The sequence below is a fragment of the Sphingomonas sp. jy18 genome (genome assembly GCF_056931895.1).
Genome location: NZ_JBXPBT010000003.1, coordinates 225,030 through 282,384, shown reverse-complemented (window position 1 = coordinate 282,384; position 57,355 = coordinate 225,030). Strand labels below are relative to the sequence as shown.

Genomic DNA, 57,355 nt, shown 5'->3' with positions numbered 1-57,355 from the left:
GGACGAAGATGCCGGAGAGCTTGCGACCGTCGTCCTCGCTCGATTCCACCCTGAGGCTGAGCTGCGAGCCGAGGTTGGTGAACTCCCCGACCTTGATCGATGCGCCAAGTGCCCCGGAGCGCAGCTCGAAGCGCAGCGCCTCATAGGCGTAGCGGGCGTTGGGCTGGATGTAGCCGACGATGGCCAGATTGAGCAGCGCCAGACCGATGGCATAGGCATAGGGGGCGCGCAGCAACTGCACATAGCCGAGCCCGACGGCACGCATCACGTCCAGTTCCGACGATGTGGCCAGTTTCCGGAAGGCCAGCAAAATGCCCAAGGTCAGCCCGATGGGTATGCCGAGCGAGAGATATTCGGGGATGAGATTGGCGAGCATCCGCCAGACGACGCTGACCGGGCCGCCTTCATTGGCGACGAAATCGAACAGGCGCAGCATTTTCTCCAGCACCAGCAGCATCGCGGACAGGATGAGTGTCCCGAACAGCGGCATGGCAATCAGCCGGGCGATGTAGCGATCAGTCGCGGTCCAGGTAAAAAAACGAAGCAGCGGGGGAGTCTCCAGCGATGCAGATGCGCCTAGCCGAATGTGCAGCCTATCGAAAGGGGCCGTGTCATCTGACGTTCAGCCCAGCGCCACGCCTGTAACGTCCAGCCACCCCAATTCTGCCGCAAATTCCGACGATAGGAATAGCAAGAATAAGACAGGGGGTCATGGCTGATCCGGCACGCCGGCTCAGCTCCGTCACATAACGGAGGTGACCAGATGAAGATGACGTTTCCTGCCTTGGCAGCCGGCCTGTTGGTCGCGGCAGCCTCGGCCACTCCGGCGGCAGCGGCGATCGGGCCGCATGCCGCCCGTTGCGACTCCGGCGAGGCGTCGGTGATCGTCAACGTCACCGGCTTCAGGGTGCGCACGGGCACGCTCAGGGTGCAGCTCTATGCCGCCAACCCGCGCACCTTCCTCGAGCGGCGCCAGTATCTGGTGCGCGTCGACCTGCCCGTAACCGCGTCGGGCGATATGCCGGTGTGTGTGCCGGTCACTGCGGCCGGGCGCTATGCGATCTCGGTGCGGCATGATGCGAACGGCAATGGCCGCTCGGACCGGTCCGACGGCGGCGGTTTCTCGGGCAACCCCGACGTCAGCCTGTTCGACCTCGCGCTTCGTCGCAAACCCAGCCTCGATCGGGTGGGTTTCTCGGTCGCGCGTGCGCCGGTGCGGGTGAATGTGGTCCTGAACTATGTTCAGGGCTCCCGATTCGAGCCCATCGGTAGATAGCCATGGTCGCAGTCGCCCTTCTTTCGAATCCTCGATCGACGGGTAACCGTGCGCAACTGCCGCGCATCCGCGCCTTTTGTGCCAGCCGCACGGACGTGTTCCATTATGAGGTGGAGGAGGTCGACCAGATCGCCGAAGCGATGCGCTCGTTTGCGCTGGTGCGGCCGCAGGTGATCGCCATCAACGGCGGCGACGGCACCGTGCAGGCGGCGCTGACCGAGTTGCACAATGGCGATTACTTCCTGCCGGGGCAGGTCCCCCCTGTCGCGGTGCTGCCCAATGGCAAGACCAACCTGATCGCACTCGATCTGGGCGCGACCGGCGATGCGCTGGATGCGCTGCGCCATGTCGTCGATCTCGCCCGGTCGGGCACCGCCGGACACATCGTCGAGCGCGAGCTGATCGCGCTGTCGAGCGGCAGCGGCCAGCGGCCGGTACTCGGCATGTTCCTGGGCGGCGCGGGGCTGGCCGACATCATCCTTTACTGCCGGCACAAAATCTATCCGCTCGGGCTGCCCAACGGCATCAGCCATGTCGTCGCGGCGCTGATGGTGATCATCTCGCTGATCCCTGGGCTCGGGCGACTGGTGCAACTGCCATCGCGCCCGGTGACGGTGACCGTGCACCGCAATGCGGCGCTCTATGGGCGCTTTGCCGTGCTCATCGTCACTACGCTGGAGCGCCTGCTCTATCACGCCAAGCTGAACGACGGCAGCGCTGCCGGTCGGATGAAGATGCTGGCGGTCGACAAGAAGCTGAGCGCCATTTTCGGCATGCTCAAGGTCGGCCTGTTCGGCAAGCTGGGGGAGACCAAGGCAGTGGGCTTCCACTTCGAACGCGGCGACAGCATCAGCATCGAGGGCGAGCATTCGAGCGTCGTGCTCGATGGCGAGATATTCGAAGCGCGCAGCGGTCAGCCGATCACGCTGCGATCGACGGCGCCGTTTCCGTTCCTCAAGCTGGCGGCGTGACTGGCAGGCGGTGAGCGAACCCCGATCGACCCGGCTTGACGCGCTGGTGCGCGAGGAACTGGCGCAGCCGGTGCAGCCGCAGGTCTCAGACATGGCCGCGGCGATCGCGGCGCTTTACCCCGGATCGGCCCGTGCGGTGCTGTTTTACGGCTCCTGCCTGCGCGAGGCGCGGCTCGACGGACTGATGCTCGATTTCTACCTGATCGTCTCGGACTATGATGCCGCGTACCCGCGCCGCTGGCTGCGATGGGCCAATCGGCTGATTCCACCCAATGTCTTTCCATTTGCCGCCAACGGGCTAAGCGCCAAATATGCGGTGCTTTCCGAAGCCGACTTTCATCGGTTGAACGGGCCGGAGACGCGCAACGTCTCGGTCTGGGCCCGATTTGCGCAGCCATCGCGGCTGGTGTGGAGCGCCGACGCTGCTGCAGCAGACCGCGCCGCCGCGGCTATTGCCCGCGCTGCGCCGACGCTGCTGGCGGCGGCCGAGGCGCGGCCGGGCGAAGACCCGCTCGATTGGTGGCGCCGGGCGTTCGCGCTGACCTATTCGGTCGAACTGCGCGCCGAACGCGGCGGCCGGGCTGCATCGGTGGTCGATGCCGATATCGAGCGCTACGGGCGGTTCAGTGCGCCGGCTGCCGCTGCAATCGCGCCGCGCACGCGCGGTGGCGGGTGGCGGCGGCGCCGGATCGAAGGCAAGATGCTGACCGTGCTTCGGCTGGCCAAGGCGGCGTTCACCTTTGCCGGCGGCATCGATTATCTCGCGTGGAAGATCAACCGGCACGCGGGGACGCAGATTGCGATAACGCCCTGGCAGCGGCGCCATCCGTTGCTCGCTGCGGTCTTGCTTGTGCCCCGTCTGCTCAGGCAAGGCGCCGTGAAGTGAGCGAAACGATTCTCCCTGACCGCGCGGACGCACCGGTATATGACCTCGCCGTCATTGGCGGCGGCATCAACGGTGCGGGTATCGCCCGGGATGCGACGCTGCGCGGTGCCAAGGTGCTGCTGCTGGAGCGCGGCGACCTGGCGCAAGGGACGTCGTCTGCCTCGACCAAGCTGATTCACGGCGGCCTGCGCTATCTCGAACATTATGAATTCGGGCTGGTGCGCGAATCGCTGACCGAGCGAGAGACGCTGTGGAAGATCGCGCCACACATCATCCATCCGATGCGGTTCGTGCTGCCCTATCGCAAGGGCCTGCGCCCGCGCTGGCTGCTGCGGCTGGGGCTGTTCCTTTACGACCATATCGGCGGCCGCAAGCTGTTGCCGGCGACGCGGACCATCCGTCTCGCCGAGCATCCCGCTGGCGCGCCGTTGCAGGCAGGCTTCTCCACCGCGTTCGAATATTCCGATGGCTGGGTGGACGATGCCCGGCTGGTGGTGCTCAATGCCCGCAGCGCCGCCGACCACGGCGCGACGATATTGCCGCGCACCGAGGTGACAGCACTGGCGCGCGACGGTGGCCAGTGGCGTATCGAGACCTCGGCAGGCGAGTTTGCCGCGCGAGCGGTGGTCAATGCAGCAGGCCCCTCCGTCCTCGGCCTGACTGCGCGCGCGCAGGTCGCATCGAAGCATGGGCTGCGGCTGGTGCGCGGCTCGCACATCGTCGTCGATAAGCTGTTCGACCACAACTACAGCTACTTCTTCCAGTTGCCCGATGGCCGCATTTTCTTTGCCATCCCCTATGAGCGCGATTTCACGCTGATCGGCACGACCGACCGCGATCATGCAAACCCCGCAGAGCCGCCGCGTGCGAGCGAGGAGGAGATTGCCTATCTGTGCGACGGCGCGAACGGCTATTTCCAGACGCAGATCACGCCGGCCGACGTCGTGTGGACCTATTCCGGCATCCGCCCGCTGATCGATGACGGATCTGGCAAGCCCGAGGCGGCGACGCGCGGCTATACGTTCGAGGTCGATGCCGGGCAGGGGGGCGAAGCGCCGCTGCTGTCGGTGTTCGGAGGCAAAATCACCACCTACCGCGAGCTGGCGCGTGAAGCGGTCGACCGGCTCGCGGTCACGCTGCCGATGCTGGCCACGCCCTGCTCAACCGCTGCGCAGCCGCTACCGGGGGGCGATTTTGCCGTCGACGGGCTGGCAGGACAGATGGCGGCGCTGCGCCGGGACTATCCTTTCCTCGACGAGGCAACGGTCGACCGGATTGCGCGCGCCTATGGTACCGATGCGCGGAGCTGGCTGGGCGACGCACAGGGCATGAATGCGCTCGGCACGCATTTCGGCGCCGGACTAACCGCGGCCGAGGTCGATTGGCTGCTGACCCGCGAATGGGCGGCGAGTGCCGACGATATCCTGTGGCGACGGACCAAGCTTGGTCTGCGTATCGATGCGGCAGGGCGCGCGGCGCTGGAGGGCTATCTGGCCGGGCGGACGACCGCCTGATTTTTCGCTTGTGTCATGCCCATTGTCGCGGGAAGGACGGTCTGCGGAGCAGGGGGGAACCATGACCGACCGTTACATCCTCGTCCTCGACGAAGGCACCACCTCGACGCGCGCAATGCTCTATGCGCCGGACGGCACGGTCATTGCCAGCAAGGGCCACGAGCTCGATCAGATCTATCCGCAACCCGGCTGGGTCGAGCATGATGCAACGCAAATCTGGGAACGCACGCTCACTTGCGCTCGTGCGGTAATCGAACGCGCCGGCGGGGCAGACCGCATCGCAGCCATCGGCATCACCAACCAGCGCGAGACGGTGGTGGCGTGGGACCGAACGACAGGAGCGCCATTGTGCAACGCCATCGTCTGGCAGGACCGGCGCACCGCCGATCAATGCGCGGCGTTGCGCGCGGGCGGGCACGAGACCGAAGTGCAGCGCCGCACCGGCCTGCTGCTCGATCCCTATTTCTCCGGCACCAAGATGCGCTGGATCATGGACAATATCCCCGCTGCACGGGCGCTGGGGGACCGGCTTGCGTTCGGGACCATCGAAAGCTGGCTGGTTTGGAAGCTGACCGGCGGCCTGCATGTTTCCGATGCCAGCAACGCCAGCCGGACCATGCTGCTCGGGCTGACCGGTGCGAGCTGGGACGAAGGCCTGGCCGAACTGATCGGCGTGCCGCTCCAGGCCTTGCCGCAGGTGGTCGATACCTGCGGGCAATTCGGAACCACCATGCCCGAGCTGTTTGGTGCACCAATCCCGATCTGCGGCATGATCGGCGATCAGCAATCGGCCACCATCGGCCAGGGCTGCCTGTCCCCCGGCGAGACCAAGGCGACCTTTGGCACGGGCGCATTCATCCTGTCGAACATGGGCGCGGCCGTCCCCTCCTCGACCCACCGCCTGCTCGGCACGGTGCTGTGCCAGACCGGTGGAGAGCGACACTACGCGCTGGAAGGGTCGGTATTCGTCGCGGGCAGCGCGATCAAATGGCTGCGCGACAGCCTCGGCTTGCTGGAAGGTGCGGCAGAAAGCGAGCATCTGGCGCGGTCCGTGCCGGACAATGGCGGGGTCGTGTTCGTCCCTGCGCTGGCCGGTCTCGGCGCGCCGCACTGGAAGGCCGATGCCACCGGCGCGATCAGCGGACTGACGCTGGGATCGACCAAGGCGCATGTCGCCCGGGCCGCACTCGAATCGATGGCCTACCAGTGCCACGATCTCGCCGCGGCATTCCGCGCTGACGGGGCCGGGTGGGACGCACTGCGCATCGATGGCGGCATGAGCGCCAACGACTGGATGGCGCAGGATCTGGCCGACATGCTCGACATCCCCGTCGAGCGGCCGGCCGATGTCGAGACCACCGCGCTGGGGGCGGCCATGCTGGCGGCGGTCGGGGCGGGCCTGTACAAGGATCTGCAGGCGGCGCAGTCGATGCGTCCGGCCGTGCAGCGGTTCGAGCCGGCAATGGCTGCAGACGTACGTGCCCATCGGCTGACCCAGTGGCAGGATGCGCTGGCCGATGTGCTCGGTTCGCCGCCGGTCGCTGGGCTGGCCGGATGATTGTCATGCAATGCTGAGTGGCCCAAGACAGGCACAATGACATTTTCCGTCCCGCAGCAGCATGACACCGGCCATGGCGCAGCGCCATCTGGTGTAAGCGGACGATTGGCGGGGCAGTTTTTCCAGCGCTGGGTGGAAAGGCTGGATGCCGCCTTTGCTGTCGGCAGCCTCGATGCAGTGCTGCCCGATGGCTCGACCCGTCTGCTCGGCGGGCGCTCGCCCGGTCCCAAGGCACAGATCCATCTCCGGCGCTGGTCGGCGTTGGCGCGGTTGATGCTGGCCGGATCGGTCGGCTGGTTCGATGCGTGGATGGCGGGCAGTTGGACCAGCGACGATCCGGTGCAGCTGTTCGCGCTCTTCTCGGCCAATCGCCGCACGCTCGCCGGAGCAGGACGCGCGCAAGGGCCGCTGCGCTGGCTGGGCCGGATATATCAGCGCTGGCATCGCAATGACCGGCGCGGCGCTGTGCGCAACATCCATGCGCATTATGACCTTGGCAACAGCTTCTACGCTGCCTGGCTCGACCCGAGCATGACCTATTCCGCCGCGCTCGACGTGCGAGACGGCGAGGCGCTGGAGGTGGCGCAACGGCGCAAGATCGATGCGGTGCTCGACCGGCTGGCACTGGCGCCAGGCGCGTCGCTGCTCGAAATCGGGTGCGGGTGGGGCGGGCTGGGGCGCCGGGCGCTGGAGCGGTGGCCGCTCGATTATCTCGGCCTGACGATCAGTGCCGCACAGGCAGAGCACGGCCGCGCGCTGCTCGGGCAGCAGCGCATCGCCATCCGTGACTACCGCGACCAGACCGGGCAGTTCGATGCGATCGCCAGCGTGGAGATGGTCGAAGCGGTGGGCGAGGAATATTGGCCCGCCTATCTCGGCACGATTGCGCGCCTGCTGCGGCCAGGTGGCCGGGCGGCGATCCAGTATATCGCGATCGATGATGCGATCTTCCCGGGCTATGCCACCAACCTCGACTTCATCCAGCGGTACATCTTTCCCGGCGGATGCCTGCTGTCGGTCGACCTCTTCCGCTCGCAGGCGCAGGCGTGCGGGCTCGCGTGGACCGACCAGCGCGATTTCCCGGTCGATTATGCCGAGACGCTGAGACGCTGGCGCCTCGCGTACGACGCGGCTGTGGCAGCGCATCGGCTGCCACAGGGATTCGACACCGATTTTCACCGCCTGTGGCGCTACTATCTGATGTATTGCGAGGGCGGGTTCCGCGGCGGTGGCATCACCGTGGCGCAGGTGACATTGGTGAAGCCAGATTGAGCAGGAAGGGACAGAGCGAATGATATTGCGCAATAGCGGCTGGAAGGCCCTTGTGGCGGGCGCGCTGGTGATGGCGACCGGTGCCAGCATGGCCCAGACGACAGCGCCGGCTCCAGGTGCCGCGCCAGCGGCCCAAACGACAGTCGAGCTGCCGCGCGACCAGAATGTCCTGTTCTGGACGCAGGCGCAGCGCGATCTTGCCTTTCGCATGTTCGACACGGTGACCCCGGCCAGCACCATCCGGGCGGGCACTTCCCCGCTGGCCTTGCCGGAGGGCCGCCCGTTGCGCGGCGAAGCGGGCGAGGGGCCGGACATGACCGTCGACGCCTATATGCAGCGGCAGCGGCTGGCTGGCCTCATCGTCCTGCAGGATGGCCAGATCAGGTTCGAACGCTATGGCCTCGGCTTCAACGCCGAAGGCCGCTGGACCAGCTTCTCTGTCGCGAAGAGCTTCACCTCGACACTGGTCGGCGCGGCGATCCAGGATGGGCATATCGGATCGCTGAACGACCCGGTCACCCGCTATATCCCCGCATTGACCGGCAGCGCCTATGACGGTGTGACCGTGGCGCAGTTGCTGGCCATGTCATCGGGCGTGCGCTGGAACGAGGATTATACAGACCCCAACAGCGACGTTGCCCGCTTTCTGGCGCAGCAGCCCGAAGGGGATGTCGATGCGGTGACTGCCTATATGCGCCGCCTTCCCCGGGCGCATGCGCCGGGCACGCGCTGGAATTACAATACCGGCGAGACCAACCTGATCGGCGTGCTGGTGGAGCGGGCGGTCGGCCGTTCTCTGGCCGACTATATGACCGAAAAAGTCTGGCAGCCGTTCGGAATGGAAGCCGACGCGACCTGGGTGCTCAATGCCAGCGGCAAGGAGGTCAGTGGCTGCTGCCTGCAGATGCGGCTTCGCGATTATGCCCGTTTCGGGCAGTTTGTGCTGGGCGGCGGGGTCGCAGGCGGCCGGCAGGTCGTGCCGGAGGGCTGGTTCGCTGCCGCTGGCACCAAACAGGCAGAGATCGGCCGCCCCGGCGCGGGCTATGGCTATCAGTGGTGGACCTATGACGACGGCAGTTTTGCCGCACAGGGCATTTTCGGCCAGGGCATCTTCATCGATCCGGCGCGGCGACTGGTGATCGTCGGCGTCGGCAACTGGCCGACGGCAACCGATCCGCAGCTTGGCGGCGAACGGCTGGCCTTCTATCGCGCCGTGCAGCAGCTGATCGATCGGGAGGCGGCCGCAGCACGCTAGAGCCTGATCACTCTTCTGAAAATGGATCGCACGGCATTCCCGCTTTCGCGGGAATGCCATGGCGTTCAGCTTTCGAGACATCGCGCTCTTGGCTGGTCCAGCGGCGGCTCAGCATGGCGAAAGACGCCCTGCGACACGTTCCGGCCGCCAGCGCGGCCTTAACGCACTACTTCGCGAGCGCGAGGAACTCGGTCGACTCGAAATCGCGCTGTAGCAGCGCGACGATGGCATCGGCCACAATGTCGGGCGACTTGACCGTCTCCGGATTTTCGCCCGGGAAGGCGCGGGCGCGCATGGTGGTGCGGGTCGCGCCCGGATCGACAATGGCTGTGCGGATGGTCGAGACCGTACGCATCTCCTCGCCGAAGGTGGCGACCAGATTTTCCAGCGCAGCCTTGGATGCGGCATAGGGCCCCCAATAGGCGCGCGGCTTGCGCGCGACGCTGGAGGTCAGGGCGACGACCCGGCCGGCATCCGACCGGCGCAGCAGCGGCTCGAACGCGGCGAGCAAGGCCTGCTGCGCGAGCACGTTGAGCGTGAAGACGCGGTTCATTTCCTTGAGATCGGTTGCCGCGACCGGCGCCAGCGTGCCGAGCATCGCGGCATTCAGCACGAGGATGTCGAGATGCTGCCAGCGCTGGGCGATGGCGGCGGACAGGCGGGCGATATTGTCGCCTTCAGCCATGTCGAGCGGGGCGATGGTCGCGCTGCCGCCGGCGGCATGGATGCGATCCTCGACCGCTTCGAGCGCGTCGGCCTTGCGCGCCACGAGAATGACATGCGCGCCCGCCGCCGCCAATGCCTCGGCGGTTGCCGCGCCGATCCCCCGGCTGGCTCCGGTAACCAGCGCGACCTTGCCTGAAATGTCCATGGATCAGATCACCCGTTCTGCCAGCAGCGCGAATTGGTCCTCGCCGCCTTGTTCGTCATAGTCGGTCAGCGGGGTGGGATAGTCACCCGTGAAGCAGGCATCGCAATATTGCGGCGATGCCCGGTTGCGCTCGGCCTCGCCGACCGCGCGATAGAGGCCGTCGATGGTCAGGAACGCGAGGCTGTCGGCGTGGATGAACGCCTTCATCTCCTGCACATTATGCTTGGCAGCGAGCAGTTTCGACCGCTCGGGCGTGTCGACTCCGTAGAAGCAGCTGTGCCGGGTCGGCGGGCTGGCGATGCGCATATGCACTTCGCTCGCGCCGGCATCGCGCATCATCTGCACGATCTTGAGGCTGGTGGTACCGCGCACGATGCTGTCATCGATCAGCACGATGCGCTTGCCCTCGACCAGCGCACGGTTGGCGTTGTGCTTCAGCTTCACGCCAAGATTGCGCACCTGATCGCTGGGCTGGATGAACGTGCGGCCGACATAGTGCGAGCGGATGATGCCTAGCTCGAACGGGATACCCGACGCTTGGCTGAAACCGATTGCCGCCGGCGTGCCGCTGTCCGGCACGGGGATGACATAGTCGGCCTCGACCGGGCTTTCGATGGCGAGTTCCGCGCCGATCGCCTTGCGCACCGAATAGACCGACGTGCCATCGACAATCGAATCGGGCCGACTGAAATAGACATGCTCGAAGATGCAGGGGCGCTGCTTGGTCGCCGGAAAGGGGCGGATCGAGCGGACTTCGCCATTCTGCACGATGACCAGTTCGCCGGGCTCGACACTGCGGACGAATTCGGCACCGACCACGTCGAATGCCACGGTTTCCGAAGCGAACAGCCAGGCGTCGCCAAGCTTCCCCATCACCAGCGGGCGCACACCGAGCGGATCGCGGCAGGCGATCATGCCCTCGCTGGTCAGACAGATCAGCGACCAGGCGCCCTCCACCTGCTTCAATGCATCGATGAACCGGTCGAGCAGGGTGCGGTAGCTGGAGGTTGCCAGCAGGTGGATTATCACTTCGGTGTCGCTGGTCGACTGGAAGATCGACCCACGCCGGACCAGTTGCCGCCGCAGTGCGACCGCGTTGGAGATATTGCCATTGTGCGCGATGGCAAAGCCGCCGGTGTTGAGGTCGGCGAACAGCGGCTGGACATTGCGCAGCGCCGATGCCCCCGTGGTCGAATAGCGGACATGGCCGATGGCGTTGAAGCCGGCCAGCGTGTCGATCACCGCTTCGCTGTCGAAATTGCCTGCAACATGGCCCATCGCGCGGCGCGCGTGGAAGTCGTTGCCGTCGAAGCTGACGATGCCGGCGGCTTCCTGGCCGCGATGCTGCAGCGCGTGCAAGCCCAGCGCGGTGACGGCGGCGGCGGAATCGCTTCCGGCGATGCCGAAAATGCCGCATTCTTCGCGCAGCTTGTCGCCGTCGATCTCGTCGGAGAGGAAGGGATGAGTTGTCAGCATGCCGTGCGCCCGGATCGCTACTGCCCGCTGCCGCGGACCGGTTGCGCTGCCTATAGAAGCGGCCTGCCCGCTTGTCGCCCCCAAAGGCGCCCCCCGATGACAAATCTATGACGCTTGACAGCGCCGACCCCGCACCGCTTGAGAAACGGGATGAGCGACGCAATCGAAACCTCCAGCCGGTTGACGCCCCGCTTTGATGCGCAGGGCCTGGTGACCGCCGTCGTGACCGACGCGGCCAGCGGTGCGGTGCTGATGGTCGCCCATATGAACGCCGAGGCGATTGCCGTGACGCTGGCCACCGGCGATGCAACATTCTGGTCGCGCAGCCGCCAGATGCTCTGGCGCAAGGGCGAGACGTCCGGGCATGTGCTGAAGGTCGAGGAAATCCGGGTCGATTGCGATCAGGATGCGCTGTGGCTGGTCTGCACGCCGCATGGCCCGACCTGCCATACCGGTGCGGTGTCCTGCTTCTACCGGCGCGTCGAGCAGGACGGCTCGCTTTGCGCGGGCGAATGAAGCCGGTCGTTGCCGCGATACTGCTGCTGGCGCTGGCCGGCTGCGGCCGCTCCGGTGGCACCGGCGCGGAAGCGATCGACAGCGACAGCCCGCTGGAGAATGCGGCGCGTGAGGCCAATCTGGTGGTCGATCCCGATGAAACAGCGCCGACTGGCCTGTATGAGCTCGTTCATTCGAGTGGCACCGATGCCATGTGCCTGGTGCCTGCCGAGGGCGAGACCTATCGCTTCGGCATGGTGGCGAGTTTCGGCGCGACGCTGATGTGCGAAGGCAGCGGGCAGGCGCGCCACCGCGGCGCAGTGGTCACACTCGACTTCGATGGTGCGGACTGCACCATCGAGGCCAGCTACGATGGCCAGTCGCTGACCATGCCGGGTATCGTCGAGCCCGGCTGCAGCGCCTTGTGCGGCCCGCGCGCTTCGCTGTCCGGGATCGCCGTCGGCAGGGTCGGCTGGGAGGAGGGCGATGCGCGCCGTCTGCGTTCGCGCAGCAGCGATCGCGCACTGTGCGGAAGCTGATGCGGCCCGCCGCGCCATTGCGCAGCAATATCCGTTGACGTTAACGTGAACGTCACATAGCAATCACGCATGACAAGCGAATACGGACAGTCCCACATCGACACGATCGATGAAGCAGGACGCGAAAGCTATACGATTACCGACCTCTCCAACGAGTTCGACGTGACCGCGCGCGCACTGCGCTTCTACGAGGACGAGGGGCTGATATCGCCATCGCGCCGCGGCATCGCGCGCATCTATTCGAAGCGTGACCGTGCACGGCTGGCGTGGATCCTGCGCGCCAAGCGGGTCGGGTTCAGCCTGTCGGACATTCGCGAGCTGATCGATCTCTATGACCTTGGCGACGGGCGCAAGACGCAGCGCGAGGTGACCATCGACAAATGCCGCGACCGCATCGACCTGCTCAAGCGGCAGCGCGCCGACATCGATCAGGCCATCGACGAGCTCGAGCAGTTCATCGCCGTCGTCGAGACCGCAAAATCGGGAAAATGAATGAGCGTCGCTGACTGACAGCGCGCTCGTTTCGCCCTATAGTGGGCCTCGAGTTTCTTACCTGACAAGGATTCCGCCATGCCGAGCTACAAGGCCCCCGTGAAGGACATGCTGTTTCTGCTCAACGATGTCATCGGCATCGAGAAATACGCAAACCTTCAAGGCTTCGCGAACGCCTCGCCTGACCTGGTGGAAGCGGTGCTCAATGAAGCCGGTAAGTTCTGCGAAGATGTGCTCGCGCCGATCAACTATTCCGGCGATCAGCAGGGCTGCACCCGCCATGCCGATGGATCGGTGACCACCCCCGACGGCTTCAAGGAAGCGTACAAGGCCTATTGCGATGCCGGCTGGACGCTGCTTACCCAGCCCGAGGAATTCGGCGGACAGGGCCTGCCGCACGTGGTCGGCTTCCCGGTCGAGGAATTCCGCATGTCGGCCAACCAGGCTTTCTCGATGTACCCCGGCCTGACCCAGGCTGCGATCTCGGCAATCCTTGCCAAGGCGTCTGACGAGCTGAAGGCCAAATATGCGCCGAAGATGATCAGCGGCGAATGGGGCGGGACGATGAACCTGACCGAGCCGCATTGCGGCACCGATCTGGGCCTGCTGCGCACCCGCGCCGAACCCAATGGCGACGGCAGCTATGCGATCACCGGCACCAAGATTTTCATCTCGTCGGGCGAACATGACCTGACCGAGAATATCATTCACCTGGTGCTGGCCAAGACCCCGGGCGCTCCCGACAGCAGCAAGGGCATCAGTCTGTTCATCGTCCCCAAATATCTGGTCAACGACGACGGGTCGCTGGGCGAGCACAACAAGCTGATCTGCGGTTCGATCGAACACAAGATGGGCATTCACGCCAATTCGACCTGCGTGATGAATTATGACGGCGCCACCGGCTGGATGGTCGGTGAGGAGTTCAAGGGGCTCGCCGCGATGTTCATCATGATGAACTCGGCACGGCTCGGTACCGGCATTCAGGGCCTGTCGCAGGGCGTCGTGGCCTATCAGAATGCCGTGACCTATGCGATGGACCGTCGTCAGGGCCGCGCGCTGACCGGCCCCGCCGAGCCTCAGGAAAAGGCCGATCCGCTGTTCGTCCACCCGGACGTGCGCCGCATGCTGATGGATGGCAAGGCTCTGACCGAGGGGCTGCGCGCGCTGGCCGTGTGGGGTGCGCTGCAGGTCGATCTCAGCCATGTCGCCGAGACCGAGGAAGAACGCCAGCTCGCCGACGATCTGATCAGCCTGCTGACGCCGGTGATCAAGGGCTATGGTACCGACAAGGGCTATGAGGTCGCGACCAACGCCCAGCAGGTCTATGGCGGCCATGGCTATATCGAAGAATGGGGCATGAGCCAGTTCGTCCGCGATGCGCGCATCACCATGATCTACGAAGGCGCCAACGGCGTGCAGGCCATGGACCTTGTCGGGCGCAAGTTGGCGTCGAATGGCGGTCGCGCGATCCAGACGCTCTTCGGCATCATTGATCAGGAAGTGTCCGACGCAAAGGGCAGCGCGACGCTGGCCGATTTTGCCGGCCGGCTCGAAAAGTCCGCCAACGACCTCAAGGCAGCGACCTTGTGGTTCATGCAGAATGGCATGGCCAATCCCAACAACATCGGGGCCGGGGCGCACCATTATATGCACATCATGGGCACGGTCGCGCTCGGCCTGATGTGGCTGCGGATGGCGACGGTGGCGCAAGCCAAGCTCGATGCGGGCGAGGGCGATGCCGAATTCTACAAGGCCAAGCTCGTCACGGCGCGCCACTTCGCCGAACGGATCATGCCCGATACCGGCGCGCTGCGCCGCAAGATCGAGGCGGGATCGGATGCGATGATGGAGCTGGCACCGGAAATGTTCGTCGCCGCGTGATTTTATTCTGACGCAAGCGAAACACTTTTGCCCGGCAGACGTTGTTCGGCCAGCGCTGCGGGGGATGCGATGGCTGACGACAGGGCAAGCACGGTTCCGGTAGTGCGCGTCGGCGAGAACTGCTGGCGCATCGCCCATGCCGGGCGCGCGACAGTGGTGGTGGATGCCGCGCGCTACTATCATTTCGTGCGGGAAGCGATGGAGCAGGCCGGCCGCCGCATCCTGCTGATCGGCTGGGATTTCGACGTGCGCATCCCGCTCGAACCCGATGAACGGGGGCAGGGCGAGAGCCTTGGCCAGTTCATGCTGCGACTGGCTCGGCTGCGGCCCGACCGGGACATCGCTATCCTGAAGTGGAGCTTCGGCGCGCTCAAGCAATGGCTGCGGCCCTCGGCGGCGATCATGCTGATCCGCTGGGCGATGACCAAATCGATCCGCTACCGGTTCGACAGCGCGCACCCTGCGGGGTGCAGCCATCACCAAAAGATCGTGGTCATCGACGATTGCTTTGCGGTCTGCGGCGGCATCGACATGTCGACGGCACGCTGGGACACGTGCGATCATGTCGATGACGAGCCGCGGCGCAAGCTGGTCAACGGCAAGCCCTATGACCCGTGGCACGATGTGACGATGCTGGTCGACGATGCCGCTGCTGTGGCCCTGTCCGATCTGTCGCGCGACCGCTGGGAACGCGCCACCGGCAAGGCGATGGAGGCGCTGTCACCCCAGCCATGCCACTGGCCGGACGACATCGTGCCGATGTTCCGCGACGTCGATGTGGCCATCGCCCGGACCCGCGCCGCCTATCATGACAGCCCGGAAATCCGCGAGGTCGAGGCGCTGTGGCTGGATATGATCGCGGCGGCCAGGCGATTCATCTATATCGAGAACCAGTATCTTACCAACGGCAAGGTCGCCGCGGCGATTGCCGAGCGCATGGCCGAGCCGGACCCGCCGGAGATCGTGGTGGTGATGCCGCGCACCGCCGACGGGTGGCTGGAACAGCGCGCCATGGACGGCGCGCGGGTGCGGCTCGCGCGCGCGATCGGCAAGGTCGACTGCCACAACCGGTTCCGCATCTATGTGCCGGTAACGGCCGGCGGGGCGGACATCTATGTCCATGCAAAGGTGGCGATTGTCGATGACCGGCTGTTGCGGGTCGGTTCGGCCAATCTCAACAATCGCAGCTTCGGGCTCGACAGCGAATGCGATCTGGTGATCGACTGCGCGCTACCGACCAACAGCCACTGCCATGCCCCTATCAGGGCGTTGCGCGAACAGTTGATGGCGGAACATCTCGGCTGCCGTCCCGAGGACGTGGCCGAACAGTTCGACGCCACCGGATCGCTGATAGCAACCATCGACGCGCTCGATACGGCGGGTCGCCGGCGGCTAGAGCTGCTGGACCTGCAGAAGCCAGGGGAATTCGACAGCTTCATTGCCGACAATGAGCTGCTCGATCCCGAGAGCCCGGATCGATTCCTTGAGCCGCTGAACCAGCGCAGCCTCTGGAAAAGCTGGAGTGAGGGCCGCAATCGCCTGCGACGGCGCATGCGCCGCTTCGGCAGAGGCAGACAGCGGCCTGACTAGGTCGCAAATTTTTTTGAGTTTACGACCTAGCGGCGCATGCACTGGGTGGCGGAATCGCGGGCGAACTCCTCGCAATTCCACAAGGCGCGCTCGAGGCCGCGCTGTTCGTCGCGTAGGTAGCTGAAGCTCATCGCTGCCCGCGACAGGCCGCTCATATTCTCGCCTGTCGGCATCAGCGCCGGGTTGGTCCAGCCCATCACCTTGCAATAGCTGCGTGTGCCGCATGCGGCCTCCGCCAAGGCGGCAAAGCTGGACGATTGGTCGCGTTCGAGCGTCAGGATGATCGTATCGCCCAGATTGACGGTGCTGCGCGGGATGACGTTGCTGACTGCAGCGGTCACCGCTGCGGGTGTGACTTCGGGCTGCTCGCCTGCTTCCAGCAGCAAGGCCAGCTCGGTCGTGTCTGCGGTCGCGGCATGGACCGGCGACAGCGGTGCCAGCCGGGCGATAGCGGGCTCGTTCTCGCTGATCACCAGTTGCTGGACGGCGCTCGAGCCGAAATGGCCGGGGATTCGGAAAAACAGGTGCGTGCCAACGCGGGCGAGCTTCTCCAGGCTGTTGCTCCAGCGCGGATGCACCCAGTCGGTATGATAATGGGTGGCCAGACCCACCGGGCGATACACCTCGCCCGACAGCATGGCGAGCGCGGTCGATCGCGCGCGGTTCCAAACCTCCGGGCTGTAGCGGCGCATCAGCGCCCCGTCGCAGGTGAAGGTGAACTGGCAGCCGGTGCTGCGCTCGCTGCCCTGAAAGACGACGCCGCAGATGGTCTTGGGGTAGGCCGGATGCCGGGCCCGGTTGATCACCACCTGCGCCACCGAGCGCTGCCCTTCGGGATCGTCGCCCGCTTCGTAGAGCACGGCGGCGGCCATGCAGTCGAGCGCTCGCGCCCGCGACTCGACGGTGCCGTTGAGCAGGAAGGGCAGGGCAGCCGGAAAACTGCCCTTGAAAAAGGGCTGGGCCGCGTTGAGCGCACGGGCCTCGTCGGGGTCCAGATCCGGGCCAGGTTCGGCAAGCATCTCGACGGGATCGAGCCCACCCGGCAGCAGGATGCGTCCATCCGGTGCGCGCACCAACTCGGTTTCGTAGATAGGCGCCGTGCCGCCACCGAGCAGGCCAAGCACCACGGCGACGACCAACAAGGTCGTCGCTACGGCGATGAGGGCGTTGTTCGGACGGCGGCGCATGGCGCGGCCCCCTTACAGCTCCGGAAGGAAATCTGGAACCGACAAATAACGCTCGCCTGTATCGTAGTTGAAGCCGAGTATGCGGCTACCTGCGGGCAGATCCGGCAGCTTCTGCGAAATCGCGGCCAGCGTCGCCCCGGACGAGATGCCGACGAGCATGCCTTCCTCGGCCGCCGCGCGCTTTGCCCACGCCTTGGCATCGGCCGGATCGACCTGGACCACGCCGTCGAGAATGTCCGTGTGCAGGTTGGCGGGCACGAATCCGGCGCCGATCCCTTGGATGGCATGGGGCCCAGGCGCGCCGCCGGAGATGACAGGCGACAGCGTGGGCTCGACGGCAAAAACCTTGAGATTGGGCCAATGCTGCTTGAGGAACTGTGCCGTGCCGGTGATGTGGCCGCCGGTACCGACACCGGTGATGATCGCGTCGATCGGCGTATCGGTGAAGTCGGCGAGGATTTCGGGGCCGGTGGTGCGGACATGCACGTCGATGTTCGCCGGGTTCTCGAACTGCTGCGGCATCCACGCCCCGGGCATGGTCGACACCAGTTCGAGCGCGCGTTCGATAGCGCCTTTCATGCCCTTCTCGCGCGGTGTCAGGTCGAAGGTCGCGCCATAGGCCAGCATCAGCCGGCGACGTTCCAGTGACATGGATTCGGGCATCACCAGGATCAGGCGATAGCCCTTGACCGCGGCGACCATGGCCAGGCCGATGCCGGTGTTGCCCGATGTCGGCTCGATGATGGTGCCGCCGGGCTTCAGCTCGCCGCTCGCCTCGGCCGCTTCGATCATGGCGAGGCCGATGCGGTCCTTGATCGACCCGCCGGGGTTGGCCCGTTCGGACTTCACCCACACCTCTGCATCCGGAAAGAGCCGGGACAGGCGGATATGCGGACTGTTACCTATGGTCTCGAGGATCGATGCGGCTTTCATGATGCCTGCTCCTTGGGCTGTCGATCTGGAATGTCGGGCGGGTCGAAGCTTTTGGCAAGCCTGAGCTCCGGAATGAGTTTTGCCCACATCAGGGTGATGGCAATCGCGCCAACCCCGCCCGCCACCACGGCGGCCACCGGGCCGATCAGCGCGGCGAGGAAACCGCTCTCCGCTTCGCCCAGCTCGTTGGAGGCCGAAATGGTCAATTGCGAGACCGACGACACCCGACCGCGCATCTCGTCCGGCGTGTGCAGCTGGATCAGCGACTGGCGGACATAGACTGAGATCATGTCGGCGCATCCAGCGACGAACAGAGCGCCCAGGCTGACGAGGAAGATCGTCGAGAGGCCGAAGATTATGGTGGCAAGCCCGAACACCACGACGGCGCCCAGCATGGCGTTGCCGACGTTGGATTTGAGCGGGCGTACTGACAGTAGTATGGCCATCAATGTGGCACCGACGGCGGGCGCTGCCGCCAGCACGCCCAGTCCCTGCGGCCCGACATGCAGGATATCGCGGGCATATACCGGCAGCAAAGCGGTCGATCCGGCCAGCAGTACGGCGAACAGATCGAGCGTGATGGTCGAGAATACCATCCGGTTCTGCCACACATAGGTCAGGCCATCGACCATCTGGCGCACCGGATGGACATTGCGCGCCATCACCGGTTGCTCGACCCGGCCGATCAGCCAGAAGCCGAGCTGCGCGATGGCGAAAAGCGTCATGGAGCCGAGATAGGCGATGGTCTGGTCGACAGACAGCAGGACGCCACCGAGCCCCGGGCCGACGATCGAGCCGGTCTGCCAAGCGATAGAGCTGACGGCGATGGCGGTGGGCAGCACCGCCTTGGGCACCAGATTGGGGGCAAGAGCGCTCATGGCCGGGCCGGAAAAGGCGCGGGCGACCCCCATCAGCGCGGCGAAACCGAATAGCATCGGCAGGCTGAGCGCATCCGTCCACGTCAGCCAGGCAAGCAAGGCGGCCACGGAAAGCTGCAAGGCGATGGTCGAGCGGGCGATGAACCGCCGGTCGAAGCGGTCAGCGACCCAGCCGGTGACCGGTGTGAGGACGAACAGCGGCAGAAACTGCGCCAGTCCGACCAGACCCAGCATCAACGCTGCCTGCTTGACGCCCATGCCGAGTTCGCTGCGCGCATGGTCATAGACCTGCCAGCCCAGGATCAGGACCAGGCTGGTGATGCCGAGCGTCAGCGATAGGCGGGCGACCCAGTAGGCGCGGAAATCGGGGATGCGCAGAGGGTGAGGTGCGGCATCGCTCGCAGCGGTCTGGCTCATGCGGCTTCCTTTCCGCGCGCCGGGTCGACGCGGTCGATCGCCTCGAACAGCCGGGCCAGCAATGCCCGTTCCTCGACAGGGATTTCGGGACGCCAGATTTCGAAAAGCAGGATGGTGCGGTCCGCATTGCCGCGGTTCCATGCTTCATGTTCGACGCTGTCATCGAAGATCAGCATCTCGCCCAACCGCCATTCGCGCGTTTCATGGCCCACCCGGAGCGCACAGCCACCGGGGACGACCAGCGGCAGGTGGCAGATCAGCCGGGTGTTGAGCAGGCCGTGGTGCGGCGCGATGTGCGTGCCGGGGCGAAGCCGCGAATAGAGCGCCATCGGCGACCGTTCGGCAATATGCGGGATCGGCGCGCTATCGAGCGCGGCCATGGTGGCAGGGACCTGCGCTGCCAGCGCGGTGGGCGCGCCATTCTGCCAGAGATAGGCTGCCCCCCAACTCGGATCGTCGAGTAGCGGACTGGACGAAGCCGGTCGGTTTTCGCTGCGCTGGATGTAGGGGGCGAAGGGCTCCTCTCCAGCGGCGGCAAGTGCCAGAAATTCGTCGCGCAGCTCCCCAGCTTGCGCTTCGATCGCCGTTACCCAGTCGAACTCGTGGCGCTCATAGAAGGCGCGCTGCGGCAGGCCGGGATAATAGAACATGGTGGGCTGCTGCAGGAATATCTCCGAGCGCCCCTGCAACAGATCGACCGCATGGCGCAGCGCCGGGGTCGCGGCGGAATCGCTGACAATGGTCTCCAGAGTGCTTTCGAACCGCGCCGCAAAACCGGCCTTTGCCTCCTCGCAATAGGCATGGGCACGGTCGAGCAGCGGCACCAGCGCGGGGGCCGTCTGACTGACTCGTGCCTGATTGAGTGCTGTGGTAAACCAGGAAACAGCGGCCCGCTGGTCGCCGCTGTCGGCAAAGCTCTGCGCCATCGCCAGCAGCGCGCGTATGTCGCGGCTGTTGGCGCGCAGGATCGATTGCAGCGCAGTGCGTTCTGACGCCCGGTCGCCGGCCCTTGCGCTGGCCTGGGCCAGCAGCCAGTCGGCTTCCACAGACCAGTGCGACGCGCTTGTCCTGTGAGCCATCAGCCGCTGCAGGGCCTCGGCCGGGCGACCTTCCCCGATATCGCGCTTGGCCATTTGCAGCAGGGTTGAAAGGGCGTCGGCCATCTGGGCGGGTTAGACGGCTGGGGGCGGGGGTGGCAAGGCCGTATGCATCAGCCAGTCCAACCGTCATTGCGAGCGCAGCGAAGCAATCCAGAGCGGTTTGCGCCAACTCTGGATTGCTTCGCTGCGTTCGCAATGACGTCAGCCCATCACGCGAGCTTCACGAATGTGTCGAGCATCCGTTTCGGCTCGCCCAACTCGAAGTCGACGACCACCTTGTTGCCCTCGATGTCGATAATGGTGCCATAACCGAACTTCTCGTGGAAGACGCGCATGCCGATGGCGAGATCGCGGCGGCCGGGGTTGCCGAGGCTGATGGCGCTCTGGCGCGTTTCCACCACTTTCGCTGGCGCAGAGTTGTAGCCAGTGGCGGCCGCGCGCTGCCAGCCAGGGCCGCGTCCGGTGCCGCGCGCCACATCGGCAAAAGGATCGGCGGCGCTCGACCAGTTGGCGCGCCAAAGGGATTCGCCACCGGACATGGTGGTCTCGGTTTCGATATGCTCCGGCGGGAGTTCGGCGATGAAGCGCGAGGGAATGGCGCTCTGCCACTGGCCGTAAACGCGGCGATTGGCGGCATGAAAAATGGCGCAGGCCTCCCGCGCGCGGGTGATCGCGACATAAGCGAGACGGCGTTCCTCTTCGAGCGCCTTCATGCCGCCTTCGTCGAGCGCGCGCTGCGATGGGAACAGACCGTCTTCCCAGCCGGCAAGGAATACGTGCGGAAATTCCAGCCCCTTCGCGGCGTGCACGGTCATGATCGTGACCTTCGGCTCGTCGCTCGCGGCCTCATTGTCCATCACCAGGCTGACATGGTCGAGGAATTCGGCCAGACTGTCATATTCGTCCATCGCCCGGACGAGTTCGGCCAAATTCTCCAGCCGGCCTGCGGCCTCGGCGCTGCGATCCGCCTGCAGCATCGCGGTATAACCGCTTTCTTCCAATATCGTCTGCATCAGCAGCGTGTGGCGCTGGGTGCTGGCCGTGTCGCGCCACCGGCCGATGGCGGCGGCGAACCCGCCCAGCGCGCGGCGGGCGGCTGGCGTGCCTTCATCGCTGTCCGCCAGCATCGCCGCCGCGCCGAGCAGGGAGATGCGCTGGTCGCGCGACAGCCGGTGCACGCTGGCCATCGCCTTGTCGCCGATGCCGCGCTTGGGCTGGTTGACGATGCGTTCGAAAGCAAGGTCGTCGGCAGGCTGGTTGACCAGGCGCAGATAGGCGATCGCATCGCGGATTTCCGCGCGCTCGTAAAAGCGAAAGCCACCGACCACCTTGTAAGGCAGGCCGATGTGGATGAATCGTTCTTCGAACTCGCGGGTCTGGAAGCCGGCGCGCACCAGAATGGCTGCGGCGTCGGGCGAAACCCCGCGGCGCTGCAGCGCCTCGATCTCCTCGCCAACCCGGCGGGCCTCTTCCGGCCCGTCCCACACGCCGATGACCCGCACCTTGTCTCCGGCGTCAGCCTCGGTCCACAAGGTCTTGCCCAGCCGCTCTCCATTGTGGGCGATCAGGCCAGAGGCAGCGCCCAGAATGTGCGGGGTAGAGCGGTAATTCTGTTCGAGACGGACGGTCTTGGCGCCCGGAAAATCCCGCTCAAAGCGCAGGATGTTGGCGACTTCCGCCCCGCGCCATGAATAGATCGACTGGTCGTCGTCCCCCACCACCGCGATATTCTTGCGCTCCTGCGCCAGCAGCCGCAGCCACAGATATTGGGCGGCATTGGTGTCCTGATATTCGTCCACCAGGATGTAACGGAAGCGTTGCTGATACTCCTGCAGCACTTCGCGGTGGCTGCGGAAGATGACCAGCATGTGCAGAAGCAGATCGCCGAAGTCGCAGGCATTGAGTGTCTTCAGCCGCTCTTGGTAGAGGCGGTAGAGATGCTGCCCTTTGCCATGCGCAAAACCGTCATCGTCGCCAGCCTGCAGGTCGTCGGGCGTGAGGCCGCGGTTCTTCCACCGGTCGAGCAAGCCGGCAAACTGCCGGCTCGGCCAGCGCTTGTCGTCGACGCCCTCGGCCTGCAGTATCTGCTTGATGACACGCAACTGGTCGTCGGTGTCGAGGATGGTGAAATTGCTGTGCAGCCCGACCAGCTCGGCATGACGGCGCAGCATCTTGGCGGCGATGGCGTGGAAGGTGCCGAGCCAGCCCATGCCTTCGCTGGCTGGCCCGATCAGCCGTTCGATCCGCTCGCGCATCTCGCGCGCTGCCTTGTTGGTGAAGGTGACCGCGAGGATTTGCCCGGGATAGGCGAGGCGTGTGGCCACGATGTGCGCGAGCCGCGCGGTGAGCGCGGATGTTTTCCCCGTTCCCGCGCCCGCCAGCACCAGCACCGGGCCTTCGGTTGTCAGCACCGCCTCACGCTGCGCGGGGTTCAGTCCGGCGAGGAAAGGGCTGTCGGTGGATGGTGCAATCGGGGCGGGGGCAGGGCTGTTCACCCGCGAACGGGTAGGGAACATTGGCGGGCAGGGCAAGCTTTGGGTGGTGCCACTGGCGCAAAGTGCGCACCTTGGTTACATGGGCCGCCACCCGCGACTCGGCGCTTCCGCCGCTCGCCCGACGACCAGACAGCGAAAGTGGCAGCTCATGGACATCCGCCTCGGCCTTACCTTTGACGATGTGCTGCTGCAGCCGGGCGCATCCAATGTGTTGCCGAGCGGCGCGGACACGACGACACGGCTGACGCGCGGGATCTCGCTCGCCATCCCCATCATCTCATCGGCGATGGATACCGTGACCGAGGCGGAGATGGCGATCGTGATGGCCCAGCTGGGCGGCATCGGCGTGCTGCACCGCAATCTCGACATCGAGGAACAGGCGGCCGCCGTGCGGCAGGTCAAGCGCTTCGAGAGCGGGATGGTGGTCAACCCCATCACGGTCGGCCCAGACGCCACGCTGGCCGAAGTGCAGGCGCTGATGGCGCAGCACCGCATTTCCGGATTTCCCGTGGTAGAGGCTTCGGGCCGGCTGGTCGGCATCATCACCCACCGCGATATGCGCTTTGCCGACAATCCGGCGCAGCCGGTACGCGAGTTGATGACCAGCGACGATCTGGTGACGGTGCGCGCAGGCGTGAGCCAGGCCGATGCGCGGCGGCTGCTACATCAGCGGCGCATCGAAAAGCTGCTGGTGGTCGACGAAGCGCAGCATTGCGTCGGGCTGATCACCGTCAAGGATATCGAGCGCGCCGTCACTTACCCCACCGCGACCAAGGACGATGCCGGTCGCCTGCGCGTCGCCGCGGCGACCACCGTTGGCGACAAGGGGCTGGCACGCGCCGAAGCGCTGCTCGATGCCGAATGCGACTGTCTGGTCATCGACACCGCGCACGGCCATTCGAGCATGGTCGCCGAGGCGGTGACCGCGGTGCGCCGCATGTCCAACACGGTGCAGATCGTTGCCGGCAATGTCGCGACGGCCGAGGCGACCCGGTCGCTGATCGATGCCGGGGCTGATTGCGTCAAGGTCGGCATCGGGCCCGGCTCCATCTGCACGACGCGGATCGTTGCTGGTGTCGGCGTGCCGCAGCTCACGGCGGTGATGGACTGTGCCGAGGAAGCGGCAAAGTCCGACACGCCGGTGATCGCCGATGGCGGGCTGCGCACGTCGGGCGATATCGCCAAGGCGCTGGCGGCGGGTGCGACGACAGTGATGGTCGGATCGCTGCTTGCCGGCACAGAGGAAGCACCGGGCGAGACATTCCTCTACCAGGGCCGCAGCTACAAAAGCTATCGCGGCATGGGGAGCGTCGGCGCGATGGCGCGCGGCTCTGCGGACCGCTATTTCCAGCAGGACATCAAGGACCAGCTCAAGCTGGTGCCAGAGGGGATCGAAGGCCGCGTACCCTACAAGGGCAGCGCGCGCGACGTGATCCACCAGCTGGTCGGCGGCGTGAAGGCGGCGATGGGATACACAGGCGCGGCGACACTGCCCGAACTGCGGCAGAAGGCGCGTTTCGTGCAGATCACCAACGCTGGTCTGTCCGAAAGCCATGTCCATGATGTGACGATCACGCGCGAGGCGCCCAATTACCCGACGCGCTAAGCCGCAATCGGTATTGCCATTCGTCATTGCGAGCGCAGCGAGGCAATCCAGTGCGGCGCAAAGCGGCCCTGGATTGCTTCGCTGCACTCGCAGTGACGGATAAGGTCTGTCAGAATGAAAGAACATAAAATGGCACAGCCCCACCCATGACCCCCGCAGCCCGCGTCCAGTCCGCCATCGAGTTGCTCGATCAGATTATCCATGCCGCGCGCGAAGCCGGGGCAGCGGCGGACACCATCGCCAGCCGCTTCTTCAAGGAGCGCCGCTACGCAGGATCAGGCGATCGTCGTGCCATTCGGGAGCTCGCCTGGATGGCCATCCGACGCTTCGGCAAGATGCCCGAGACCGGCCGCAGCGCGATGGTGGCGCTGGCAGACGAGGATGCGGCGCTTGCGGCGTTGTTCACCGGAGCGAACAACGCGCCAGGGCCGATTTTGGGCAGCGAACCGCGGGCCGACGGATCGGTGATGCCGAAATGGCTGCTGTCGCATCTCGATGCGCGTGTCGGCGGCAAAGGGGGCAATGCTGCCGAGCTCGCCGCCCTACTCGCCCGCGCTCCACTCGATCTCAGGATCAACCCGATGCGCGCCGATGGTGTCGACCTCCCGGACGGCGAACCGCTTCCGGCGCCGCTCAACGGCTTGCGGTTGCCGGGTGACACGCCGGTGCTGCAGACCGGTGCCTATCTCTATGGCGCGATCGAGGTGCAGGACGCTGGCAGCCAGTGGGTGTCGTGGGCGTGCGATGCCAGACCCGGACAGACCGTGATCGATCTGTGCGCCGGTGCAGGCGGAAAGACGCTGGCGCTCGCCGCCGCCATGCAGGGGCAGGGCCGGCTGATCGCGTGCGACAGCGATCGTCGTCGCATACAGGCATTGCCGCCGCGTGCCGAACGGGCCGGGGCCGAGGGCATCGAGACCCGCCTGCTCAATCCCGGCGATGAATGGGACAGCCTGTCCGATCTGGAAGGGGCGGCGGACATCGTGCTGGTCGACGCCCCCTGTTCGGGCAGCGGCACCTGGCGGCGCAACCCGGAGGCGCGCTGGCGGCTGACCCCGGCGCGGCTGGCGCGACTGGAGCAGCAACAGGCACGCCTCCTCGATCTCGCCAGCCGGCTTGTCCGGCCGGGCGGGGCGCTGGTCTATGCGGTATGCGCGATAACCTCTGCCGAAGGGCAGCAGCAGATCGACGCGTTCCTGCAGCGCCACAAGGGATGGCAGGTGCGCGACCCGCTCGGAGCGCTGCAACCTCCGGTCGGCCGCGCCGCTGGCAGGGGGCGTCTGCTGACGCCCGGCCATGATGCAACAGATGGTTTCTTTATTGGCTGTTTGCAGGCAGGATGACGGCTCGATGCCGAATCTCGACCAGCCAACCATCTGGACCACCATCATGCGCTTCACGCCTGCTGCCTGTGCGACTGCCCTCATTTTCGCGACTGTTTCCAGCACTTCGCTGAGCGCGCCGAACCCGCCGCAGCCGATCAGCGAATTGTCGCGCCAGATGGAAGCCGAAGGGCGCCGCCTGCTCGGCGAGGGTCAACTCGACGAGGCGGCCGGTTTCTTCGAAACCGCACTGGTTGCCGATCCGCGCAATGCCAATGCCTTCATCGGCCTGGGCCAGATCGCCCGCGCGCAGGAACTGCCGGGCAAGGCCATCGGTTTCTACCGGGAAGCCCTCGCACTCGACCCCGCCAATCGGGCGGCGCTGGTCGGGCAGGGCGAGGCGATGGTGCAGCGCGGCGCAGTCGATCGCGCCCGGCAGAATCTTGCGCGATTGCAGACAGTATGCGGCACTGGCGGCTGCGAGGAACTGACAAGGCTTAACAGCGCCATCACCAATGCCGGAGCCCGCACCGCGCTGCGCGCCGAAGAGGTGATGCCGCGTCCGACTGTAGAAGCGGCCCCGCAGGCGTCGAATTGACAGGGTGGACCAAAAATCCAGACCCCGTAGCCCACCCCCCACTACAATGAGCCTGTTGAAGGGCTGCCCCTTGTTTGTTTCACTTAGTGTACTGCCACTGTATCTCACCCCAACTATCACCACAATTTTGAAATCGGGATTACGGTAAAACTGCGGCTGAAATTACGGTGACAGTGCTCTTATTGCCCTAACCCCAACGCCCGCGCCAACCCCACAAACTCCTCCACTGCCAAGGTCTCCGCCCGCCGGGTCGGCTCGATACCGCACGCCTCCATCGCCGCATCGGCCCCCGCGATCCCTTTTAGCGACTGGCGCAGCATCTTGCGGCGCTGGCCGAAGGCGGCGGCGGTGATGCGGGACAGGGTCTTTGGCTCGACGCCTGCGGGCATCGCGCCCGGCACGATATGCACCACGGCCGACATCACCTTGGGCGGCGGGGTGAAGGCAGAACGGTGGACTTTCATCGCGATGCGCGCCGTGCTGCGCCACTGGGAAAGGACGGCGAGGCGGCCGTAGGCGGAGGTATCGGGCTTGGCGACGATGCGCTCGGCAACTTCCGCCTGGAACATCAGCGTTAGGGAGGCCCAGGCCGGTGGCCACGCGCTCGCCTCCAGCCAGCTGACGAGCAGCGCGGTGCCTACATTATAGGGCAGGTTGGCGACGACGTGGTGGCGACCGCCGGTCAGCGCGGTGGCATCCACCGCCATCGCATCGCCCTCGGTGACGTGCAGCTTGCCGGGGAAGGCCGCTGCCAACTCGGCGAGCGCGGGCAGGCAGCGACGGTCGCGCTCGACCGCGAACACCTCCGCGCCGCTGCGCAACAGCGCCCGGGTCAGCCCGCCGGGTCCGGGGCCGACCTCGAACACACGTTCGCCGGCCAGCGGTCCGGGAATGGCGGCAATGCGGTCGAGCAACTGCTCGTCGAGCAGGAAATTCTGCCCCAGCGCCTTGCTGGCCGACAGGCCGTGCGTGGCGATGACGTCACGCAGCGGGGGCAGGCGTGTGGGCGGACTGCTGCCGCTCAACAGCAGGACCTGGCGCGGTGCGCGGCAATCTCTGCAGCCATGCGCAGGGCGGCGATCATCGGCCCGGCACTCGCACGATCCTGCCCGGCGATGTTGAAAGCCGTGCCATGATCGGGCGAGGTGCGAACGATCGGCAGGCCGAGCGTGACATTGACGCCCTCATCGAAATGCAGCGCCTTCAGCGGTATCAGCGCCTGGTCGTGATAGAGGCACAGTGCTGCATCATAAGTGCTGCGCATGGACGGCGTGAACAGCGCATCGGGGGAAACCGGGCCGACGATCTGTATGCCATCTTCGCGCAGCCGCTCGATCGCAGGGATCAGCACCTCGATTTCCTCGCGGCCGATGCTGCCATTTTCCCCGGCATGCGGATTGAGCCCGGCCAGCGCCAGCCGTGGCTCGGCAATGCCATAGCTGCGGGTCAGCCCGCGAGCGGCAGCCTGTGCGCGCGCTACCACCAGGTCGATGGTCAGCAGATCGGGCACATCGCGAAACGGCACATGCACGGTGATTGGCACCACCTTGAGACCGGGGCCTGCCAGCAACATCACCGCATTGGTGCGTGAAACGCCGCAGCGGTCGGCGACGAATTCGGTCTGCCCGGCATGGGTGAAGCCGATCTTGTAAAGCTGGTCCTTGCAGATCGGCGCTGTGACGAGCGCGCTCACATCGGCATTGCGAGCAAGACCGACGCCGAGCTCGAGCGCGTGCAGCGCACAATGGGCACCTTCCATGGTCGGCTCACCAGGCCGGCTTTCCCCCGAATCTTCGATGTGCCAGACCGGCAATGCTTCGGCGAATGCCGCTGCTGCCTCATCCGCTGCGCCGATTGGCGCGATCGGCCCGTCCCACACCGCGCGCACGGAATTGACGTCGCCCACGGCGAAAAAGGGCGAGAGGCCCTGCACGTTGCGAGCCTCCCACGCTTTGGCGACAATCTCGGGACCGACCCCCGCCGGGTCACCGAGCGATATGACAATAGGCTGCAAACCCGATTCCTTTTGCTGCCTCATTATGGAGTGCCGCGTCGAACGCGCGGCTTTCCCCGAGAAACTTAGCTATATTCGATCACCGCATCCCGGCGGATGTCGCGCAGATAGCGCTGGGCGCGACGATTGACGCGCTCCTGCTGCATGCTTGCTGCGATGTCCTCGACCGACGGCAAAGTAATATCTTGCGGCATATCCCGCCCGCACAGGACGAGGACGCTGACGCCCTCATCGGGCGAGCCGAAGGGCGGCGTTACCTGCCCGATCTGCAATGCCGCCAATGACGGCTGAAGCTGGGGCGGAAGGTCGCGCATTGCGATCTGATCCCGGCTGATCAATTCTGCGCCCAAGGCTGCCGCAACCGCATCGGCCTGACCGCAACCGGCGATGGCGCGGGTGCGCGTGGCGAAATCGGATGCGATTTCCGAGGCGCGGGTGACCGAGGTGCCCGGCGAGAAATTGAGCGTGATCTGCTTGAGGCTGAGCACGGCATCGCGGGGATCGGCGGTAAGCAGGCGCCGCTGGTCGATGAGATAGAGGATGGAGACGCCGCCGGGTACCGGCACCGGGCCGACCAGCTGACCAGGCTGCATTTGCTGAATAGCCTCGGCCATCGCGGGCGGCAAGGTATCTGGGCGCACCCAGCCAAGGTCGCCGCCTGCGGCAGCCGTTGTCGACTGCGAGTGACGGCGGGCGAGTTCAGGAAACGCAGCCCCTTGGCCGAGGGCATTCATGATCTGCCGGCCAGTCTCGACCGTCGCAGCCATGCTGTCCGGCGTGGCACGCAGATATATTTCGCCCAGACGGAATTCCTGAGTGCCGCGCTGGGCTTCGATGCGATCGCGCGTCGCCGCCGCTTCTTCCGCACTCACGTTGGTTACCGGGGTAACATTGCGTGCTAGCAAATTCTGCCAGGCGATATCCCCACGGATCTGCTGCTTGAGCGAGGCCATCGAGGAGCCGGCCGCCGCCAGAGACTGCGCAAACTGTTCCGGGGTCTGGCGCTGTGCCGCGGCGATGCGCGCGAACTCGGCGTCGACTTCCGAGGCTTCGATAGTGATCTCGTTGGCGCGCGCTTCCTGGATTTTCAGGATTTCATCGACCAGCTGGCTGAACACTTCGGCGCGTACCGACTCAAGCTGGTCGGGAGGTATGACGCCACGGTTGGCGAGACGGACCAACGCGACGCGCTGCTCGACATCGGTGGCGGTGATGATCTCGTCATTGACCCGGGCGGTGGGGCGGAAGACATTGCTGTCCTGCTCCCCGAACAGTTGCACGTTTGAGGGAATGTCGGAGGTTTCCGACACTGTCTGCGCAAGAACCATGGTGCTGGTCAGCATGGTCGCCGCGATAGTCAGGCCGATCCGGGCGCTGGCCCTGCGGATCGAAGGTCGTGCAGTCGATGATGTCGTCATTGTCGTCCCAAGGTTGCCAGCCGGGCAAGGTACGCCGGCCATTCCGGTGGTAAGCCGATGTGGCATGGCCTGCCTTAACCTCTGCTGAGCCGGATATCTGCCGATGATGGCCCCCATCTACACGCCCAGATTGCGGAATGCCAGCCGCAGCAGGAAACTGTTGCCGGCTTCGGCGTCGCCAGTGTCCTGATAATCGCGTCGCCAGGTGATGCCGATGGTCAGGCAATCGTCTTCATAGGTGATACCGAGGCGATGGCGGATGGCGGTGAAGCCGTCACCGGTCGCCGTCGGATCTTCCTCATCGTCGGTCAGATCGACGATGGCCGATCCGAAGATCGACCAGTAACGCGCGATCTGGATCCGTCCGCCGACCCGCACCTCTTCGCGATCGCGCAGATCCTCACCCAGCGACGCAATGTCACGGTTGAGTCGGGAGTAGCCGATAAGCGCATAGGTCCGGTTGGTGCCGACCGTGGCGTCGATCTCGTTCCTGCGGACCGAGAGATCGTCCTTGTCGAGCCGGAAGCGGTGGGTCAGGCGAATGACGTTGCGGAAGGCGACGGTGGTACGGCCGACAATATCCGAGCTGCGGTCAGTGAGGCCGGTGCCGTCGGGGAACAGGACGGGCCGGTTGTCCAGCCGGTAACTCTGGCCGATGCTGGTGCTCACGGCGAGGCCGGGGCGATTCCAAGACCAATCGAGGCCATAGGTGATGCGTGCGCCATCCTCGAACCGGTCGTAGCCGGGAAAGCGGTTGAGCGCGAAGATATTGCCGTCTTCCAGCTCGAAGGCGCGGCTGTCCTCGTTGGGGATGTCGACATTGTCGACCGGCGAGGTCGCAACCAGCTGGATGCGCGGCGTGAGCCGCTGCGTCCCGCCAGCGAAGGGCCCGATCAGCGGCCAGCTGACGTCGACCGCCCCGGTCGCGAAGGCGCGACCCTGCCATCCGTCGGTGCCGCGATAGCCGGGCACTGGCGTCAGCAGCGACGAATCCGTGTGGTAAAGGTCGCCGCGACCCAGCGCGGTGAAGCGTACTTCCTGGCCCAGACCGGTGATGGTCCGCAAATCCCATTGCACGCTGGCGAACGCCCGCTGCGTATCCTGACCCGATGTGCGCGTGAGCGCGAGGCTGTTGACGTGCAGCAGCAACTGGCCGCCGAGCAGCGGGTCGTTCAGGCGCTGCCTGAAATCCAGCACCGGCAGGGCGATCGGCTGCTGGCCCTGCCGTTCGCCGGTCCGCAGGGTCTGCGTCGCCCAGCCGGAGATGGTGAAATAGCTCGACCCACCGTTGCGCGCCAAGGTGAATGTCGACCGCAGCCGGTCATCGCGACTGATGTCATAGCGGCGGAGGAAGGTGCGGTCGGTGGCGAGTCGGCCCGAGAAGGACAGGTTCCAGCGCGGATCGAACTGAAAACCGCCACTGGCATCGATATAGCCCCGGAAATCGTCCTCGCCGGTGGCACCCGGCGATCCGACCGGCAGGCGCTGGCTATAGGTCGCATAGCCGCGTGTGCGCCAGGCACCCATGCTGGACAGGCCGCGCAACTCGGCCTCCGCCATGGGCGCAGCATTGCTGTAGACATGCGGCGTCAGCGTAAGATCCCGATTGGCGGACAGCCGCAGATAATAAGGGACCGCAAGCTCGATGCCATTGTTCCGGTCGATGCGCACCGTGGGCACGAGAAAGCCGCTGTCCGCTTCGCTACCGAGCGGATGCGAGAGGCCAGGCAGCGGGAGCAGCGGTATGCCGAACAGTTCGATACGCGCGCCGGTGTAGCGCACGCGCCCTTTTGCCCGGTCATAATAGACGCGGGCCGCGCGCACTTGCCAGCTCGGGTCCCTTGGGCAGCCCTGATCGTCGGTGATAGGGCAGGGCGAGTAGGTCGCGCGCTCCAGTGCCATGTCGCCATTGGCCAGCCGCTCCCCGCGTGTGGCGGCCAGCCGGCCGCCTTCGGTGAACACGACCAGCAGATTTTCGACGACGCCATCGCGCAGCGTGTCGGTCAGCTCCACGGAATCGCCGTAGGCCGTGTCTCCCTGCGGGCTTGTCAGCGCGACATTGCCATTGGCCGTGACACGACCGGTCCCGCGATTCCAGACCACCTGATCGGCGCGCAGCCGCCATGCGTCCCGGTCAAGCTCTACATTCCCGCTTGCTGTGACGATGTCTGTGGCATCGTCATAGCTGACGGAATCGGCCGAGAAACCGATCGTCTCTTCACCGCTTTGGGACATTGCAGGGGTAGAAGACGGAGCCGCGGGCGCGGCCTGCGCCGCCGCGATAGAGGGCAGGGCAGCCAGCAGAGCAGCCGTGCAGAGACCAGCGGCCAGGGACCGTCGGGCCTGACGGGTCCATGTTGCGGGCGGTCGCTGTAGAGAAAGCATCGAGCGCATCGAGTCCCGAGATGATGGTGTTGGCGTTGCCGAGTGACGCCGCTGGTGGCTCCCTGCAATCCTGCTCATAATGCCAAGCGGGGGCTTTGCAACATCGACGCAGGACGCCTATCTGACCGCCAGCGACTGTTGGCTCGATGCACACGGTCTTTGCCATTGACCTAAGGATCACCTCCCCATGCACATCATATTCGCCGACGGACCAGTGACAGCACAGGATAGTCTGGCCATCCCTGTGGCCAGCGGGGCGATGCCGCAGGCCGTTGCGCTGGTCCCTGATGCGCTGCGCCCGACGCTGGCGGCGGCGACCGAGCAGGCCCGGTTCGATGGTGCACCGGGGACAGTGTTCGAATGTTTCGGCGACGATGCCGGCGTGGTGCGGCGCGTGCTGCTGGTCGGGGTCGGCAGCGGCGACGCTGCCGGCTACGAGAGGGCCGGCGGAGCAGTTTCCGCACGGCTGATCGCTTCCGGCGTTACCGGCGTCGTGGCGCGCCTCGACGGCGTCGATGCGCAGCGTGCAGCCCGGTTTGCGCTTGGTGCCAAGCTGCGCGCATGGCGCATCGACCGGTATCGCACGCGTCTCTCGGACAAGCAGAAGCCGACGCTCGAGCGGCTAACGGTGGCCGGGGCAGCCGACGGTTCGGAACAGGCATGGCAGCGCCTTGAAGCGGTGGCGGACGGTGTCGCCTTCACCCGCGAACTCGTGTCCGAGCCGGGCAATGTCATCTATCCGGAAAGCTTTGTGGAACGGTGCCGCATGCTCGGCGAGCAGGGCGTCGCCATCGAGGTGCTGGACGAAAAGCAGATGACCGGGCTCGGCATGGGTGCGATTGTCGGTGTCGGGCAGGGCTCGGTGCGTCCGCCGCGCTTGCTGTGCATGGAATGGAAGGGCGAGGGCGCATCTGGTGCCGCGCCGCTGCTGATCATCGGCAAGGGCGTGACGTTCGATACCGGCGGCATCAGCATCAAGCCTGCCGCCGGCATGGAAGATATGAAGTGGGACATGGGCGGAGCTGGCGCCGTTGCGGGCCTGATGCTGTCGCTCGCCAAGCGCAAGGCGCCTGTCCATGTGGTCGGCGTCTGCGCGCTGGCTGAAAACATGCCCGACGGCAATGCGCAGCGTCCGGGCGACATCGTCACCACCCTGTCGGGTCAGACCGTTGAGGTGATCAATACCGATGCCGAAGGTCGGCTGGTGTTGTGCGACGCGATGACCTGGGCCCAGCGCCGCTTCAAGCCGGATGTCATGGTCGATCTTGCCACCTTGACCGGGGCGATGATCATCAGCCTCGGCAAGGAGCATGGCGGTGTGTTTGCCAACGACGATGGCGTTGCCAACGACCTGATCGACGCCGGGGCGTCGGTTGCCGAGAAGCTGTGGCGTTTCCCCTTGGGCGATGCCTATGACCGGCTGATAGACAGCCCGATTGCCGACATGAAGAATGTCGGCCCGCGCGAGGGCGGGTCGATCACGGCGGCGCAGTTCCTGCAGCGCTTCGTCGAGCCCGGCGTGAAATGGGCGCATCTCGACATCGCCGGCATGGTCTGGTCGGACAAGGACGGGGCGACCTATGCCAAGGGTGCGACCGGCTATGGCGTGCGTCTGCTCGATGCCTTCGTGACCGCGCGTTGCGAGACCGTGCGTTGAGATGAGCGCGCGGCGGGTCGATTTTTATCATCTGACCCGTGATCCGGCACCGGCCGTGGTGGCGCGGCTGGCCGAGCGGGCCTATGCGTCCGGTGCGCGCATGCTGGTCGTCGCACAGGATCGTGTGCTTCGCGAAGCGGCGGATGCGGCCCTGTGGACGACAGTGCCCGAGAGCTTCGTACCGCATGCCCTGGCCGGTACGGCGGACGAATGGGAAGAGCCTGTGCTGATTGCCGGGGGTTGCGACAAGCCCGGCAATGGCGCGACCATGGCGGCACTTATCGACGGTGTCTGGGACGATGCCGCGCTCAAGTTCGACCGGACCTTCTACCTGTTCGACGGCGAGCGGATCGACGATGCACGCGCAGCCTGGCGCAGCCTGTCCCGCCGCGACGATGTCGACAGCCATTATTGGCGGCAGGATATGGATGGTCGCTGGCGCGAGGGCCCCTGAGCGCGATTGCAACCGGCGCTGCCCGACCTATGTGTAGTCCTGCCCTTGCTCAGGAGAGACGGCCATGTCCATGCGTCTGATTGCTCTAGCCCCGCTGCTGCTGCTTGCCGCGTGCGGCTCGTCCGGTGCCGAGGATGCTGCGCCGAAGCAGCCAGTGTCGCGCACGGACCCCGCCCTTCCTGCAGGCTTTACGGTGTATCTGGGAACCGACGGCACCAGGGAATTTGCAGTCAGCCGCCCTCAAACCGGGGGTCTGGTGGCGACTTGGACGGTGATCGCCGAGCCGGAAGAGGTGATCCGCCACTATCAGCGCGAGTCGCTCAACGCCGGCATGCGCTACGCCGGGCGCCTCAATGGCGGCGAGATTCTCTCCTATGAGGCGCGCCGCCAGGGCGAGGGTACGCCCAAGACCTTCAGCGCAACCGTGCTGCGCAAGGGTGAATACACCAACATCACCCTCAATTTCGATGTGACCCCCTGAACGCTACTGCGCTTGCCAGTTGCCATTGCTGCCGCTAGGGGCGCGCGCAACCAAAGGCACGCGCGTCCGGCGCGGTCGCAACCCGAGCAGCAGGAGCTTTCCCATGGCGGTCACCCGCACTTTCTCGATCATCAAGCCCGACGCCACCCGCCGCAACCTGACCGGTGCGGTCACCAAGATGCTTGAGGACGGCGGCCTGCGCGTCGTCGCATCGAAGCGCATCCACATGACCCGCGAGCAGGCCGAAGGCTTCTACGCGGTCCACAAGGAGCGCCCCTTCTTCAACGATCTGGTCGAATTCATGATCTCCGGCCCGGTCGTGGTGCAGGTGCTCGAAGGCGAAAACGCCATGCAGCGTAACCGCGACATCATGGGCGCCACCAACCCCGCCAACGCCGAGCCGGGCACCATCCGCAAGGAACTGGCCGAGAGCATCGAAGCCAATTCGGTCCACGGCAGCGACAGCGACGAAAATGCCGCGATCGAGATCGCCTATTTCTTCAAGCCGGAAGAAATTGTCGGCTGATTGCGGATCGAGCTGATCACGAGAGGGCCGTCGGAGCGATCCGGCGGCCCTTTCGATTAGAAACTGTCCGCCACATCCATCAGCAGGGTCAGCTTTTTGGGCGCAATCGCCCGCCAGCTTTTCGCCAGCCAGTCGCCGATCGCGTCCCAGTCATTGTCTCCCAGGTCGAGGCGGATGCCGATCCAGCCATCGCCGAAATAGGCTGGGCGGAAATAGCGGGCCGCGTCCTGCTCGATCAGGTGCTGCTGCTCGTCGAGTCCGCTGATCTTGACCAGCAGCGCCGTTCGTCCATCGCCATGATGGTCGTGGGTGAAATAGGCGAACTTCTTGCCCTTGACGATGCCGAAGCAAGGCATGCCGTGGCTCACGATCTCGTCCGCTTCCGGCAGCGCCATCGCGCGTTCGCGTACCCGCGCCAGCCAATATTCCGGCGTGCGCTCGCGCATGACGAAGGCGGTGAGGGTGCGCGGATAGAGCTGATGTTCGGCAATGCGGACCCGTGCGGCAAGCGTTTCCGCCGTGTCACCCGGAAGGATGGCGACCGGCGTCTGCGCCAGTACCTCGCCGTCGTCTACCGCCTCGGTGACAACATGCACCGAACAGCCGCCATGGCTATCCCCGGCGGCAAGCGCCCGTGCATGGGTGTCGAGGCCCTTGTATTTTGGCAGAAGGGAAGGGTGGATGTTGATCATCCGGCCTGTCCATTTCTGCACGAATGCCGATGACAGCAGCCGCATGTAGCCGGCCAGCGCCACGATATCGACACGGGCCGCATTCAACTGCCCGTCGATCAGTGCATCGAACGCGGCGCGTTCCATGCCCTTGTGACTGTGCGCAAAGGTGGCGACGCCCTCGGCTTGTGCCAAGGCCAAGCCCGGCGCATCTGGGTTATTCGAGGCAACCAGCACCACCTCATAAGGGCAGTCATCGGCCCGGCTGGCATAGAGCAGCGCCGCCATATTGGTGCCCTCGCCGGAGATCAGGATGGCGACACGGGATTTCATTGGGGTCCTCCCCCGGCGGGGGAGGGGAACCAGCGAAGCTGGTGGAGGGGCCCGCGTTTCGTGCGTGACCTGACGTAACGACGCACCAGCCCCTCCACCATCCGCCTTCCCGCGCGTCCCCCACCGCAAGCGGTGGTGCGGCGGATGGTCTCCCTCCCCGCGCAGGGGAGGACCACATCACCCGTCATGCGTCGCGCTCCACGCCGACTTGGCGCTCCACGTCTCGGCCCCGCCCCGTACCGTGCAGCCCCGTAGACCCTCGGCTATCCACCCGATCCGGTGCACCACCTCGCCCGCTGCTTCCAGCGCCGCCGTCACGGCCTCCACATCGGCCTCGGCGACCACCACCGCCATGCCGATGCCGCAGTTGAACGTCCGTGCCATCTCCTCCGGTTCTATATGGCCCTGTGCCTGCAGGAAGGCCATCAGCCGTGGCTGCGCCCAGCCATCCGCATCGACATGCGCATGCAGGTGCGCGGGCAGCACACGCGGGATGTTCTCGAGCAGCCCGCCTCCGGTGATGTGGGCGAGCGCATGGATGTGGCCGGAGCGGATCAGCGGCAGCAGGCTTTTCACATAAATGCGCGTCGGTGCCATCAAAGCGTCGATCAACAGCACGGTCTGGTCGAACAGCGCGGGCCGGTCGAGCTTCCAGCCCTTGTCGGCGGCGAGGCGGCGTACCAAACTGTAGCCGTTGGAATGCACGCCAGAGGAGGCGAGGCCCAAGATCACGTCACCCGCCGCCACCTTATCAGCGGTCAGCACCTGATCGCGCTCGACCGCACCGACACAAAATCCGGCAAGGTCATAGTCGCCGTCCGAATACATGCCCGGCATTTCCGCCGTCTCGCCGCCAATCAATGCGCACCCCGCCAGCTTGCAGCCTTCGGCGATGCCCGCGACGACGGCGGTGGCGACATCATTGTCGAGCTTGCCGGTCGCATAATAGTCGAGGAAGAACAGGGGCTCGGCGCCTTGCACCACAAGATCGTTGGCGCACATCGCCACCAGATCGATGCCGACTGTGTCATGCTTGCCGCTGTCGATGGCCAGCTTGAGCTTGGTGCCCACGCCGTCATTGGCAGCGACCAGCAGCGGATCGGTGAAGCCGGCGGCGCGCAGATCGAAGAAGCCACCGAAGCCACCGAGATCGGCGTCGGCGCCGGGACGGCGGGTAGCCTTGGCCAGCGGCGCGATGGCGCGCACCAGCGCATTGCCGGCGGCTATGGATACCCCTGCGGAGGCATAGGTGTATCCGGGCGAAGAGGCGTTTTGATCGGTCATCACCGGGCGCTACTCACATCGGGCTTGGATTTCCATGCCGATATAGCCAAAAGGCACCCGTGACCGAACTGCCAATCCCTGCGCGCCGCAAAATCAAGTCGCTGGCCATTGCTTTGAGCCTGCTCGCCGCCTGCGGCGTCGGCGCGATTGTCTATGCCCAGATCGAGAGTGGGGACCGAGGCATCGCCCCGATCAACAGCTCCAGCGACCTGCTGGTCAGCAATGTCAGGGTCGACGTCACCGGCCCGAACCCCGACGAAGCGCGCGCGCGCGGATGGCAGGAGGCGCAGCGCAAGGGATGGGAGGCGCTGTTCAAGCAGGTCAACGGCGGGGCCGCTGCACCACGCTTGCCCGATTCGACGCTTAACGGCATCGTTACCGCCATAGTCATCGAGCGCGAACAGATTGGCCCCGGCCGGTACATTGCCACGCTTGGTGTGCAGTTCGATCGTGCCCGGGCCGGCCAGATTCTGGGGATCTCCGGCCGGATCTTCCGCTCACCGCCTTATCTGGTGCTGCCGGTAGTCTATGAGGGCGGCATTCCGCAGAGTTTCGAGCGACGCAGTGCCTGGCAACGGGCTTGGGCGGAATTCCGCACCGCGGACAGCAGCGTCGATTATGTGCGCACGTCCGGTCTCGGTGCCGACACGCTGTTGCTCAATCCAGGCCAGATGCGGCGACGCAACCGTGGCTGGTGGCGCGAGATTCTCGATCAATACGGCGCATCCGATGTGCTGGTGCCGACGGTGAGGATAGAGAGGACCTGGCCGGGCGGTCCGATCGTCGGATATTTTTCGGCGCGGTACGGCCCGGACAATGAGCTGCTCGGCAGTTTCACGCTCACCACCCGCAACCCCACCGGCCTGCGCAACCTGATGGTCGAGGGTGTGCGGCGGATGGATGCGATCTACACCGGTGCGCTCGCCGACGGCCGGCTCCGCACCGATCCCAGCCTGATCATCGAAGCCCCGGTTGCACCTGAAGAAATCGAAAAGCCGGCCGAGGAAGCGACCGACGCTGAATCGACTGCTCCCACGGGAACCGAGGCGACCGCACCCGCGGTGGTCAGCGCGACCTATTCGGTTCAGGTCGATACCCCCGATTCGGCGGCGGTGCTCGCTGTGGAATCGTCGCTAAGGTCGCTTCCCGGCGTAGAAAATGCCAGCACGAGCAGCGTGGCCATCGGCGGCGTGTCGGTGGTCCGGGTGCGCTATCGCGGCGATGCGGCGGCGTTGCGCGCGGTGCTCGCTGGCGCAGGCTGGCGCGTGGCGGAAAACGGCGGCACATTCCGTATCTCGCGATGAGCGAAGCACAGCACGACCTGTTCGGCAGACGCGTTGCCGCGACCGCGCAGCGGCGCCAACTGCAGTTGCCGCTGGGCTGGCGCGGGCCGGCACAGAACGAACCTGCCGCACGGCGCTTTTTGACGAGCGACAGCAACAGCGTCGCTGTGCAGCACATCCTCAGTCAGGCCAATTGGACCGCGCCCGCGACATTGCTGTCCGGCCCGAAGCTGTCGGGCCGGTCGACACTGGGCCGCATGTTTCTTGAGGCAGGGGGCGGCCTCCTGATCGACGATGTCGAGCGAGCTGACGAGGAGGCGGTGTTCCACGCCTGGAATCGCGCGATGGCCGATGGCACGACCTTGCTGTGCATCGCAGGCTCGCCGTCATGGCCGGCGACCGTACAATTGCCCGACTTGCGCACGCGGGTTGCCACTATGCTGCATGTCGAAATCGGCACGCCCGATGCCTGTCTGACCCGGGACATTGTCGAATGGAGCCTCGCGGAACGCGGCATCGCGGCTGCCCCGCGCCTCGGCAATTATGTCGCCGCACGAATCGAGCGCAGCTATGCCGCGCTCCACGCTGCCGTATCGGCTATCGAGACGGCGGCCGTCGCCAGTGGGCAGGGCGCAAGCATCGGCGTCGCCCGGGCTGCGCTGATCGAGGCGGGCCTGTATGACGGGTCGAACCCCAACCCCGACGATTCGCCGGAGCCTGCGTGACCGAACCCGCCCACAAGACCCTGCTCTCCACGAACGACAGCGGCGGTGTCGGCGACGCGGCGTCGTCCGATGCGCCCCAGCGCATGTTCAACCGGGAACTGTCTTGGCTGGCCTTCAACCGGCGGGTGATGGAAGAGGCGCGCAACGAAGCCCATCCGCTGCTCGAGCGGCTGCGCTTTCTGTCGATTTCAGGGAATAATCTCGATGAGTTCTTCATGGTGCGCGTGGCCGGCATCAAGGCGCACCAGCTGCAGGGCATCGAGGAGCGATCGCAGGACGGGCTGACGCCGACGCAGCAGCTTGCCGCGATTGGCGAAGCAAGCCAGCGTCTGGTTGCTGAACAGCAATCGGAATGGCTGACTCTGTCGCGCGAACTTGCCCGGCAAGGCATCGAGGCCGTGCATGACCTTGCCGGAGCCGCACGCTACCGCGCCCAACTGCAACGCCATTTCGTCGAGCAGATTTTCCCGATCCTGACTCCGCAGGCACTGGATCCCGCGCACCCCTTCCCCTTCATACCCAACAAGGGTCTCGCCGTGATGGCGGACCTTGTTCGCCAGTCGGACGGCGAAGCGGTGCGCGAGCTGGTGATGATCCCGACTTCGCTGCCCCGTTTTGTCAGGGTGCCGGGACCGCGGGCGGTCTATGTCACGATCGACACGGTCATCCCGCTGTTTGCCGATCTCCTGTTTCCCGGTTTCACCTTGCTTTCGCACGGCAGTTTCCGGGTCATCCGCGACAGCGATATCGAGGTCGAGGAAGAAGCCGAAGACCTCGTCCAGCATTTCCGTACTGCCATTCGCCGCCGTCGCCGCGGTCGTATCGTGCTGTACGAATTCCATGCCGACACACCCGATTCGCTGATCGAAGAGCTGATGGAGGAAAGCGCAGGCGAAGAGCCCGAGATGCTCAAGCCTGACGGCATCATCGGTATCGCCGATCTGGCACAGATCGTCGGTGAGGACCGGCCCGACCTCAAATTTCCGCCATTCACGGCACGTTTCCCGGAGCGTATTCGCGACCATGGCGGTGACTGTTTTGCAGCTATTCGCAGCAAGGACATCGTCGTCCACCATCCCTATGAGAGCTTCGATGTCGTGCTGTCGTTCCTGCGTCAGGCAGCGGCCGACCCCGATGTCATTGCCATCAAGCAGACGCTGTATCGCGCGGGCGACCAATCGCCCGTCATCCGCGCGCTGATCGAGGCGGCGGAAGCCGGCAAGTCGGTGACGGCAGTGGTAGAGCTCAAGGCGCGGTTCGATGAGGAACAGAATCTGCACTGGGCAGGGCAGCTAGAACGCGCAGGTGTGCAGGTGGTGTACGGGTTCATCGAATGGAAGACCCATGCGAAGGTCTCGATGGTCGTACGGCGGGAGGGCAATGCCTTCCGCACCTACTGCCACTTCGGTACCGGCAATTATCACCCGGTGACGGCGCGCATCTATACCGATTTCAGCTTCTTCACCGCAGACAAGCGCGCCGGGCGGGACGCAGCGCAACTATTCAATTATATCACCGGCTATATCGAGCCGACCGGGCTGGAGATGCTGACCATGTCCCCGCTCGGCATGCGCAAGACGCTGAGCAGCCTTATCGACGATGAAATCGCGCACGCCCGCGCCGGACGCGGTTCGGGCATCTGGGCGAAGATGAACAGTCTCGTCGATGAAGCCATCATCGAGAAGCTGTATGAGGCCAGTGCAGCCGGCGTACCGATTGCGTTGATCGTGCGTGGAATCTGCTGTCTGCGCCCCGGGGTTCCTGGCTTGTCCGACACCATCAAGGTCAAGTCGGTGGTCGGCCGCTTCCTCGAGCACAGCCGCGTGTTCGCGTTCGGCAACGGCGCCTCGCTGCCATCGCGCGGTGCCAAGCTCTACATCAGTTCAGCCGACTGGATGAACCGCAACTTCGACCGGCGCGTCGAATATATGATCCCGATCGAGAACAAGACGGTCCACGACCAGTTGCTCGATCAGGTGCTGGTGGCCAACCTGATCGACAATGAACAGAGCTGGGTCTTGCACCCCGATGGCAGCTATCAGCGCATGGACCCCGGCAACAAGCCTTTCAATCTGCATCGCTATTTCATGAACAATCCGTCCCTTTCCGGACGTGGCGATACGTTGCGCAAGCGCAAGGACGTCCCCAAGCTCGATCTGGCCAGGTGGCATGGCTGACGGGCAGCAACGCCGAGCGGCGATAATCGATATCGGTTCGAACTCGATACGTCTGGTGGTGTTTGCAGGGCCGGCCCGCGCGCCCACGCCGGTGTTCAACGAGAAACTGATGGTGGGTCTGGGGTCTGGGCTTGCGTCCAGCGGGGCCATCGACCCCAAACCTTATCGTCGGGCGCTCGCCGGTCTCGCGCGCTTCCGTCTGCTCGTCGAGGAGATGCAGGTTAGCGAACTGCGCTGCGTCGCCACCGCGGCAGTACGTGAAGCCAGCAACGGGGCCAAGTTCCTTGCCGATGCGCGCGACATCGGCCTCGAAATCGAATTGCTGTCGGGCGTTCAGGAGGCGCGGGCATCGGGCTTTGGCGTCATCTCGGCGATACCCGAAGCCGATGGCATCGTCGCCGATCTTGGTGGTGGCAGCCTGGAACTGGTTCGGGTCAGCCAAGGGCAGACCGCGCATCACAGCAGCTTTCCGTTCGGCGTGCTGCGTCTCGCGGCCCTGCATCAGGCACATGGCGAGCGGTTCGGCGCTTACGTCCTGAAGGTGTTGCGCGATGCCGGATGGCCGGGCGAGGATGTCGGACTTCCCCTGTATCTGGTCGGCGGCTCGTGGCGGGCGCTTGCACGCTATGACATGATCGTTGGCCGCGATCCGCTGCCGATGGTGTCCGGCCACCAGATGGCCGTCCGCAGTGCAGCGCAGTTGGCGGAAAGCCTGCAATCGACCGATCCGGCGACGCTCGGCAAGCTGCCTGGCCTCGCATCGGCGCGCGTTGCGACCTTGCCCGCCGCTGCCTCCCTGCTTGTGCCGCTGCTGCGGCAGCTCAAGTCCAGCCGACTGGTGGTGACGACCAGCGGACTTCGCGAAGGTCTGCTGTACGAGGCGCTCGACGAGTCGGTGCGCAGGCAGGATCCGCTGATCGTAGCTGCGGACTATGAGGGCGCGCGCTTCGCCCGCTTCACGCCGCACGGGCGTGAACTCGATCGCTGGATCGCGCCGCTGTTCACCAGCGACCCGCCAGCCATGGCACGGTTGCGGCTGGCGTGCTGCCTGCTGTCTGACGTCGCGTCGACCGCCAACCCCGATTTCCGGGCCGAACGGGCAGCGGAAATGGCCTTGCATGGTCAGTGGTGGGGCATCGATCTCGATGACCGTCTGGTGATGGCGCAGGCGCTTTTCACCGCCAGCGGCGGCCAGGGTGCAGCGATCGATGCACCGCGCGTTGCCGAACTGCAGGACCGGCTGGACCGCGCCTCGCAATGGGGCCTTGCCATCCGGCTGGCACAGCGCTTGTCCGGTGGGGCCGGCGCGCTATTGCGCACGTCGGCGCTCGGTCACGACGCGACGCATGTCAGGCTGACGGTCGACAGTGCCAGCAAGGCATTGGCCGGAGAGCAGGTCGAAAAGCGGTTGAAAGCGCTTGCCGAGGCCTTGGGTTTGAAAGTGGCCGTGTCCGTCGCCGATTGAGCGTGACGGTCAGCCGCAGCGCAAGACCGTAATCACGCCGTCAGCGTCCAGCTCTGCGTTAAGGCGGTCCGCGCGGAAATCCATCGTTACCGCCATGCCCGGCTCGATCCAGCGAATGGTTTGCGCGCCGGAGCGGGTGGCGATTTCAGCGCGCAGCGTCTCATTGGCGCGGATACCGACGAAGCTTTGCACCAGGCTCGCCCCGCATTCGTCGCCATCGTCGCGCAACGAAATCGGCTCGCGCTGTCCGGTCTCATAGCGATCGGCCCGTCCGGTGGCACAGGCGGCAAGCGCCCAGCAGGCCAGGACGGTAAAGCCGGTCATTGCGTATCGCATTGCTGTTCCTCCAAGCCATCGCCTCCTTCGACCGGAGGGCGGGTCATCACCAGCCTGCCTTTGCGTACGGCAAAACTGAGCCGACCTTCGACAAGTTCCAGCGCATCACGGCCAAAAACTTCGGCACGCCAGCCGGTCAGGATGGCGAGGCCGCTCCGCGCGCCGGCCGCAAGCTGTTCGATGTCATCGCTGCGGGCAATCAGGCGCGAGGCCACATTGAGTTCTCGCGCGCGGATCTTGAGAAGCAGCTTGAGGAGGTCGGCGACGAGCGCGCCGTCCTTGCCGAGACCCGGCCCGCGTGCCGGGGCCTCGGGCATTTCCTCTCGCTTCATCGGCTCGGCGTCGGCCAGTGCCAGCATCAACCGCGCGCCTATGTCATTGTTGCGCCAACTGGCGGAAAGGCCGCGCACCTTGGCCAAGTCGTCCTGCGTGCGCGGCGGATGGGCTGCCATGTCGGCCAGCGTCTCATCCTTCGCAATGCGACCGCGCGGCAGGTTCTTGGAGCGCGCCTCCACCTCGCGCCAGGCGGCGAGGGCGCGCAGGCGGCCGAGCACATCGGGCTTTTTGGACTGGATCTTGACCCGGTGCCATGCGTCTTCCGGGTGCATGGCGTAATTGGCCGGATCTGCGAGCTTTTCCATCTCCTCGTCCAGCCACTCGCCGCGCCCAGTCTGCTTGAGCTTGTCGAGCATACGCGGAAAGATGATGGCGAGGTGCGTGACATCGGCGATCGCATAGTCGATCTGCCGCTTGTCGAGCGGACGGCGCGACCAGTCAGTGAATCGCGCACCCTTGTCCAACGTCAGACCCAGCCAGCTTTCGACCAGATTGGAATAGCCAAGCTGCTCGGCCTGCGCGAGCGCCATTGCGCCGATCTGCGTGTCGAAAATCGGATGCGGGGTCTTGCCGGTCAGATTGTAGATGATTTCGACATCCTGCCCACCGGCGTGGAACACCTTGAGGATGTCTTCACGCTCGACCAGGAGATGGAGCAGCGGATCGAGATCGATATCGCGCGCCAGCGGGTCGATGGCTGCCGCGATTTCAGGCGTTGCCACCTGGATCAGGCAGAGTTCGGGATAGTAGGTCGACTCGCGCATGAATTCGGTGTCGACGGTGATGAACGGGGCGTCCGAAACGCGCTGGCAGAAATCGGCCAAGGTTGCGCTGTCGGTTATCAGTTGGTGTCCTGCCATCGGCCAGCCTTAGGCGCGAATCGTAGAAGTTTGAAGTGGGCGTTTCATTGCGTACGCGGACCCTGCCGCCCGGCGAGGCAGGTCAGAAACGCGAGCGCCGTGCCGATGCACAATTGCCATGGAAAGGCGAGGCTGCCCCAGCTGTCCGGAAGCCCCAGCGCCTCGACGACATAGCGTTGCTGCACCAGCGTGGCGAGGAAACCCATGGCGAGCGCGGCGATGACCGAGGCGGTCGATCCGCGGCGTGTGAACAGCGCCACGCCATAGACACCAAGCAGACCGGAGTAGGCGAACGCCATCACACCGAGCACGAATTCCAGCAACGGCGTGTCGGCATAGCGCTGCCAGTAGAAGCAAAGGATGGAGGTGGCGAACAGGGCGAGTGCCAAGAGCACCATCGCCACGCGCCCGGCCAGTACATAGTGCCGGTCGGGCAGGACGGCGGTGCGCTCGCGCAGCGGCCGGTAGAAATCGCTGACCAGCACTGCCGCCATCGAGATCAAGCCGGAGTTGATCGCTGCCGCCGCAATGACGCCCACGGTCACCAGGCCCCGCAACACGGGTGGAACCTCACTCAATATGTAGGACATGAAGACGGTGATCTTCTCGCCAGCAAAGGTCGCGCTCGCCGCTGCCGCATCGCCGCCCATCAAGTCGGGCCGGTTGTAGAAGATCCACATCAGCGATCCGATCGCCATGAACAGGGCAACGACAGGGATCGTCGCCAGCGCCGACGCATAGAGCGCCCGCTGTCCCGCGCGCGCATCCTCGCAAGCGAGGAAGCGCTGGGTGGTATCCTGATCGAGCCCGGCATTGCCGATGTTGAGGAGCACGACGCCGGTCAGGATCGCAGCGAGGGAGAATGGCGCGCTGAAGTCCAAGGACGTGTCGATGAGTTGCAGCTTGTTTTGCCCATCCGGGGCATGGGCGAGCGCACTCCACACCTCAGCAGGGCTGGCCGTGATCGAAGACAAGAGCAGCGTCAGCACCAGCAGCGCTGCCCCGACATAGAGCACCACTTGCACCAGATCGCTCCAGATCACGGCGTTCAAACCGCCGAACAAGGTGAAGGCGATGCCGAACAGGACCAGCAGCATCGATGCGATGAGCATATGGTCGGCATCGACGTCCAGAAAGATCATCATCGATACCGCGATTGCGGCGAGATACAGCCGCGCGCCGCTGGCGAGGATGCGGCCGACCAGATACATCGCCGCAGCCGCACGGCGCGCACCCACGCTGAACCGGCTTTCCAGCAGTTCGTAGACGGTGGTCACGCCCAGCGCATAGAAGCGCGGGATCAGCAGCCGGGCGACGAGGAACGCGGCAATCAGCGCGGCGATGTTGCTGGCAAGATAGCTGTAATCGCCACGATAGGCATAATCGGGCGCGCCAAGAAAAGTCGCGGCCGATTGCGTGGTCGACAGCACGGACACCGCCACCAGCCAGGTCGGCGCATGATGGCCGGCGAGGAAGAAATCCTCACTGCTGCGCATCCGCTGTGTCGCCAGCCATCCGGCGACAGCAAGCGTGCCGATATAGGCAAGAACGACGGCCCAGTCGGCAGCGGTGAAAGACAAGGTCATGATCTGTCGGGCCCCCCGGCAATGGCCCGACTGGTTGCCGGTTTGGCACCGGTTGGCAAGCGGCAGACCAGTGGCGCAACCCTTATCCTTGACAAATGCCGCGCTCGACTGTGTTAGGCGCGCTCAAGATTGCGCGGCCCGCCATGTGGTCGCCGAACCCATCGAAAGAGCTTATCCATGCACGCCTATCGCACCCACACTTGCGGCCAGCTCCGCAGCACAGACGTCGGCGGCACCGTCCGCCTGTCCGGCTGGGTCCACCGCAAGCGCGAGCACTCAAACGTTCTTTTCGTTGATCTGCGCGATCATTATGGCGTCACGCAAATCGTCTTCGAGACGGGCTCAGAGCTAAGCAAGATGGTCGACGCCCTCGGAGCCGAGTCTGTTCTGACTGTCACTGGAAATGTGTCGGCGCGTGCCAAAGAAACATTGAACCCCAAGCTGCCGACCGGCGAGATCGAAGTTTTCCCCAGTGCCGTGGAAGTGCAGTCGACTGCTGACAAGCTGCCGATGCCGGTGTTCGGCGAGCAGGAATATCCCGAGGATATCCGCCTCAAATACCGCTTCCTCGACCTGCGGCGCGAGCGGCTGCACAAGAATATCCTGCTGCGTTCGGGTGTCATCGCCAGCTTGCGTCGCCGGATGATCGAGCAGGGCTTCACCGAGTTCCAGACGCCGATCCTCACCGCATCGTCGCCCGAAGGCGCGCGCGATTTCCTCGTGCCGAGCCGCGTCCATCCGGGCAAATTCTATGCGCTGCCGCAGGCGCCGCAGATGTTCAAGCAGCTGCTGATGGTGGCGGGGTTCGACCGCTATTTCCAGATCGCTCCCTGTTTCCGCGATGAGGATGCGCGGGCTGACCGCAGCCCGGGCGAATTCTACCAGCTCGACTTCGAGATGAGCTTCGTCACTCAGGACGATGTGTTCGCCGCCATCGAGCCGGTGCTGGCGGGCGTGTTCGAGGAATTCGCCGACGGCAAGACGGTGACGCCTGCACCATTCCCGCGCATTCCCTACCGCGAATCGATGCTGAAATATGGCAACGACAAGCCCGATCTCCGCAACCCGCTCATCATCACCGATGTTTCCGAGCATTTTGTCGGCTCGGGTTTCGGGCGCTTCGCGGACATGGTCGCCGCGGGCAGCGTGGTGCGCGCCATCCCGGCACCCGGCACTGCGGAAAAGAGCCGCAAATTCTTCGACGACATGAACGCCTGGGCGCAAGGGGAGGGTTATCCCGGCCTGGGCTATGTCACACGCAAGGGCGGCGAGTTCGGCGGGCCGATCGCCAAGAACCATGGCGAAGCTGGCATGCAGGCCATCTATGATGCGCTGGGCCTTGGCCCCGACGATGGCTGTTTCTTTGCCGCTGGCAAGGAAGCGCAGGCCGCCAAGCTGGCTGGGCTTGCCCGTACCCGTATCGGCGAGCAGTTGGACCTGATCGAGCAGGGCTGCTTCAAATTCTGCTGGATCGTCGATTTCCCGATGTTCGAGGCGGACGAGGATACCGGCAAGATCGATTTCAGCCACAACCCCTTCTCGATGCCGCAGGGCGAGCTGGAGGCGCTGGAAACCAAGGATCCGCTCGACATCCTCGCCTGGCAATATGACATCGTCTGCAACGGCATCGAACTGTCGTCGGGCGCGATCCGTAACCATCGCCCGGACATCATGTACAAGGCGTTCGAGATTGCCGGTTACAGCCGCGAGGATGTCGACCGGGATTTCGCCGGCATGATCAACGCCTTCAAGTTCGGCGCACCGCCGCACGGTGGCTCCGCGCCCGGCGTCGACCGCATCGTCATGCTGCTGGCGGACGAGCCGAACATTCGCGAAGTCGTGCTGTTCCCGATGAACCAGAAGGCCGAAGACCTGATGATGAACGCGCCGTCGGTGGTCACCGACAAGCAGCTCAAGGAGCTGCATATCCGCGTTGTCGATGGCCCCAAGGCGGGATGACAGCGGCGCCGCTCGAGCATCGGCTGACGCTTGGGCCAGGCGAGCTGTGCTGGTTCGAGTGGGGTAAGCCCACCGACCGGCCGTCGCTGCTGCTGCTCCACGCCACGGGCTTTCACGCCCGGCTGTGGGACCAGACCATAGAGGCGCTGGCAGCGCTCGGTTCGCCGCTGCCACACATCGTCGCGCCCGATCTGCGCGGCCATGGGCGCAGTTACAAGCCGGCCTCGATCGGAGACTGGAGCGCGACGGCAGCCGATCTTGTGCCGCTGGTGTCTGCCGCCATTCCGGGTCGGCTGGTCGCAGTCGGCCACAGCATGGGCGGCTATTGCGCTGCGGTGCTGGCTGGACTCCTGCCGGACAAGGTCGCGCGGCTGTTGCTTGTCGATCCGGTGATCCTGCCGCCAGAGACCTATGATACTGGCGCTACTGAGCCTGACCCCTCGACGCACCCGGTGGCGCGTCGGCGCGGGCGGTGGCCGGACGCGCAGGCGATGATCGATGCCTTTGCTGGGCGCGCGCCTTATAGTTCGTGGCGCCCGGCGGCGCTGGCGGACTATTGCCGCTTCGGTCTCAATCCGGCTCCGGACGGTGACGGGCTGGTGCTGGGCTGCCCGCCCGAGATCGAGGCCAGCGCCTATCTGGGCGCGGCGCGCAACGATGCGATGGGGATGCTGGCGAAGGTGCGTTGCCCCGCCACCGTCCTGCGCGCGCGGGTGGCGGAGCGGCAGGGGCCGATGGACTTCAGCATCAGCCCGACCTGGCCGGCGCTGGCGGCGCACTTGCCTGAAGCCCTAGACCTATGTTGGCCGGATGTGTCGCATTTCATTCCGATGGAGCAGCCCGAACGGCTGGCCGCGCTGATCAGAGAAATCTATTTAAAAGCAACAGGTTAACAAGGCTCGCGCCGAAAGGCGGAAGCCGGTAGGCTGTCGGGATGGAAGGAGCGTGCGATGGCTGTCGATCTGGGCGATTTCGAGAAGGGCGCAAAATATAGCGGCGATTATGATGCCGACCTCCTGGCGCTGCAGGAGCGGCTGGCCCGCATTCAGGCCGCGCACATCATCCATCAGCGCGAATCGATCATCCTGCTGGAAGGCTGGGACGCAGCGGGCAAGGGGGGCATCATCCAGCGGCTGTGCGCCGAATGGGACCCGCGCTATTTCCAGGTCTGGCCGATTGCCGCCCCGACGCAGGCCGAGAAGGACCGTCACTTTCTCTATCGCTTCTGGACGCGGATGCCCGGAAAGCGCGAGATCGCGGTGTTCGACCGGAGCTGGTACGGGCGGGTGCTGGTCGAGCGGGTCGAAGGCTTTGCCTCCGAGCGCGACTGGAGCCGGGGCTATGACGAGATCAACGAATTCGAGGCGCAACTGACCGAACATGGCGTGACCCTGATCAAGCTGTTCACGCATGTGACGCAGAAGGAACAGGACCGGCGGCTGGCCGACCGGCTCGACGACCCGTGGAAGCGCTGGAAAACCGGTGCCGAGGATTTCCGCAACCGTGCCCGCCGGAGTGACTATCTGCGCGCCTATGCCGACATGTTCGATCGCACCGACACGCGCTGGGCGCCGTGGACCGTGATCGACAGCAACAACAAGAAGGCGGCGCGCATCGCCGCGCTGACGCATGTTGCCGAGCGGCTGGAGGCTGCAGTGCCGATGGTCGCGCCTGCGGCCGATGCGGAGGTGGTCAGGCTGGCTGAGGAGGCCTTCGGCTACAAGCCGGCCGAGCGCTGATCCTGCCGCGGCGCCGACCTTTCGCAAATCAGGCATTGCAATGCGTGGCCTGCTGCGAAAGAGACGATGCAAAGTGCGGACCGCCGGGAGAGTGCATCGATGTCATCCAACATTGCCGAACTGGAACGCCGCCGCGCCGCCGCCCGATTGGGCGGGGGTGAAAGGCGGATTGCAGCGCAGCACGCCAAGGGCAAGCTGACTGCGCGCGAGCGGCTGGATGTGCTGCTCGACGAAGGATCGTTCGAGGAGCTCGACATGTATGTCGAGCACAACTGCACCGACTTCGGCATGGCCGAGCAGATTTTCCCGGGCGATGGCGTCGTCACCGGATCGGGCACGATCAACGGGCGGCTGGTCTACGTGTTCAGCCAGGATTTCACCGTGTTCGGCGGATCGCTGTCCGAACGGCATGCGCAGAAGATCTGCAAGGTGATGGACATGGCGATGAAGGTCGGCGCGCCGGTCATCGGCCTCAACGACAGTGGCGGCGCGCGCATCCAGGAGGGCGTGGCGAGCCTGGGCGGCTATGCCGAGGTATTCCAGCGCAATGTGCTGGCGAGCGGCGTGGTGCCGCAGCTCAGCCTGATCATGGGGCCGTGTGCGGGTGGGGCGGTCTATTCGCCTGCGATGACCGACTTCATCTTCATGGTGAAGGATTCCTCCTACATGTTCGTCACCGGACCGGACGTGGTCAAGACGGTGACCAACGAGGTGGTCAGCCAAGAAGAGCTGGGCGGGGCGATCACCCACACCACCAAGACCAGCGTTGCCGATGTCGCCTATGAGAATGACATAGAGGCACTGCTGGCGGCGCGCGACTTCTTCGACTTTCTGCCCGAGAACAACCGCACCGGCGTGCCCGAACGGCCGACCGACGACCCGTGGGACCGCATCGAGGACAGCCTCGACACGCTGATCCCGCCATCGGCCAACCAGCCCTATGACATGCACGAGCTGATCAGGAAGGTGCTGGACGAGGGCGATTTCTTCGAAATCCAGCCTGGCCATGCGGCCAACATCATCTGCGGCTTCGGGCGCATCGAGGGGCGGACCGTCGGCGTGGTCGCCAACCAGCCGATGGTGCTGGCGGGTGTGCTCGACATCAATTCATCGAAGAAGGCGGCGCGCTTCGTGCGTTTCTGCGACGCGTTCGAAATCCCGATCCTGACCTTTGTCGACGTCCCCGGCTTCCTGCCGGGCACGAGCCAAGAGCATAATGGCATCATCAAGCATGGAGCGAAGCTGCTGTTCGCCTATGCCGAGGCGACCGTGCCCAAGATCACCGTCATCACCCGCAAGGCCTATGGCGGGGCCTATGACGTGATGGCGTCGAAGCATCTGCGCGGCGATTTGAACTATGCCTGGCCGACGGCGGAAATCGCGGTGATGGGCGCGAAAGGCGCGGTTGAGATCATCTTCCGGTCGAAAGACCCTGAGGAGATTGCGGCGCGGACCAAGGAATATGAGGACCGCTTCGCCAATCCGTTCGTGGCGGCTTCGCGCGGGTATATCGATGAGGTGATCTATCCGCATTCGACGCGGCGGCGGGTGGCGCTGGGGTTGCGGAAGTTGCGGAACAAGAGCCTCGAAAATCCTTGGAAGAAGCATGACAATATTCCGTTGTAAGCCATGACCGCGATCATATTGAAGTTGATCGGCGCGTTCGTCTTCGGAGTCTTGGGATATGGGCTCTGGAAGCAGGGAAGCGAGTGGAGAGCAAAAGGTGAAATCCCGCGGGATTGGATCGAATCAAAACAGCCTAAGCCAGTATTGAAAGGCCAAGACGGGTTTTATGCCGGTGTAGCTTGGCAAAGGGCGATGGGGGCCTTGGTTTGGCTTTTTGCGGCGTTGTTTGCTCTTTCTATCATTTTGCAAATCTTGGGAATTTTCTGATGAAACTCGGCCGCCTCAACCACATCGGCGTCGCGACGCCGTCCATCGCCGACAGCATCGTCTTCTACCGCGACGTCATGGGTGCGACGAAAATCCATGAACCCTTCGACCTGCCCGAACAGGGCGTGAAGGTATGCTTCGTCGACACGCCGGGTGCGGATGGGGCGATGACGGGCACGCAGATCGAGCTGATCGAGCCGCTGCCGGGCAACACCAGCATTGCCTCTTTTCTGGAGAAGAACCCGGCGGGCGGGCAGCATCATGTCTGTTACGAGGTGCCGGATATTCACGTTGCCAAGGCCGAGTTCGAGGCGCAGGGCAAGCGCGTGCTCGGCGAGCCGCGTATCGGTGCGCATGGCACGCCGATCTTCTTCGTCCACCCGCGCGACATGGGCGGGGTGCTGACCGAGATTATGGAAACACCCGCAGCCGACCACTAGACTTACGTTTACGTAAAGGGCAGCTTGCGCGCCGGGGCAGGAGAGTCGTTCCGGCCGGATCATCTGGGAGAGATGCGCATGACCTATGAAACCATCACGCTGGATATCAGCGAGGATATCGCCACCATCACGCTCAACCGGCCCGAGCGGCTCAATGCCGCGTCGTTGCAGATGGCCGACGACATCAATCTGGCGTTGCACAATCTGGGCGGTGCGCGCGCGCTGGTGATCACCGGAGCAGGGCGGGCCTTCTGTTCGGGCGCCGACCTGCAGGCGCGCGGTGGCGGATCGATTTCCGGCGGGGATGCCAGCTATGTCGCGCTGACCCGGCACTATAATCCGACGATGATGACGCTGGCGAAGCTCAACATCCCGGTGATCACGGCGGTCAATGGCCCGGCGGCGGGCGTGGGTTGCTCGATCGGCCTGTGCGGCGATTTCGTCATTGCTGGCAAGTCGGGCTATTTCCTGCAGGCCTTCGTCAACATCGGGCTGGTGCCTGACGGCGGCGCGTCGTGGATGCTGCCGCGGCTGGTGGGCAAGGCGCGCGCGACCGAGATGATGATGCTGGGCGAGCGCATCCCGGGCGAGAAGGCCGCCGAATGGGGCATGATCTACAAGTGCGTCGAGGATGACGCGCTGCAGGCCGAAGCGCGCGCGCTGGCGGCACGGCTCGCCGCAGGGCCGACACTGGCCTATGGCGTGATGCGGCGCAACATCCTGACTGCGCTTGAAAATGATTATGCCGCCGCGCTCAATGCCGAGGCCGAAGGGCAGCGCATTGCCGGATCTAGCGCCGATGCGATGGAGGGTGGCCTCGCCTTCCTGCAGAAGCGCAAGCCGGCGTTCAAGGGCGCCTGATGCTGTTCTTCAACAGCCCCAACCCGGCGCCCAACCCGCGCCGGGTGCGGATTTTTGCGGCGGAGAAGGGGATATCGCTGCCGATGCGCGATATCTCCATTCCGGCACGCGAGCAGAAATCGCCCGAGTTTATGGCGCTCAACCCGCGCGGGCAGACGCCGGCGCTGCAGCTCGACGACGGAACGGTGATCGCCGAAAGCGTCGCCATCTGCCGTTATCTCGAAGGCCTGCATCCCGAGCCGCCCTTGTTCGGTGGTGATGCGCTGTCGCAAGCAGTTGTCGAGATGTGGAGCCGCCGGGTCGAGATGGTGCTGATGCCGCCGGTCGGCGCGGTGTGGGTGCACACCCACGCCTTCACTGCGCGGCTGCCGGGGCGCAATGCGGAATGGGGCGAGGCCAATCGCCCGCGTGTCGACGAGGCGTTGCGCTTCTTCGACGAGAGCCTGAAGGACGGTATCTGGCTGGCCGGTGCGGATTACAGCATTGCCGACATAATATTGCTGACAACGGTCGATTTCGCCGGCTTTGTCGGTATGACGATCCCCGACGAGCTGACGGCGTTGCGTGACTGGCACGCGCGCGCATCCGCCCGGCCGAGTGCCGCGGCCTGAATGGTGAGAGCATGAGCGATCCGACGATTTCCGACTGGCAGGTGGCTGCGGCGAAAGAGGTCAAGGGCAAGGACCTGACCTGGCAGACACCCGAAGGCATCGCGGTGAAGCCGCTCTACACGGCGGACGATGTGCGCGAAGACCCCGGTCTGCCCGGCTTCGCGCCGTTCACGCGCGGGGTGCGGGCCTCGATGTATGCGGGGCGGCCGTGGACCATCCGGCAATATGCGGGCTTTTCGACGGCGGAGGAGAGCAATGCCTTCTATCGCCGCAACCTGGCGGCGGGGCAGAAGGGGCTGTCGGTCGCCTTCGATCTGGCGACGCATCGGGGCTATGATTCGGATCATCCGCGCGTGGTCGGCGATGTCGGCAAGGCGGGCGTCGCCATCGACAGCGTCGAGGACATGAAGATCCTGTTCGACGGCATTCCGCTCGACCAGATGTCGGTCTCGATGACCATGAACGGCGCGGTGATCCCGATCCTCGCCTTCTTCATCGTTGCCGGGGAAGAGCAGGGGGTCGATCGTGCGGCTCTCGACGGGACCATCCAGAACGACATCCTCAAGGAGTTCATGGTCCGCAACACCTATATCTATCCGCCCGAACCATCGATGCGGATCATCAGCGACATCTTTGCCTACACCAGTCAGGAGATGCCCAAGTTCAACAGCATCTCGATCTCCGGCTATCACATGCAGGAGGCGGGGGCGACGCAGGTGCAGGAACTGGCCTTCACCATCGCCGACGGCATCGACTATGTGAAATATGGCGTCGCTTCAGGGCTTGATATCGACAAGTTTGCAGGACGTCTCAGCTTCTTTTTCGCCATCGGCATGAACTTCTTCATGGAAGTCGCCAAGCTGCGCGCGGCGCGGGTGCTGTGGCACCGGGCGATGACCAGGCTGGGCGCGCAGGACGAACGCAGCAAGATGCTGCGCACGCATTGCCAGACATCGGGCGTCTCGCTGACCGAGCAGGACCCGTACAACAATGTCATCCGCACCACGGTGGAGGCGATGGCGGCGATGCTGGGCGGGACGCAGAGCCTGCACACCAATGCGCTCGACGAGGCGATCGCGCTGCCCACCGATTTTTCCGCGCGCATCGCCCGCAACACGCAGATCGTGCTGCAGGAAGAAACGGGGATGACGCGCGTCGTCGATCCGCTGGGCGGCTCCTATTATGTCGAAGCGCTGACCAGCGAACTGGTCGATGCTGCGCAGGCGATCATCGACCGGGTCGAAAGCGAAGGGGGCATGGCCAAGGCGGTCGCGGCCGGCTGGCCCAAGGCGATGATCGAGGAGGCCGCGGCGGCGCGGCAGGCGCGGGTCGACCGGGGCGAGGATGTCATCGTCGGCGTCAACAAATACCGTCTGGCAAGCGAGGACCGGCTGGAGACGCTGGAGGTCGACAACGCCGCGGTGCGCGAGGCGCAGATTGCGGGGATTGCGCGGGTGAAGGCCAGCCGCGACGAGGCGGCGTGCCAGGCCGCGCTCGCGGCGCTGAGCGAAGGCGCGGCGGGCAAGGGCAATTTGCTCGCCCTCGCCGTCGATGCCGCGCGTGCCCGTGCGACGCTGGGAGAGATCAGCGCAGCGATGGAGGCGGTGTTCGGTCGCTACGGCACCACGCCGACCCCGGTGAAGGGCGTCTATTCCGCACCCTATGCCGAGGATGATCGTTGGGCGCAGGTGACCGCGGGGGTCGAGGCTGTGGCGCGGCGGCTGGGGCGCAAGCCCAAGCTGCTGGTCGCCAAGATGGGGCAGGACGGGCATGATCGCGGCGCCAATATCATCGCGTCGGCGTTCGGCGACATGGGCTTCGACGTGGTGTCCGGCCCGCTGTTCCAGACACCCGAGGAAACAGTGGTGCTGGCGCTCGACAGCGGTGTCGACGTCGTCGGCGCGTCGAGCCTCGCGGCCGGGCACAAGACGCTGATCCCGCAACTGATCGACGGCCTGCGCGCAGCGGGTCGCCACGATATCAAGGTTATCGCCGGCGGCGTAATCCCGCCGCAGGATTATGATTTCCTGCGCGATGCCGGAGTGCAGGGCATTTACGGGCCGGGCAGCAATGTCGTCGAATGCGCAGCGGATGTGCTGCGGCTGCTAGGGCATAATATGCCGCCGCTGGATGGATTGGGCGAGGCTGCACAATGATTACACTGATGGTTTTGGCGCTCGGCGTGAGCGAGCCCCAGTCGGCTGCGGTCCGCGGTTGTGAAGAGAGAGCGCCAATCCGCGATCCCTCTGTATGTGCTCCACTTTATGACGATGGCACTATTGTGATTTACAATATGGAAAGCGTGGCAGTTGGCTCGATTGAGGAGATGCAGCGAGTCCGGGAAATGACGAGACATTGCCGGATCGACAACCGGATCGATTACGTTGGCGCGGTCGACGTTGCAGTCTACGACATTGTAAATGCTGACGAAGGGTCCAGAGCTTGCGTGATCGGATGGATAGCGGAGAACGCACCGAACCTTGCCTTCTCGGAGGAGAGGTTTGAGCAAAGGTTCGAACGTGCACGGCAGATTAAGCAGAGAGATTTGTCCGAATGATCGGCCCCCGTACTGATTGGACCCGCGAAGAGATCGCCGCCCTCTTCGACCTGCCGTTCACCGACTTGCTGTTCCGTGCAGCGGAAACCCATCGCGCGCACCATGCGGCGGGCGAAATCCAGCTCTGCACCCTGCTCAGCATCAAGACCGGCGGGTGTCCGGAGGACTGCGGCTATTGTTCGCAGTCGGTGCATGCCGACAGCGGGGTCAAGGCGACCAAGCTGATGGATGTGCGCGCGGTGCTGCAGAAGGCGGCGGAGGCGAAGGATGCCGGGTCGCAGCGGTTCTGCATGGGCGCGGCGTGGCGCAATCCCAAGGACCGGGATATGCCGGCGATCGTCGAGATCGTGAAGGGCGTGCGCGCCATGGGGCTGGAAACCTGCATGACGCTGGGCATGCTGGAGCCGCATCAGGCCGAGATGCTGGCGGAGGCCGGGCTCGATTATTACAACCATAATATCGACACCTCGCCCGAGCGCTACAATGAGGTGATCAGCACGCGGACGATGGATGACCGGCTTGAAACGCTGGCCCATGTCCGCAATGCGGGCATCAATGTGTGCAGCGGCGGCATCGTCGGCATGGGGGAGACGCGCGCCGACCGCGTCGGCTTCATCCACACCCTCGCCACGCTGCCGCGCCACCCCGAAAGCGTGCCCGTCAACGCCTTGGTCCCGGTCAAGGGCACGGTG

The 57,355-nt window shown here is 65.1% G+C and carries 51 protein-coding genes (2 of these 51 only partly in view); 34 read left to right on the top strand and 17 right to left on the bottom strand.

Annotated features, from left to right (window positions below; all coding sequences use genetic code 11):
- Positions 1-547, bottom strand: partial view of an LptF/LptG family permease gene (locus AC0QC4_RS09815; RefSeq protein WP_483659897.1) — the 5' end (the start) only. 656 nt of this gene lie to the left of the window's left edge; the window shows 547 of its 1,203 coding nt (coding positions 1-547); it begins with the start codon at positions 545-547; the stop codon falls past the left edge of the window.
- A gap of 216 nt (positions 548-763) precedes the next feature.
- Here AC0QC4_RS09815 and AC0QC4_RS09810 point away from each other — a divergent pair, with 216 nt between their 5' ends.
- The 7 genes from AC0QC4_RS09810 (at position 764) to AC0QC4_RS09780 (ending at position 8,732) form a co-directional block, all read left to right on the top strand.
- On the top strand, positions 764-1,276 hold the full coding sequence (locus AC0QC4_RS09810; RefSeq protein ID WP_483659713.1) for a DUF2141 domain-containing protein: 513 nt from the start codon (positions 764-766) through the stop codon (positions 1,274-1,276).
- A gap of 2 nt (positions 1,277-1,278) precedes the next feature.
- Positions 1,279-2,247, top strand: coding sequence for a diacylglycerol/lipid kinase family protein (locus AC0QC4_RS09805; RefSeq protein WP_483659712.1), 969 nt, complete (start codon positions 1,279-1,281; stop codon positions 2,245-2,247).
- A gap of 10 nt (positions 2,248-2,257) precedes the next feature.
- A complete protein-coding gene (locus tag AC0QC4_RS09800; RefSeq protein ID WP_483659711.1) occupies positions 2,258-3,133 on the top strand; it encodes a hypothetical protein in 876 nt (291 codons plus the stop codon).
- Positions 3,130-4,647 (top strand): glycerol-3-phosphate dehydrogenase, encoded by a 1,518-nt coding sequence (gene glpD, locus AC0QC4_RS09795; RefSeq protein WP_483659710.1) that lies wholly within the window; start codon positions 3,130-3,132, stop codon positions 4,645-4,647. The genes AC0QC4_RS09800 and glpD overlap by 4 nt, the downstream gene beginning before the upstream one ends.
- Positions 4,648-4,708: 61 nt before the next feature.
- On the top strand, positions 4,709-6,205 hold the full coding sequence (glpK, locus tag AC0QC4_RS09790) for a glycerol kinase GlpK (protein ID WP_483659709.1): 1,497 nt from the start codon (positions 4,709-4,711) through the stop codon (positions 6,203-6,205).
- A 36-nt stretch (positions 6,206-6,241) separates the two neighbouring features.
- Positions 6,242-7,477: a class I SAM-dependent methyltransferase gene (locus tag AC0QC4_RS09785; protein WP_483659708.1), complete on the top strand. Its 1,236-nt coding sequence runs from the start codon at positions 6,242-6,244 to the stop codon at positions 7,475-7,477.
- A gap of 19 nt (positions 7,478-7,496) precedes the next feature.
- Positions 7,497-8,732: a serine hydrolase domain-containing protein gene (locus AC0QC4_RS09780; protein ID WP_483659707.1), complete on the top strand. Its 1,236-nt coding sequence runs from the start codon at positions 7,497-7,499 to the stop codon at positions 8,730-8,732.
- A gap of 166 nt (positions 8,733-8,898) precedes the next feature.
- On the opposite strand, the gene AC0QC4_RS09775 is transcribed toward AC0QC4_RS09780, so the two are convergent.
- Entirely contained in the window at positions 8,899-9,603 is a 705-nt protein-coding gene (locus tag AC0QC4_RS09775) for an SDR family NAD(P)-dependent oxidoreductase (protein ID WP_483659706.1), read from the bottom strand.
- 3 nt (positions 9,604-9,606) lie between these two features.
- Positions 9,607-11,079, bottom strand: coding sequence for an amidophosphoribosyltransferase (gene purF, locus AC0QC4_RS09770; protein ID WP_483659705.1), 1,473 nt, complete (start codon positions 11,077-11,079; stop codon positions 9,607-9,609).
- Between the two features lie 150 nt (positions 11,080-11,229).
- Here purF and hisI point away from each other — a divergent pair, with 150 nt between their 5' ends.
- From hisI to AC0QC4_RS09745, 5 genes are all read left to right on the top strand, one after another.
- The gene (hisI, locus tag AC0QC4_RS09765) at positions 11,230-11,595 is read left to right on the top strand and encodes a phosphoribosyl-AMP cyclohydrolase (protein ID WP_483659704.1); all 366 of its coding nucleotides are present in this window, start codon (positions 11,230-11,232) and stop codon (positions 11,593-11,595) included.
- On the top strand, positions 11,592-12,113 hold the full coding sequence (locus AC0QC4_RS09760) for a hypothetical protein (RefSeq protein WP_483659703.1): 522 nt from the start codon (positions 11,592-11,594) through the stop codon (positions 12,111-12,113). The genes hisI and AC0QC4_RS09760 overlap by 4 nt, the downstream gene beginning before the upstream one ends.
- A gap of 69 nt (positions 12,114-12,182) precedes the next feature.
- Positions 12,183-12,605, top strand: coding sequence for a MerR family transcriptional regulator (locus tag AC0QC4_RS09755; RefSeq protein WP_483659702.1), 423 nt, complete (start codon positions 12,183-12,185; stop codon positions 12,603-12,605).
- 78 nt (positions 12,606-12,683) lie between these two features.
- Positions 12,684-14,486 carry an acyl-CoA dehydrogenase C-terminal domain-containing protein gene (locus AC0QC4_RS09750; protein ID WP_483659701.1) on the top strand — a complete coding sequence of 601 codons (1,803 nt, stop codon included), beginning with the start codon at positions 12,684-12,686 and terminating at the stop codon, positions 14,484-14,486.
- Positions 14,487-14,555: 69 nt separating this feature from the next.
- Positions 14,556-16,076, top strand: a complete 1,521-nt coding sequence (locus tag AC0QC4_RS09745; protein WP_483659700.1) for a phospholipase D-like domain-containing protein — start codon at positions 14,556-14,558, stop codon at positions 16,074-16,076.
- A gap of 26 nt (positions 16,077-16,102) precedes the next feature.
- On the opposite strand, the gene AC0QC4_RS09740 is transcribed toward AC0QC4_RS09745, so the two are convergent.
- The 5 genes from AC0QC4_RS09740 to AC0QC4_RS09720 form a co-directional block, all read right to left on the bottom strand.
- Positions 16,103-17,263: a cell wall hydrolase gene (locus AC0QC4_RS09740; RefSeq protein ID WP_483659699.1), complete on the bottom strand. Its 1,161-nt coding sequence runs from the start codon at positions 17,261-17,263 to the stop codon at positions 16,103-16,105.
- A 12-nt stretch (positions 17,264-17,275) separates the two neighbouring features.
- Positions 17,276-18,196, bottom strand: coding sequence for a cysteine synthase A (gene cysK / locus AC0QC4_RS09735; protein WP_483659698.1), 921 nt, complete (start codon positions 18,194-18,196; stop codon positions 17,276-17,278).
- Positions 18,193-19,491 (bottom strand): MFS transporter, encoded by a 1,299-nt coding sequence (locus tag AC0QC4_RS09730; protein WP_483659697.1) that lies wholly within the window; start codon positions 19,489-19,491, stop codon positions 18,193-18,195. Before AC0QC4_RS09730 ends, cysK begins: the two co-directional genes overlap by 4 nt.
- Positions 19,488-20,654, bottom strand: coding sequence for an aspartyl/asparaginyl beta-hydroxylase domain-containing protein (locus AC0QC4_RS09725; RefSeq protein ID WP_483659696.1), 1,167 nt, complete (start codon positions 20,652-20,654; stop codon positions 19,488-19,490). Before AC0QC4_RS09725 ends, AC0QC4_RS09730 begins: the two co-directional genes overlap by 4 nt.
- Positions 20,655-20,800: 146 nt before the next feature.
- Positions 20,801-23,086 (bottom strand): ATP-dependent helicase, encoded by a 2,286-nt coding sequence (locus AC0QC4_RS09720; protein ID WP_483659695.1) that lies wholly within the window; start codon positions 23,084-23,086, stop codon positions 20,801-20,803.
- Positions 23,087-23,234: 148 nt separating this feature from the next.
- On the opposite strand from AC0QC4_RS09720, the gene guaB reads away from it, so the two are divergent.
- From guaB to AC0QC4_RS09705, 3 genes are all read left to right on the top strand, one after another.
- The gene (guaB, locus tag AC0QC4_RS09715) at positions 23,235-24,692 is read left to right on the top strand and encodes an IMP dehydrogenase (RefSeq protein ID WP_483659694.1); all 1,458 of its coding nucleotides are present in this window, start codon (positions 23,235-23,237) and stop codon (positions 24,690-24,692) included.
- Between the two features lie 146 nt (positions 24,693-24,838).
- Entirely contained in the window at positions 24,839-26,035 is a 1,197-nt protein-coding gene (locus AC0QC4_RS09710) for an RsmB/NOP family class I SAM-dependent RNA methyltransferase (protein ID WP_483659693.1), read from the top strand.
- A 7-nt stretch (positions 26,036-26,042) separates the two neighbouring features.
- Positions 26,043-26,612, top strand: coding sequence for a tetratricopeptide repeat protein (locus AC0QC4_RS09705; RefSeq protein ID WP_483659692.1), 570 nt, complete (start codon positions 26,043-26,045; stop codon positions 26,610-26,612).
- A gap of 179 nt (positions 26,613-26,791) precedes the next feature.
- Here AC0QC4_RS09705 and rsmA read toward each other — a convergent pair whose 3' ends face one another.
- The 4 genes from rsmA to AC0QC4_RS09685 form a co-directional block, all read right to left on the bottom strand.
- Positions 26,792-27,637 (bottom strand): 16S rRNA (adenine(1518)-N(6)/adenine(1519)-N(6))-dimethyltransferase RsmA, encoded by an 846-nt coding sequence (gene rsmA / locus AC0QC4_RS09700; protein ID WP_483659691.1) that lies wholly within the window; start codon positions 27,635-27,637, stop codon positions 26,792-26,794.
- The gene (gene pdxA / locus AC0QC4_RS09695; protein ID WP_483659690.1) at positions 27,634-28,650 is read right to left on the bottom strand and encodes a 4-hydroxythreonine-4-phosphate dehydrogenase PdxA; all 1,017 of its coding nucleotides are present in this window, start codon (positions 28,648-28,650) and stop codon (positions 27,634-27,636) included. Before pdxA ends, rsmA begins: the two co-directional genes overlap by 4 nt.
- A 41-nt stretch (positions 28,651-28,691) precedes the next feature.
- On the bottom strand, positions 28,692-30,044 hold the full coding sequence (locus tag AC0QC4_RS09690) for a peptidylprolyl isomerase (RefSeq protein ID WP_483659689.1): 1,353 nt from the start codon (positions 30,042-30,044) through the stop codon (positions 28,692-28,694).
- A 117-nt stretch (positions 30,045-30,161) separates the two neighbouring features.
- Complete coding sequence (locus AC0QC4_RS09685; protein WP_483659688.1) at positions 30,162-32,429, bottom strand: LPS-assembly protein LptD; 2,268 nt, start codon at positions 32,427-32,429, stop codon at positions 30,162-30,164.
- 187 nt (positions 32,430-32,616) lie between these two features.
- On the opposite strand from AC0QC4_RS09685, the gene AC0QC4_RS09680 reads away from it, so the two are divergent.
- The 4 genes from AC0QC4_RS09680 (at position 32,617) to ndk (ending at position 35,547) form a co-directional block, all read left to right on the top strand.
- The gene (locus AC0QC4_RS09680; RefSeq protein WP_483659687.1) at positions 32,617-34,086 is read left to right on the top strand and encodes a leucyl aminopeptidase; all 1,470 of its coding nucleotides are present in this window, start codon (positions 32,617-32,619) and stop codon (positions 34,084-34,086) included.
- 1 nt (position 34,087) lies between these two features.
- Positions 34,088-34,540: a DNA polymerase III subunit chi gene (locus AC0QC4_RS09675; RefSeq protein ID WP_483659686.1), complete on the top strand. Its 453-nt coding sequence runs from the start codon at positions 34,088-34,090 to the stop codon at positions 34,538-34,540.
- 64 nt (positions 34,541-34,604) lie between these two features.
- Entirely contained in the window at positions 34,605-35,021 is a 417-nt protein-coding gene (locus tag AC0QC4_RS09670; protein ID WP_483659685.1) for a hypothetical protein, read from the top strand.
- Between the two features lie 103 nt (positions 35,022-35,124).
- On the top strand, positions 35,125-35,547 hold the full coding sequence (gene ndk, locus AC0QC4_RS09665) for a nucleoside-diphosphate kinase (protein WP_483659684.1): 423 nt from the start codon (positions 35,125-35,127) through the stop codon (positions 35,545-35,547).
- 56 nt (positions 35,548-35,603) lie between these two features.
- Here the strand turns inward: ndk and purN are convergent, their stop codons facing one another.
- Positions 35,604-36,551 (bottom strand): phosphoribosylglycinamide formyltransferase, encoded by a 948-nt coding sequence (purN, locus tag AC0QC4_RS09660; protein ID WP_483659683.1) that lies wholly within the window; start codon positions 36,549-36,551, stop codon positions 35,604-35,606.
- Positions 36,552-36,728: 177 nt separating this feature from the next.
- Positions 36,729-37,835, bottom strand: coding sequence for a phosphoribosylformylglycinamidine cyclo-ligase (gene purM, locus AC0QC4_RS09655; RefSeq protein WP_483659682.1), 1,107 nt, complete (start codon positions 37,833-37,835; stop codon positions 36,729-36,731).
- A gap of 59 nt (positions 37,836-37,894) precedes the next feature.
- Here purM and AC0QC4_RS09650 point away from each other — a divergent pair, with 59 nt between their 5' ends.
- Genes AC0QC4_RS09650 through AC0QC4_RS09635 form a run of 4 tightly spaced genes read left to right on the top strand, consistent with a single transcriptional unit; the run spans position 37,895 to position 43,485 of the window.
- Positions 37,895-39,139: a heavy-metal-associated domain-containing protein gene (locus AC0QC4_RS09650; protein WP_483659681.1), complete on the top strand. Its 1,245-nt coding sequence runs from the start codon at positions 37,895-37,897 to the stop codon at positions 39,137-39,139.
- Entirely contained in the window at positions 39,136-39,843 is a 708-nt protein-coding gene (locus AC0QC4_RS09645) for a P-loop NTPase family protein (RefSeq protein ID WP_483659680.1), read from the top strand. The genes AC0QC4_RS09650 and AC0QC4_RS09645 overlap by 4 nt, the downstream gene beginning before the upstream one ends.
- Complete coding sequence (locus tag AC0QC4_RS09640; protein WP_483659679.1) at positions 39,840-42,020, top strand: RNA degradosome polyphosphate kinase; 2,181 nt, start codon at positions 39,840-39,842, stop codon at positions 42,018-42,020. Before AC0QC4_RS09645 ends, AC0QC4_RS09640 begins: the two co-directional genes overlap by 4 nt.
- Entirely contained in the window at positions 42,013-43,485 is a 1,473-nt protein-coding gene (locus AC0QC4_RS09635; protein ID WP_483659678.1) for a Ppx/GppA phosphatase family protein, read from the top strand. Before AC0QC4_RS09640 ends, AC0QC4_RS09635 begins: the two co-directional genes overlap by 8 nt.
- A 9-nt stretch (positions 43,486-43,494) precedes the next feature.
- Here AC0QC4_RS09635 and AC0QC4_RS09630 read toward each other — a convergent pair whose 3' ends face one another.
- The 3 genes from AC0QC4_RS09630 to AC0QC4_RS09620 are packed head-to-tail and all read right to left on the bottom strand — an operon-like array spanning position 43,495 to position 46,603.
- Positions 43,495-43,821 (bottom strand): I78 family peptidase inhibitor, encoded by a 327-nt coding sequence (locus AC0QC4_RS09630; RefSeq protein WP_483659677.1) that lies wholly within the window; start codon positions 43,819-43,821, stop codon positions 43,495-43,497.
- A complete protein-coding gene (gene rnd / locus AC0QC4_RS09625) occupies positions 43,806-45,017 on the bottom strand; it encodes a ribonuclease D (protein ID WP_483659676.1) in 1,212 nt (403 codons plus the stop codon). The genes AC0QC4_RS09630 and rnd overlap by 16 nt, the downstream gene beginning before the upstream one ends.
- A gap of 44 nt (positions 45,018-45,061) precedes the next feature.
- The gene (locus AC0QC4_RS09620; RefSeq protein WP_483659675.1) at positions 45,062-46,603 is read right to left on the bottom strand and encodes a sodium:solute symporter; all 1,542 of its coding nucleotides are present in this window, start codon (positions 46,601-46,603) and stop codon (positions 45,062-45,064) included.
- A gap of 177 nt (positions 46,604-46,780) precedes the next feature.
- Here AC0QC4_RS09620 and aspS point away from each other — a divergent pair, with 177 nt between their 5' ends.
- The 11 genes from aspS to bioB form a co-directional block, all read left to right on the top strand.
- Positions 46,781-48,562 carry an aspartate--tRNA ligase gene (aspS, locus tag AC0QC4_RS09615; RefSeq protein ID WP_483659674.1) on the top strand — a complete coding sequence of 594 codons (1,782 nt, stop codon included), beginning with the start codon at positions 46,781-46,783 and terminating at the stop codon, positions 48,560-48,562.
- Entirely contained in the window at positions 48,559-49,455 is an 897-nt protein-coding gene (locus tag AC0QC4_RS09610) for an alpha/beta fold hydrolase (RefSeq protein ID WP_483659673.1), read from the top strand. Before aspS ends, AC0QC4_RS09610 begins: the two co-directional genes overlap by 4 nt.
- 57 nt (positions 49,456-49,512) lie before the next feature.
- Positions 49,513-50,301, top strand: a complete 789-nt coding sequence (locus AC0QC4_RS09605; protein WP_483659672.1) for a polyphosphate kinase 2 family protein — start codon at positions 49,513-49,515, stop codon at positions 50,299-50,301.
- A 99-nt stretch (positions 50,302-50,400) separates the two neighbouring features.
- Positions 50,401-51,927, top strand: a complete 1,527-nt coding sequence (locus AC0QC4_RS09600) for an acyl-CoA carboxylase subunit beta (protein ID WP_483659671.1) — start codon at positions 50,401-50,403, stop codon at positions 51,925-51,927.
- Between the two features lie 3 nt (positions 51,928-51,930).
- Complete coding sequence (locus tag AC0QC4_RS09595; protein ID WP_483659670.1) at positions 51,931-52,194, top strand: hypothetical protein; 264 nt, start codon at positions 51,931-51,933, stop codon at positions 52,192-52,194.
- Entirely contained in the window at positions 52,194-52,634 is a 441-nt protein-coding gene (gene mce / locus AC0QC4_RS09590; RefSeq protein WP_483659669.1) for a methylmalonyl-CoA epimerase, read from the top strand. Before AC0QC4_RS09595 ends, mce begins: the two co-directional genes overlap by 1 nt.
- A gap of 78 nt (positions 52,635-52,712) precedes the next feature.
- Entirely contained in the window at positions 52,713-53,495 is a 783-nt protein-coding gene (locus AC0QC4_RS09585; RefSeq protein ID WP_483659668.1) for an enoyl-CoA hydratase-related protein, read from the top strand.
- Positions 53,495-54,106, top strand: coding sequence for a glutathione S-transferase family protein (locus tag AC0QC4_RS09580; protein ID WP_483659667.1), 612 nt, complete (start codon positions 53,495-53,497; stop codon positions 54,104-54,106). The genes AC0QC4_RS09585 and AC0QC4_RS09580 overlap by 1 nt, the downstream gene beginning before the upstream one ends.
- Positions 54,107-54,117: 11 nt before the next feature.
- Positions 54,118-56,262 (top strand): methylmalonyl-CoA mutase, encoded by a 2,145-nt coding sequence (gene scpA, locus AC0QC4_RS09575; RefSeq protein WP_483659666.1) that lies wholly within the window; start codon positions 54,118-54,120, stop codon positions 56,260-56,262.
- A complete protein-coding gene (locus AC0QC4_RS09570; protein WP_483659665.1) occupies positions 56,259-56,663 on the top strand; it encodes a hypothetical protein in 405 nt (134 codons plus the stop codon). Before scpA ends, AC0QC4_RS09570 begins: the two co-directional genes overlap by 4 nt.
- A protein-coding gene (gene bioB / locus AC0QC4_RS09565; protein WP_483659664.1) for a biotin synthase BioB crosses the window boundary here: on the top strand, positions 56,660-57,355 show its 5' portion. Its footprint extends 315 nt past the window's final position; only the first 696 of its 1,011 coding nucleotides appear in the window; it begins with the start codon at positions 56,660-56,662; the stop codon falls past the right edge of the window. The genes AC0QC4_RS09570 and bioB overlap by 4 nt, the downstream gene beginning before the upstream one ends.

Excerpts from the sequence above, each read along its gene's own strand:
- AC0QC4_RS09710 (WP_483659693.1), top strand. The coding sequence starts at position 24,839 with ATGACCCCCGCAGCCCGCGTCCAGTCCGCCATCGAGTTGCTCGATCAG.
- AC0QC4_RS09600 (WP_483659671.1), top strand. The coding sequence starts at position 50,401 with ATGTCATCCAACATTGCCGAACTGGAACGCCGCCGCGCCGCCGCCCGA.
- AC0QC4_RS09635 (WP_483659678.1), top strand. The coding sequence starts at position 42,013 with ATGGCTGACGGGCAGCAACGCCGAGCGGCGATAATCGATATCGGTTCG.
- rnd (WP_483659676.1), bottom strand. The coding sequence starts at position 45,017 with ATGGCAGGACACCAACTGATAACCGACAGCGCAACCTTGGCCGATTTC.
- AC0QC4_RS09580 (WP_483659667.1), top strand. The coding sequence starts at position 53,495 with ATGCTGTTCTTCAACAGCCCCAACCCGGCGCCCAACCCGCGCCGGGTG.
- AC0QC4_RS09775 (WP_483659706.1), bottom strand. The coding sequence starts at position 9,603 with ATGGACATTTCAGGCAAGGTCGCGCTGGTTACCGGAGCCAGCCGGGGG.
- AC0QC4_RS09585 (WP_483659668.1), top strand. The coding sequence starts at position 52,713 with ATGACCTATGAAACCATCACGCTGGATATCAGCGAGGATATCGCCACC.
- AC0QC4_RS09760 (WP_483659703.1), top strand. The coding sequence starts at position 11,592 with ATGAAGCCGGTCGTTGCCGCGATACTGCTGCTGGCGCTGGCCGGCTGC.
- mce (WP_483659669.1), top strand. The coding sequence starts at position 52,194 with ATGAAACTCGGCCGCCTCAACCACATCGGCGTCGCGACGCCGTCCATC.
- AC0QC4_RS09750 (WP_483659701.1), top strand. The coding sequence starts at position 12,684 with ATGCCGAGCTACAAGGCCCCCGTGAAGGACATGCTGTTTCTGCTCAAC.
- AC0QC4_RS09610 (WP_483659673.1), top strand. The coding sequence starts at position 48,559 with ATGACAGCGGCGCCGCTCGAGCATCGGCTGACGCTTGGGCCAGGCGAG.
- AC0QC4_RS09675 (WP_483659686.1), top strand. The coding sequence starts at position 34,088 with ATGAGCGCGCGGCGGGTCGATTTTTATCATCTGACCCGTGATCCGGCA.
- purF (WP_483659705.1), bottom strand. The coding sequence starts at position 11,079 with ATGCTGACAACTCATCCCTTCCTCTCCGACGAGATCGACGGCGACAAG.
- AC0QC4_RS09570 (WP_483659665.1), top strand. The coding sequence starts at position 56,259 with ATGATTACACTGATGGTTTTGGCGCTCGGCGTGAGCGAGCCCCAGTCG.
- ndk (WP_483659684.1), top strand. The coding sequence starts at position 35,125 with ATGGCGGTCACCCGCACTTTCTCGATCATCAAGCCCGACGCCACCCGC.
- AC0QC4_RS09690 (WP_483659689.1), bottom strand. The coding sequence starts at position 30,044 with ATGACGACATCATCGACTGCACGACCTTCGATCCGCAGGGCCAGCGCC.
- AC0QC4_RS09755 (WP_483659702.1), top strand. The coding sequence starts at position 12,183 with ATGACAAGCGAATACGGACAGTCCCACATCGACACGATCGATGAAGCA.
- cysK (WP_483659698.1), bottom strand. The coding sequence starts at position 18,196 with ATGAAAGCCGCATCGATCCTCGAGACCATAGGTAACAGTCCGCATATC.
- glpK (WP_483659709.1), top strand. The coding sequence starts at position 4,709 with ATGACCGACCGTTACATCCTCGTCCTCGACGAAGGCACCACCTCGACG.
- AC0QC4_RS09595 (WP_483659670.1), top strand. The coding sequence starts at position 51,931 with ATGACCGCGATCATATTGAAGTTGATCGGCGCGTTCGTCTTCGGAGTC.
- scpA (WP_483659666.1), top strand. The coding sequence starts at position 54,118 with ATGAGCGATCCGACGATTTCCGACTGGCAGGTGGCTGCGGCGAAAGAG.
- AC0QC4_RS09730 (WP_483659697.1), bottom strand. The coding sequence starts at position 19,491 with ATGAGCCAGACCGCTGCGAGCGATGCCGCACCTCACCCTCTGCGCATC.
- AC0QC4_RS09725 (WP_483659696.1), bottom strand. The coding sequence starts at position 20,654 with ATGGCCGACGCCCTTTCAACCCTGCTGCAAATGGCCAAGCGCGATATC.
- AC0QC4_RS09780 (WP_483659707.1), top strand. The coding sequence starts at position 7,497 with ATGATATTGCGCAATAGCGGCTGGAAGGCCCTTGTGGCGGGCGCGCTG.
- AC0QC4_RS09620 (WP_483659675.1), bottom strand. The coding sequence starts at position 46,603 with ATGACCTTGTCTTTCACCGCTGCCGACTGGGCCGTCGTTCTTGCCTAT.
- AC0QC4_RS09685 (WP_483659688.1), bottom strand. The coding sequence starts at position 32,429 with ATGCTTTCTCTACAGCGACCGCCCGCAACATGGACCCGTCAGGCCCGA.
- AC0QC4_RS09810 (WP_483659713.1), top strand. The coding sequence starts at position 764 with ATGAAGATGACGTTTCCTGCCTTGGCAGCCGGCCTGTTGGTCGCGGCA.
- AC0QC4_RS09630 (WP_483659677.1), bottom strand. The coding sequence starts at position 43,821 with ATGCGATACGCAATGACCGGCTTTACCGTCCTGGCCTGCTGGGCGCTT.
- AC0QC4_RS09680 (WP_483659687.1), top strand. The coding sequence starts at position 32,617 with ATGCACATCATATTCGCCGACGGACCAGTGACAGCACAGGATAGTCTG.
- AC0QC4_RS09805 (WP_483659712.1), top strand. The coding sequence starts at position 1,279 with ATGGTCGCAGTCGCCCTTCTTTCGAATCCTCGATCGACGGGTAACCGT.
- AC0QC4_RS09740 (WP_483659699.1), bottom strand. The coding sequence starts at position 17,263 with ATGCGCCGCCGTCCGAACAACGCCCTCATCGCCGTAGCGACGACCTTG.
- purN (WP_483659683.1), bottom strand. The coding sequence starts at position 36,551 with ATGAAATCCCGTGTCGCCATCCTGATCTCCGGCGAGGGCACCAATATG.
- AC0QC4_RS09670 (WP_483659685.1), top strand. The coding sequence starts at position 34,605 with ATGTCCATGCGTCTGATTGCTCTAGCCCCGCTGCTGCTGCTTGCCGCG.
- AC0QC4_RS09645 (WP_483659680.1), top strand. The coding sequence starts at position 39,136 with ATGAGCGAAGCACAGCACGACCTGTTCGGCAGACGCGTTGCCGCGACC.
- guaB (WP_483659694.1), top strand. The coding sequence starts at position 23,235 with ATGGACATCCGCCTCGGCCTTACCTTTGACGATGTGCTGCTGCAGCCG.
- purM (WP_483659682.1), bottom strand. The coding sequence starts at position 37,835 with ATGACCGATCAAAACGCCTCTTCGCCCGGATACACCTATGCCTCCGCA.
- AC0QC4_RS09705 (WP_483659692.1), top strand. The coding sequence starts at position 26,043 with ATGCCGAATCTCGACCAGCCAACCATCTGGACCACCATCATGCGCTTC.
- aspS (WP_483659674.1), top strand. The coding sequence starts at position 46,781 with ATGCACGCCTATCGCACCCACACTTGCGGCCAGCTCCGCAGCACAGAC.
- AC0QC4_RS09605 (WP_483659672.1), top strand. The coding sequence starts at position 49,513 with ATGGCTGTCGATCTGGGCGATTTCGAGAAGGGCGCAAAATATAGCGGC.
- AC0QC4_RS09745 (WP_483659700.1), top strand. The coding sequence starts at position 14,556 with ATGGCTGACGACAGGGCAAGCACGGTTCCGGTAGTGCGCGTCGGCGAG.
- hisI (WP_483659704.1), top strand. The coding sequence starts at position 11,230 with ATGAGCGACGCAATCGAAACCTCCAGCCGGTTGACGCCCCGCTTTGAT.
- AC0QC4_RS09785 (WP_483659708.1), top strand. The coding sequence starts at position 6,242 with ATGACATTTTCCGTCCCGCAGCAGCATGACACCGGCCATGGCGCAGCG.
- pdxA (WP_483659690.1), bottom strand. The coding sequence starts at position 28,650 with ATGAGGCAGCAAAAGGAATCGGGTTTGCAGCCTATTGTCATATCGCTC.